We start from the raw sequence: 55,573 nt of genomic DNA, 5'->3' as shown, positions 1-55,573 counted from the left end.
TCAGCTGCGCGTAGGCGGTGAAGCCCATCTGCAGGCAGAAGAGCGCGGTGATGGCCCAATACGCGAGGGTCTTGGCCTTGGATGAGGTCCCGGCGGCGACGAGCGCCGGCTTCTGTAGGGTCGATTCCATGAGGTCTTCCTTCAACGCTTCGGGGGGTTCGGCCAGGAGGGCGCCTCAACGCCGAACTGCTTCGCGTACTCCGCGTTCAACCGCTGCCAGTCTCCGAACTTCATGGCATCGGCGCCGACGAGGCGTCCCAGGGGCTGCTCGGCGAGGAGGGCATCCAGTACATCGATGCAGATGTGCCAGCCCGCGGCGCCCATCGAGATGAACTTGCGGTTGATGTTGTGCCAGAGCGTGAGGCGAGTGCCTTCACCTTGCGGCTCCAGCTCCCAGCGGATGTCCTGATCTCCCCAGCTGAACTCGAGCAGCCTGGGCTCCTCGGCCCGCTTCACCTGGGTCTCGGCGACGTGCGGCGTCGGCGCGCCCACCGTCGAGAACTTCGCGGTACCCACGGTGCCCAGGTTCCGGTCGGAATCGAAGGGAGCCCATTCGCGGAGCTGCTCGGGCTCCGTGAGCGCCTTCCAGACCTTGACCGGAGGATGGCGGAGGTCCCGGACGAGCACGAGCGTCCACCGCTCCCCTTCCTTTTGGACCTCCGCGCCAAAGGCGGCGCCCGGCGCGTATTTCTCACGACCGCTCATGTCACTTCTTTCCTTTCACAGATGAGGCCTTCTCCATCCGATCCAAGTGCTGCTCCAGGGCATCGACGTGCATGGACCAGAAGCGCCGGAACGGAACCAACCACTCGTCCACTTCTTGGAGCGGCTTGGGATTGAGGCGGTAGACCCGCCGCTGGGCTTCCACGCGCGACTCGACGAAGCCCCCCTCCCGCAACACCTTGAGGTGCTTGGAGACCGACGGCTGCGGCAAGCGCAGGTGGTGCATCAGCTCGCCCACCGAGCACTCGGAAGTGGACAGCATGCTCAGGATGGCACGGCGGTTCGGTTCGGCAATGACTGCGAACGCGGATTCCATGGGCCATATATTCCTCACGGGCCATATACCCGTCAAGGGATATGATGGCCTCGAGGCGTGCGACCACCGCCGGTGCGTCCTCTCGACCCCGTGCCTCCTCTCGCAGTCGCTGTCGCCTCATCCACCCGGGCCAGCGCGGGGTCTTGAACATCCCGCGAATTGTTCGCACTCTTCGGCGTCTCCAAGAGCCGCCGACACGCGCCATGAACCACGTGCTCCATCGCCCCAAGGCGCCCCTCGACGAGTTCGTGGAGTTCTTCTGGGTGTCAAGCAGCTATGTCGGGCAGGCGCCGCGAGAGCGCGTGCTTCCGACGGGCGCGCAGGCCCTCGTCGTCCATCTCGGAGAGACCCCGTTGCGTGTCTACTCCGGCGAGGACACGACCGAGGCCGCCGAAGCCCTGGGGGCCATCTTGTGCGGCGCCCGAAGCAGCCCGCTGATCATCGGCACCACCTTCGGTCCGACCGTCGGCGTCCACTTCAAGCCCGGTGGCGCGCGCCCCTTCTTCGACGCGGCCGCCGATGCGCTCGCGGAGCAGACCGTGGCGCTGGATGCGCTCTGGGGCACGTCGGCCCGCTCGCTGCGCGAACGGTTGATGGAGGCGTCCTCGCCACTCGAGCAAGTGCGGCTGCTGGAAGAGCACCTCCTGCACCGGCTGCGCCGCTCGTTCGAGCTGGCTCCCGCGCTTCGTGCGTCCCTGGACGCGTTCGAGAGGCCCGACCTCACCTCGGTCGCCGAGGTCAATCGCCGAACGGGGCTCTCGCCGAAGCGCCTCCTGGCGCTGTTTCGCGAGGAGGTCGGCTTGAGTCCGAAGACCTTCTGGCGTGTCCGACGATTTCGGGCGGCCCTGCGCGACCTCGACCAGGGCGCCTTGCGTGGCGCCGCGTTGGCCGCCGAGCACGGGTACTTCGACCAAGCCCACTTCCTTCGCGAGTTCCGGTCGCTCGCCGGCTCGAACCCGCGCGAATACCTCGCGGCGCGCGTCGCAGGCACCGACCACGTCTCGGTCCACGGGTAAAAAGATCCAATCCCTGGAGCCTGTCCTCGCGTTTCCTCGGCGGCATGGAACCGAGTGAACGCTCCCCGCGACGCGCGTCGGCAGGCCCGGCCTTGGAGGCAAGGGCGAGCCACGGCCGAATCATGCAAGTGGCTCGCCCCCCCCAGCGTGGGGGGTGGGCATGAGCGCCGACATCCCCGCCGCGCGGGTCGAGGAGCGCTCGCTCAAGGGCCTCGGGGCACTCCTCTGGTTACAAGGGTCGCTCGTCGCTGGAGCCGCGCTCTCGTCGACGTTGGCCGCCGCCCTCGCGCTGGTGCCGTTCTTTGTCGTCGCGCGCATGGCCACCGCCATCTACGCGACGCCACCGGACCTCGACTCCGTCCGGTCGCTCGCCCTCGTCGCCGCGGGGGCGCTCGCGTTGCGCTACGTCCTCGTCGCCGCCGCGAACATGCTGGCGCACGTCGCCGCGTTCCGCATCCTTCATGAGCTGCGCCTGCGGCTCGCGAAGAAGCTGGGCGCCGTTCCGCTCTCGTTCTTCAGCCGTCGTGGCGCCGGGGAGTTGAAGAAGACGCTGATGGACGACGTGAACCAGATCGAAGCGTTCGTCGCGCATCACTTCCCGGATGTGGTCGCCGCGATCATCGTCCCGCTCGCGACGGCCGTCGCCCTCCTGTCGGTCGACTGGCGCATGGCCCTCGCCAGCCTCGTGATGGCACCGCTCGCGGTCGTGGCGATGGCCGTCGCCATGCGCGACGTCGGCAAGGCGCATCAGCAGTGGAATGAGATCCAGAGCCGGATGAGCAGCGCGCTGCTCGAGTACCTGCGAGGCATTCACGTCATCAAGACCTTCGGCCTGTCCGCGCAGCGCTTCGGCGACCTCTCACGGTCCATCGAAGAGGGGCTCGCCTGGATGGAGGGGTTCATGCGCACCAACGGCCGTGGCTACGGCGCGTTCGGCGCGCTCATCGGCTCCAGCCTCGTCGTCCTCGTGCCCCTGGGCGGCTGGCTCTATACGCGCGGCACGCTCTCGCTCGAGTCGCTGGTGCTCTTCCTCGTGCTCGGGCCCCAGCTCCTCATGTCGATGATGCGACTGCTGTTCGCTTGGGGCAACGTCGACCGCATCCAGGCGGGCAACGCTCGCATTCAGGCCATCCTCACCGCGCCGGACCTGGAGACTCCCGCGAGCGTCGAGCGCCCCGCGCACCACGGCATCGCGTTCCGTGGCGTCGGTTTCCGGTACGACGACGGGGGACCGGAGGTGCTCCACGACGTCACCTTCGAAGCGCCCGCGGGCAAGGTCACGGCGCTGGTCGGCCCCTCCGGCGCGGGCAAGACAACGCTCGTGCGGCTCGTGCCCCGGTTGTGGGAGACGACGAACGGCGCGGTCGAGCTCGGCGGCGTCGACGTGCGGACGCTGCCGCTCGACGGACTGCTCTCGCACATCGCGATGGTGTTCCAGGAGGTGTTCCTCTTTCACGGCACCGTTCGCGACAACCTTCGCCTGGCTCGGCCGGACGCCACCGATGCGCAAATCGATGCCGCGTGTCGCGCCGCGAGGGCGTACGACTTCATCCAGGCGCTCCCCAAGAAGTACGACACGCTGCTCGGTGAGCGCGGCGCGCGCCTCTCCGGGGGCGAGAAGCAGCGCCTGTCGATCGCGCGAGCGCTCCTCAAGGACGCGCCGGTCCTGCTGCTCGACGAGGCGACGGCGTTCGCCGATCCCGAGAACGAAGCGCGCATCCAGGAAGCACTCTCCGTTCTGTGCGCGGGGAGGACAGTGCTGGTCGTCGCGCACCGGCTGTCGACCATCGCCACGGCCGACCACATCGTCGTCCTCGAGGGCGGTCGCGTGAACGCACAGGGCGCCCACGACGAACTGCTTGCGCGCTGCGCGTTGTACCAACGCCTCTGGCGCAGCCACACCGAATCGCTCGACTGGTCGCTGGGCGAGCCAGGCACAGCTGCTTTCGCGAAGGAGGTGGTGTGATGCTGGGGGAAGTCTTCATGCTCGGTGAGCGGCTCGCCGGCCGCAAGGACGCACGTCTCCGGCGTGGCCTGCTCTTCGCCTTCGCCGAAGCGCTCACGATCGCCGCGCCCTACGCCCTGGTCCTCTTCTTCATTCGCCAAGCGCTCGAGCACCGGCTGTCGATGCGCCTGACGTGGTGGATCACCTGTGGCATCGCGCTCTCGGTCCTGCTGCGCCTCGCGTTCTCGGGCGGGGCGATGTCCAACATCTTCATCGCCGCGCACGCGCTGATGGGGCAGGCACGCATCCGCGCAGCCGATCACCTGCGACGCTTGCCCATGGGGTTCTTCACGCACCGAAGGAGCGGTGAACTGGCAGGCGTGCTCACCACCGACGTCGCGCTTGTCGAGGACGTGTGGTCGCACACCCTCGGCATCTTCGCGTCAAGCTTCGCGCTGCCGATGCTGGTCGGCCTCGGCCTCTGCTTTCTCGATTGGCGGCTGGGGCTCATCGTCCTCGCGGCGCTCCCGATGGCGCTCCTCGTGCTGGCCGCGACCACGCCCGTCTTCGTGCGCGAGTTCGAGGCCGTGCTCGAGGCCACGGCGGACGTGAGCGCTCGGGTCGTCGAGTACGTGCAGGGCATCGCCGTGCTTCGCGCGTTCGGCCGGCACGGCGAGGTCTACCAGCGCTTCGTGAGCGCCATGGAGCGCCTGCGGGACGCCCTCATCCGCGCCGACGTCCTGCCCTCTCCGCTGCTCGCGGTGTTCGGCTTCGTCGTCGAGGTGAGCTTCGTCGCGGTGGCATACACCGGAAGCGCGCTGGCGCTGCGCGGTTCGATCCAGCCTGGGGTGCTGCTCGTCTTCCTCGTCGTGACGGTGGGCGTCGTGCGCCAGGTCGCGGACCTCGGGGTGGCGCTGCTCATGCTTCGCGCGTCCCAGCGCGCGCTCGGCCATGTCGACCGGCTGCTCGCGGAGAAGCCGCTCGCGGAGTCGTCCGCGAGAGCGGCGTCGCTCCGGACGTTCGACGTGGAAGTCGACTCCGTGTCGTTCGCCTATGAAGACACGGCCGTGCTCGACGGAGTCTCCGTGTCCTTCCCCGAGCGCTCGCTCACCGCGCTCGTCGGTGCCTCGGGCTCCGGCAAGTCGACGCTGGTCCACCTCGTGGCGCGCCTGTGGGACATCCCGAGCCAGGGTGCCATCCGGATCGGTGGCGTCGACATCCGCGACATCCCGTTCGAGGAGCTGCACCAGCACATCGCGATGGTGTTCCAGGACGTCGTCCTCTTCTCCGGGAGCATCCTCCAGAACCTGCTCGTCGGGCGGTCCGACGCCTCGCGCGAGGAGGTGGAACGCGCGGCGAGGGCCGCGCGCGCCCACGACTTCATCACCGCCTTGCCGAACGGCTATGACACCCTCCTCGGAGAAGGAGGAGGGACCCTCTCAGGCGGCGAGCGCCAGCGGCTCTCCATCGCGCGCGCCATCCTCAAGGACGCGCCCATCGTGCTCCTCGATGAGGCGACCGCCTCGGTCGATGCGTCGGCGGAGGCTGAAATCCAGCGCGCGATCGACGAGCTGGTCAAGAAGAAGACTGTCGTCGTGATCGCGCATCGCCTGCGAACCGTGCGGCGGGCGCACCGCATCGTCGTGCTCGACAAGGGGCGCGTCGCGGAGTCAGGCACCCACGAAGAGCTGCTCGCGAAGCGCGGCGTCTACGCAGCGCTCTGGCAGGAGCAGGAGCGCGCGAAGGGATGGCGGCTCGCGGCGAGCGCGACGCCGCACGCAGACAAGGGGTGAGCGTGAAGACGCAGCGCCTCCGCGCACCGCCCGTGCCGTGGGGCGCTCGCCGCACGTGGAATAGGTGCACGGCTGGCAGGTGACCATGCGGGGGCTTGACGGCGACGTTAGGCTCCAGGAGGCAAAGCGGCCCGTCTTCCTCGGTGGGGAGCCGACACCCGGCCTCGTCTCGTGCCTGGCGAATGCCACGGGCAGGGAGGCCGTGGGTGCCGTAGAAGAAGAGGCGAAGCCTCGCGCCGGCTGGCTGGCGCGGCCATCCGTCGTGAGGAAGTGGAGAAACGTGATTCATGACGACAAGACATTCAGAGGTTTCCGCGAAGGAGCGCCCGATTGCTTTCGATTGGACGGCCGAGCGGGGCGCCAAGTGGCAAGCCCAACTCGACGGAATGGAGGCGATGCTCGCGCCCGTCGACGAGCCGCTGATTCAGGCGCTGCGTCTCGACGCGCCGCGAAGGATCGCCGACGTCGGATGCGGTGGCGGCAGAACGACGCTGGAGCTCCTGCGCCGGGCTCCAGCCGGGAGTGTCGTCCACGGCTTCGACATCTCGCAGCCTTTGATTGAGACGGCTCGCGCCCGCGCCCAGCGCGAAGAGCTTCCCGCCCACTTCACGCGGGCGGACGTGGCGACGACGCCCCTGTCTGGCGCGGCGTATGAGCGGTTGACGTCACGCTTCGGTGTCATGTTCTTCGACGACCCGCCTGCCGCATTCCACAATCTCGCCAGTTGGCTCGCACCGGGCGGGCGCTTCGCGTTCGCTGTCTGGGGGCGACCGGCCGACAACCCATGGGTGACGACCGTGCGCGAGGCGGTCGCCGAAGTCGTTGAACTCCCGGCGCCCGACCCCGACGCTCCAGGCCCGTTTCGGTACGGCCAGGCCGACAAGCTGCGGCTGTTGCTCGGTCGGGCGGGCTTCGACGAGGTGGAGGTGAGCGAATGGCGCGGAGGGCTGGCCATCGGGGGTGGTCTCGCCGCGGCTGAGGCGGCGGCCTTCGCGCTCGCGGCCTTCTCCGTCGCGGAGCGGCTCTCCGAAACGGATGAGGCAGGCCGAGGGGCAGCAATGCGGTCCCTGACCACTCGCTTCGCTCGCCACGAGAATCAGGGCGTCGTGCGGCTGGATGCCTGTGTTCACATCGTCACGGGGACGCGCCCTGGGTGACGGCTGTCTGACGACACTCTCAAAGGGAACCTTGAGTGGGAAACCGAGGCGCGGCCGCGACACAAGGCCGCGCTCCGGAACGGGTCCTATTTCAGACGGTCGCGTTCGTGCTGCAACGCCTTGCGCGGACGGCCTTGTCATCAAACTGCCTCATAGGGTCTCCAGTGTCGGTGAAGGGCCCCGTATCAATCCGTCGATACCAGCATGCCCTGAGATCTGTTAGGAGATCACCCCACCCTCCTCGCGCCCGCGAAGGTCCGCCATGAGAGTCCTGATTGCCGACGACCACCCGCTGTTCCGCGCCGCCGTGGGACAGGCGCTGAAAGAGCTGCTTGGCGACGACCGTCCCCTGGAAGCCTCGAGCTTTCGCACGCTCGAGGACACGCTCATGCAGAACGTGGACGTCGAGCTGGTCTTGCTGGACCTGCACATGCCGGGCGCGCGCGGATTCTCATCGCTGGTTTCACTGCGTGGCGAGTGGTCCGACATCCCCGTCATCATCATCTCCTCGAACGATCATCCGCGGACGATCCGCCGGGCTCAGCAGTTCGGAGCCTCGGGCTTCATTCCCAAGGCAGCTCCGGTGCAGCACATGATGGACGCCATCCGGGCGGTGATGGCGGGAGGCACCTGGTTCCCGCCCCTGACCGCCGACAAGAGCGCGGACGATGCGCGCCTGGCCACCCGGCTCGCCCAGCTCACACCGCAGCAGGTCCGCGTGCTGATGTGTCTCGCGGATGGACTGCTCAACAAGCAGATCGCAGCCGAGCTGGGGCTCGCCGAGAACACCGTCAAGGTGCATGTGACCGCGATCCTCCGCAAGCTCGAGTGCGACAGCCGCACCCAGGCGGCCCTCATCGTCAAGTCCCTGCAACCCGACGCTCCGGTGGAGCCAGAGGGGATGGGGGACCTTCCCGAGTGATGAGCTGCGTGACGAGGGCGCGCAGGGCCGCTGGACGGATGGGCTTCGTCAGGAAGCCCCAGCCCGACGCACGGATGCGCTCGCGCAGCGCCGGGTCGCGTTCCGCCGACACGACGATGACCGGCACCGGACGGCCCCAGCGCTCGAACAGCGCCGGCAGGCACTCCGGACCGGTGCGCTCGCCGAGTTGGTAGTCGAGCAACAGCAGCCCTGGCACGTCGCTGGCGCTCGCGAGTTGGACGGCCTCGTCCTCGCTGGCGACCACGACGGCCCTGCACTCCCACGAGCCCAGCAGCGTTCGTGTGGCGTCGCGAACCCGGGGGTCGTCATCCAGGCACCAGATGTGGCAGCCCTGGAGCAGGGAGCCATGTCCTTCATCGTCCGGCGCCTCGGGGGCCATGACGCGCGAAGGGTCTCCTCGCGGCACCGTGACAGAGAAGACGCTGCCCCGCCCAAGCTGGGAACGGAGGCCCAGCCGGTGTCCCAACAGCCGGGAGATCCGTTCGACGATCGCGAGGCCGAGCCCCGTCCCCCGCTCCTGGAATGCATCCGCCACGTCGAGCCGCCGGAACTCCTCGAAGATGACCTCGTGAAGCGCTTCGGGGATGCCGGGGCCGTGGTCCCTCACTTCGATGCGGACGTCGGCGCCCTCGCGACGGCAGCACAGGAGGATGCGTCCGCGCGGCGTGTAGCGGATCGCATTCGACAGGAAGTTCCGCACGATGCGCCGGAGCAGGTTCTCGTCCGTGTGCACGACCACGTGGGACGGGACGGTCACCAGCTCCAGCCCGCGCGCCTGCGCGAGAACGCCCAGCTCCCGCGCGAGCGCCTCGAGCAGCGGCCCGAGCGCGACGTCGCGCCGCTTCACCTCGAACGTGCCGGACTCGAGATGCGAGATGTCCAACAGCCCGTTGAGGATCGCATCCTGGGCCAACAGCGCCTCTTCGATGTTGTCGAGCAAGGCGAGCTCGCTGCGCCGCCCCTCCTCTGGCGTCGGAGGGCGCCGGAGCGCTTCCCGCTGCGCCGATGCGAACATCCGTGCGGCATTGAGGGGCTGGAGCAGGTCGTGCACCGCCGCCGCGACGAACCGGCTTCGGGAGCGGTTGGCGCGCTGCGCCTCGGCGGTCGCCGCGTGCAGGTCCCGCGTCCGTTGCTCCACCCGCCGCTCGAGCGCACCCGCGAGGGTCCGCAGCTCCCGCGCCGCCTTCTGGTAGCTCGTGATGTCCGCGTAGCTGGTGACGAAGCCCCCATTCGGAAGGGGATTCCCTCGTATCTCCAGCACCATTCCATCCGGACCTTCGCGCTCGTGCATGTGCGAGGTCCCCATGCGGAGGTGGTCCAGCCGGCGCTGGATTGCCTCGTCGACGTCGCCCGGTCCCAGCCACCCACGTCGGGCGTTGTAGCGGAACATGTCCGCGATGGGTCGCCCGACCCGCATCAGCTCCTGGGGAAACTGGAACAGCTCCACGTAGCGGCGGTTCCACGCCACCAGCCGAAGGTCCGCGTCGACGACGCTCACGCCTTGGGGGAGATGCTCAAGGCTGTCATTGCGCCCCGCGGCGATGTCCAGCGCGAGCTGCACACGCCCGTCCTGCGTCGTTCGCAGGGCCAGCGCGTGTTGCTCCACGAACTGCTCGAACTCGCGGCGACTGCGCTCTCGCAGCCGCGCGAGCCGCCTCCGCCCTCGTATGAACAGGGCAAGAAAGACGGCCGCCAGCCACGCGCCGCCCGCCGCCACCCCGGCGAGGACCGTGGCGACCGGGTCCGGCTCTCCATCGCGAAGCAGGTGCAGCGTCCATGCGTCGCGCTCCAATGGCATCGACTGCCACAGGAACGTCCTCTCGCGGTCGGAGGCAGCGGGGCGCACGGAGGCGAGAAGGCCGTCCGGCCCCAACCCCTCCGTCTCGTGCCACGGGAGGGGGGTCAGCTCGAGCCCTTCGTAGGTGCGGTTGTCCCGCAGCGCGGCGCGGGCCTCGGCGGACATGGGCGACAAGGCCCGGTAGCGCCACTGCGGTCGGTTCGCCAGGAACACGATGCCATCGCGGTCGGAGACCAGGACGATGTCGCGGCTGCGCGACCACTCGCCCTCCAGGGGGCTCAGGTTCACCTTGATGACCACCACGCCCAGCAACGCCCCTGCGTCATCGCGAACGACCTGGGAGAGGTAGTAGCCGGGCTCGGTCGTCGTGACTCCGACGCCATAGAACCGCCCCCTGCCGGTCTCCACGGCCTGGCGGTAGTACGGCCGGAACGCGTAGTCGCGCCCGAGGTTGCTGCCCGCGGTGCGCCAGTTGCTCGCGGCGACGGCGACGCCCTGTCGGTCCAGGAGCGTGAGCGTGGAGGAATGGGTCGCCCCGTTCACTTCCTCCAGCTTCCGGTTGAGCAGGGCCTGCCGGCGCGCGTCCAGCGGCCCCGACAGCGCTTCGCGAAGCTCGGAGTCCAGCGCGAGCACGGAGGGCAGCATCCGGTAGCGGTCGATGACGCCCTGCAGCGCATCCGCGCAGAGCACCAATTGCTCATGGGCCTGCTGCGCATCCAGGCGAAGCCCACGCCGGGCGCTGAAGTGGACCGCCGAAGCCGACGCCGCCGCCAGCCCTCCGAGCGCGACGAGGAGGACCCCGAGCCGCCCTGCGCTCATCTTGAAGCCGGACATGGCCTTGCATCGTCGCACCATGTCGCCTACCAGTTCATCTGGAAGCGGAAGGTCGCGGCGCTCGGTCGGTCGAGTGCCCCGTCCAGGCGCCGCGTCCTGGCGAAGATGCAGTTGGCCATCATCCGCACGTTCGGCGTGAAGTAGTAGTTGGCGCCGACGGTATGGGCGAGCACGGTCTCCACGGAGGTCGGCGTGAGCGGATCGAAGTTCTGAGCGAACTCGTGGCGGAAGGTCAGCTCCAGGGCGCCAAACGCATTTCGAGGCGTGATGTTCTTGAAGGACGCGCGCCTCGAATCATACGGCTTGGACTCACCGAAGACGTTCCAGCTCAGCGTCGCGTGGTGCAGCCAGGTGGAGGTGCGGTCCACGGACTGCCCGGACTGCCCGAATGAGGCGAGCACGCCCTCGCTCTGGAGATAGAACGCCCCCCACGTCCCCGCGAGCTCCGCCGCGGCATAGCGTGCGGAGTGGCCCCCCGTGGTGCTGCCCATGGCCGCCTGGGGCCCGCGGATCCCGACATAGGACAGGGAGGCCCCCACGTTGCCTGTCGGGCCCGGGCCATCCGGGTTCTCCGCGCTGACCGACGTGCCGAGGTGCAGGATGCGCCGCTCGGCGTAGATGGGCCGCCAGGTGGCTCGCAACGCACCGCCAAAGCCCTCGTTGGCGAGCGAGTCATCCCTGCGCAGCCCGAAGAGGGCGACGCCAAGCATCGTGTTGGGCGTCGGGTTCGTCTGGTAGCCCACCCCCATCACGAAGAGACGCAGCACGCCCGCGCGGTACACCCCGAGCGCGCTCGTGAACGCACGCTCCATCATCGTGAGCTCGTTGGAGCTTGTGTTGTCTTCAATGGAGCGAAAAGGCGTGAACTGCCCGATATAGAGCCGGCCGCCCAGCAGGGGCTTCGCGATATAGAGCTCCTGGAAGACGACGCCCGGCGTGGGGATCGTGCACGGCGTCTCCGTGCAGGTCTGGAGGCGCAGGTTTCCAGAGAACGACTGGGCGAAGTCCGGGACGAACATGTATTCCCATCCGAACGCCTTGCCGGAGAAGGTGATCCGGGCGCGTCGGAACAACGGGGAGCTGTTCTTCGGAGTGAGCCCGGAGCCAAACGAGGCCCCCTTGTCGTCGCGCACGAGATCCAGATCGAAGTGGATGCGCCCCCCCACCTTGAACTCGAAGAGCCCGTCATCGGAGCGGACCGTCAGGCCGCCCTCCGTCGAGACCTCGGCGGCTCCCGCGACACACCCAAGCAAGCAGAGCTGAAGGGCGAGACACCAAACCCATCCGCTGGAGACCGAAGCACGTGACATCCTGTCACCATATTGAGCATCGGCCTTCAGCAAGAATAGCTAGAAGGTATTAGGGGGGAGCGGCACGTCGTGGGCCGCGTCTAGTGCGAAGGTGTTATGGCCAGGACCGGGAATGCCTGAGAGCCTGTCTCAAAGGAGCAAAGCTCTCATGTCCCTCTCCGAACACGCGGCGCAACCGAAGGTCTCCCGTCTCTACCTCTGGGTCCTGACCGCGATCGTCGCGGGAGGGCTGCTGGGCCACTTCTCACCGGGGATCGCGGTGAGCCTCAAGCCCCTGGGTGATGCCTTCATCGCCCTGGTGAAGATGTTGATCGCGCCGGTCATCTTCCTCACGGTGGTGCTCGGCGTCGCCAACGTCTCGGACATCAAGAAGGTGGGGCGGGTCGGCGGCAAGGCGCTGCTGTACTTCGAGCTCATCTCCACGCTCGCGCTGATGATCGGGCTCATCGTCGTCAAGGCGATCCGCCCCGGCTCGGGCTTCCACGTCGACCCTGGGACGCTCGACGCCAGTAGCGTGGCGCGTTACACGCAGCAGGCGCACGAGACCTCCGCCGTCGCGTTCGCCTTGCACATCGTGCCGAAGACCTTCGTGGATGCCTTCACCGGGAATGGAGACCTGCTCCAGGTGCTATTGCTGGCATTGCTGTTCGGCTTCTCGCTCTCGAAGCTGGGGGACACCGCCAAGCCGGTCATCGCGCTGTGCGACACGCTGTCCAAGGTGTTCTTCACCATGATTGGCGCGGTGATGAAGCTCGCCCCCGTGGGCGCGGGCGCCTCCATGGCCTTCACCATCGGCGCCTACGGCGTGAGCAGCCTGGGCCCCCTGCTGAAGCTCATGGGCAGCTTCTATCTGGCGTGCGGGTTGTTCGTGCTGCTGGTCCTGGGGCTCGTCGCCCGGGTGACGGGCTTCTCCATCCTGCGCTTCCTGCGCTACATCCGCGCCGAGCTGTTCCTTGTGCTGGGCACCTCCTCGTCGGAGTCCGCCCTGGTCCCGCTGATGCAGAAGCTCGAGACGCTCGGCTGCTCAAAGTCTGTCGTGGGGCTGGTCGTCCCCAGCGGCTACTCGTTCAATCTGGATGGCACCAACATCTACCTGACGATGGCGGCCCTCTTCGTGGCCCAGGCGCTCGACGTCGAGCTCACGACCACCCAGGAGCTCTCGCTGCTGGCGGTCGCCATGTTGACCTCGAAGGGAGCCTCCGGCGTGACGGGGGCGGGCTTCATCACCCTGGCCGCCACGCTCGCTGTCGTTCCCTCGGTCCCCGTGGCCGGCCTGGCGCTGATCCTGGGAATCGACCGGTTCATGAGCGAGGCGCGGGCCATCACCAACGTCATCGGCAATGGCGTCGCCAGCATCGTCATCGCGCGGTGGGAGAATGAGCTGGATCACGACAAGCTCCACGCGGAGCTGAACGGCGCACCGCGGCGCCCCGCGGAGGGCGCGGGCATCATCACGGACACGGGCCACGCCGGCTGAGGCCCGGCACTCCAGGGTCGTAGCAATGACTTCCAATCGCTCGCTACCATCTCCGACCTCACCCGAGGAGGAATTGGCATGCGCACAAGGCATTGGTTTGTCCTGCTGAGCCTGGGGATGTTCGAGTGCGGGGCAACGCCAGTCGAAAAGGGGCGCTCCGAGGTCCCTGCGCAGTCCTCCCTCGCGGGCGTGGCTTCGCGCGTGAAGATTGTCATCCCCCCAGGCTCCGGCGCCTCCAGCAACGGCCCCTATCCCGAGTTTCTTGTCGGCGCGGAAGGGTTCCTCTACTTCGCGACCAACTTCTTTGACGGCAAGGCGGTCCTCTGGCGCAGTGATGGCACGGAGCCAGGGACCGTCCCGGTGAAGTCGTTTCCAGAAGTCTTCGCGGCCATCCCCCGGCTGACGGACCTGATGCCCTTCGGGGACAAGGTCTTCTTCATGCTCGACGACCCGGGGACCACGGGCCGGGAGCTGTGGTTCAGTGACGGGACCGACAGCGGGACGCACCTGGTGAAGGACCTGACCCCGGGTCCCGGTGACACCTGGTTCAACCTCGTGACGAGGCAGGGCGGCCAGTTGACGCTCTTCCGCGAGTGGTCGCCCACCCCTGACGGTTCGCAAGTCGAGCTGTGGCGCACGGATGGAACCTCCTTGGGGACCGTCCGCTTCAGGAACTTCGGTCCGCCCGTGACGCTCGTGCCCAGCTCGTTCGAGATGGGTGGGGTCGTGAACTTCTTCCTGTCCAGGCCAGGGCAAGGCACGGAGCTGTGGCGCACCGACGGCACCGCGAATGGCACGGTGCTCCTCAAGCAGCTGGGTGCCTCCGGGACGCTCGGAGGCCCGTCGCTCCAGACGGAAGGCCTCTTCTACTTCGTCCTGACCTCGCCCGGCCATGGGGACACGCTGTGGCGCACGGATGGCACCGCGAATGGCACCCATGCCCTCAAGTCCCTCGGCACCACCGAGGCATTCCGTCAGACACTCTTGCAGGTGGGCGGCCTCGTCCTCTTCGTCGTGACCTCGCCGGCGCAGGGAACAGCGCTGTGGCGCACGGACGGCACCACGGCCGGCACGTCACTCGCCAAGAAGCTGGACGCGCAGGTCGTCACGTTCACCCACTGGACCCGTGAAGGCAATCAGGCCCTGTTCCTGTTCGAGGATGGAGCGAACACCGAGGTCTGGAAGTCGGATGGCAGCCCGGCGGGCACGGTGCGGCTGGACGCGTTCGGCCATCACGTCTATCTGCTCGGCGTGGCGGGCTCGAAGGTGCTGGTGTATTCACCGGACTACACGACGCAGAGGCTGCGCATCCAAAGCCTTTCGCTCAGTGGAGGCGGCAAGAGTTCGGTCAAGACCCTGCCCAATCCCTATGCGAATGAACCGAGTGCGTATCCCTTCCTGGCCTGGTCCACACGCATCAACGGCAGGCTCTATTTCGCCGCGGGCATTGGCGGCACCGGCCCCGTGGCGCGCGAAGTATCGCTTTGGGTGTCGGATGGGACGGCCACGGGGACCCTCCTCCTCACGAACGGGATAAACCCCGGGGACGAGTACGTCCCCCCCTTCTTCGCCATCAGCGAGGACTCCATCCTCTTCGTCGCGAGCGCGGCCGCCACGGGGCTCGAGCTCTGGTGTACCCGGGGGACCCTGGCGACGACCGGCCTGCTCCAGGATCTCAACCCAGGCCCCAGTGGCTCGATCCCCCAAGCCTTTAGCTACTTCGGGGACCGGCTCTACTTCCGCGCCTTCGATGAGACCCGCTCCTTCCAGTTGTGGTCCATGCCCGCGCACCTGACCTGCCCTACCCCCCTCGCGCCATCTCCATGACAAATGGCCTTTCGCTGTCTTGATTTGAGTAACACCCAACCCCGCGCTCCGACGATGCGTTGGCAACCACACAGTCAATCAGACCAGAGAACCGCGCTTAACATTCAAACAATGCACAATCGGATTGACCTGGATTTAATTGCCATGCATAAGCCCAACGACATCGATGCCCATCCCCAGCGGAGCCGCCTTGAGTCCTCAATTCGGCAATCCTCTCGAACTCGACGCACGCGCAGTCCGTCCGACTCGATTGCTCCTGACTGGGGGGACCGGGTTTCTTGGGAGCCATTTCCTCCTCTGGCGTCTGAGGGCGGGAGGGCAAGTCTTTGTCCTGGTTCGTGGCAAGTCCGTGGCGGAGGCGCGCGCGAGGCTGTTGGAGTCGCTCGCACAAAGCGCGGCCTCCTATGACGTGCCGGTCCCAATCGAAGCCTTCGAACAGAACGTCCACTGCCTGGTGGGAGACATCACCCTGCCGCGCTGCGGACTCTCACCGGAGGACCAGGCGAAGCTGACGGAGGCGAAGCTGGATGAGGTGTGGCACTCCGCGGCGAGCCTCGCGTATGAGAATCGCCACCGGACCAAGATTCACGCGCACAACTGCGTCGGGACTCGGAATGTCCTGGACGTCGCGCTGCGGTCCGGCGTTGGCCGGTTCATCTATGTCTCGACCGCGTACACGGCGGGAACGCGGCGCGGATTGATCGCGGAGGAGCTGCATCCGGTTCCCCCGGACGGCGCCGCCGCTTTCAACAACTACTACGAGGAGAGCAAGGCGGAGGCGGAGCGTGACGTCTCACGCACCTGCACGGAGGCGGGGCTGGCCTACAGCATCGTCCGCCCATCGGTGATCGTCGGCCCCAGCGGCAGCCGGCGGAGCGGTGGGACGCGCTTCGGGCTCTACGGCTTCGTCCACGAACTGCACCGGCTGCGTGAAGGCCTGGCGCAGGTCACCGACCCGCTGCGAGTCCTGGGTGACAAGGGCGCGGTCATCAACCTGGTCCCGGTGGACCACGTGGTGTTGGACATGCTCCGCCTGAGCGCCACGGGCTTCGAGGGCGGCCCGGTCCATCACCTGGTCGGTCCGGAGGAGGTCGCGGCCGAGGGGATGATCGACCGGGTCTCCCGCGCCCTCCAGCTCTCCATCCTCAGCTTCACCACCCGCCGGGAGACGGAGGCGTCTCCCATCGAGCAGCTCTTCGATCTCCGGGGGGCCTTCTACGCCAGCTACGGAAAGAACCCGAAGCGCTTCGCCCGGGCCCTGCCACCGCACCCGCCGCTCACCCTGGCGGACCTGGAGGTCTACCTCTCGAGCTTCCTCGCGGAGCTGGCGCGGGAGAGCACCGGAGATGTGTTCACCCCGGTCCAGGTCCGGGCCCGCGACGGGGTGGAGGTGTGCGCCTTCACCCGTGGCGACCCGTCGCGGCCGGTGCTGGTCCTCTGCAACGCGTACGCGATGCCCGAGGAGTTCCTGGCGCCCCTCGCGCAGCGGCTGTCCCAACGCTGGCGGGTCATCACCTGGAACACCCGCTGGCTGCCCACTCCGACGCCGGACTTCAATCCCGACCGCTGCGACTCCAGCGTCCACGTGGAGGATCTGACCGCCATCCTCGACCGGCTGGAGATCCCCCGGGTGGAGGCGGTGGTGGGCTGGAGCAGCGGCGCGCAGGTGGCCCTCCGCGCGCTGGCCGAGCACCCGGCGCGCTTCGCCAGGGGCGTCCTCCTCAACGGGACGGTCTCCCTCCCGGCGGACGCGGGCCCGCCGATGACCTCGTTCGAGAAGAACCTCCGCCGACTCTTCCCGCAGATCGCCGCGAACCCCAGCGTCGCGGAGCGCTATTGCAAGCTGATCTTCGGCAACGCCTCCGCCGGCGGAGCGCCCCAGAGCGAGGACCGCAAGATCGTGGCGAGCGTCCTCACCTCCACCGATCCGCACCTGCTCTACATGACCAGCGTTCCGTTCCGGACGCCGGCCAGCCTCTTCCGTTACGCGCACATGGTCTCCGCGCTCTTCCGCGAACGTGAGGATGCGTGGACCACGTCCGTGAAGCAGCCCGTGCTCGTCTATGGCGGTGGCGCGGATCTCATCTCGCATCCGGACCAGGTGGCGGCGCTCGCCTCCCGTCTCGTCGACGCGCGGACGGTGCTCAACCCGACCGCCGACCACTTCTCCCACTTCTACGATGAAGGGATCGCCACCATGATTGAGGACTTCGCCCAGAACGCGCCTCCGCTGGCCGCCCCCCCGGAGCCGGCCACCGAGGGCTTCGCGCGCACCCTCGAACGGCTGATTCATCTCTCCAACGCCGACCCGAGCAATCCCTTCCGGGATCTCGTCTGGGAGAAGTCGCTCCCCCAGGACCAGTACTGGATGAGCCCGGAGCTGCTCTCCGTCCATGGCACGCCTTGGGAGAAGAAGCTGACGCCGGAGCAACTCCTCCTGCTCAGCAAGTGGGAGTGCATCAACTTCTTCAGCCTCAACGTGACGGGGATCCGGGAGCTGCTCACCGAGATGATCAGCCGGATCCACACCCCGGGCCATGAGGTGTCGTCGGAGTACCTCCACCACCTGGTGCTCGAGGAGAATGAGCACATGTGGTACTTCTCGCGGTTCTGCCTCACCTACGGCGGAAAGATCTACAAGGACCGCCGGATCCGCTACGACAACTTCCCTGAGTCAGACATCAAGGAGTTCCTGGCGTTCGCCACGGTGCTGGTGTTCGAGGAGATTGTCGACATCTACAACAGCCAGATGGCGAAGGACGCGGGCCTGCCGCCCTTCGTGCGTGAGATCAACCGGCTGCATCATTCCGATGAGACACGTCACATCAGCTACGGGCGCCTGAACATCGAGCGGCTCCACCAGGACCTGCGGACCCGGTACGGCGTGGAGCGGCTGCGGGAGGTGGAGCGCGCGCTCAAGCGCTTCATGCTGATGTCGATGCAGAAGCTCTACAACCCGGAGATCTACAAGGACGCCGGGCTGCCGGAGCCCCTCAAGCTCCGCAACGAACTGCTCGCCCATCCGGAGCGGATCGCCTTCAACGAGCGCATCCTCTCCAAGACGGTGAGGTTCCTGGTGAAGAAGGAAATCTTCAGCGACGACCGGCTGTCCTGACTCCTCGGGAGCGACGCCCATGTTCACCAGACACCTCAGCGGCCTGCTGGATGAGGCCGAACGCCTTCACGGCGACCGCCCGTTCCTGAGCGACGACCACACCTTCACCTATGCCCAGCTCGCCACCGCCACCCGGCAGCTGGGGGGCTGGCTCGCGCGCCGCGGGGTCCAGCGCGGAGACCGGGCGATCATCCTCACCCGCAACCGCGCGGAGCAGGCATTGGCCGCGTTCGCGACCGCGCGGGTCGGCGGCATCTTCGCGGTCCTCCACGGGGCGATCCGCGAAGCCAGTCTGCGGAGGATCCTGGGCCAGGTGACGCCCGCCGTCGCCTTCCTGGATGAGACGACCGCGCACCTGGCCCCCGCTTTCGGAGACGTGCCCATCGTCTGGGTTGGAGGGGGCGCGCTGCCCTCCAACGGAGCGCGCCTGGAGCAGCTCCTGGCCAGGGAGCCCGCGGAGTGCCCACCCTTCCCCGGAGTGGACGTCGATCCGGTCTGCCTCATCTACACCTCCGGCTCCACCGGCGCGCCGCGCGGGGTGACGCTCAGCCACGACAACATCCTCTTCGTGGTGGCCGCGATCCAGGAGCGCCTCCAGTACGTGCCGGAGGACGTGGTGGGGGTCTTCCTCCCCCTCTCCTTCGACTACGGCCTCTATCAGGTGTTCCTCGCCGCGCAGGTGGGCGCCTCCGTGTTCATCGGCGGGGCGGAGCTGGCCGGGGCCGCGCTGCTCGCCACCCTGGAGCGCCAGCGGATCACCGTCCTCCCCGGAGTGCCCACGCTCTTCGCCGCGCTGCTCAAGCTCCTCGCGCGCGGAGGGACGCGCACGCTCCGGCTGCGCGCGCTCACCAACACCGGCGCGCACCTCCCGCTCAGTCACGTGGAGCAGCTGCGGCAGCATCTGCCGGGCGTCTCCGTGTTCCTGATGTATGGGCTGACCGAATGCAAGCGCGTCTCCATCCTCCTGCCCGAGGAGCTGGAGGCGCACCCGGGCTCGGTGGGGCGCGCGCTGCCGGGCACCGAGGCGATGGTCGTCGACGAGGAGGGCCGCGTGCTCCCTCCGGGGTCGGTGGGGGAGCTCGTCCTCCAGGGCCGCCACGTCGCGCTCGGCTACTGGCAGGCCCCTGAAGAGACCGCGCTGCGCTACCGGACCCATCCGCGCGGGCTGGGCCGCGTCCTGTACTCAGGCGACCTGTTCCGGATGGATGCGGAAGGCTTCCTCCAGTTCGTCGGTCGGCGTGACTTCCTCCTCAAGTGCCGTGGCTTCCGGATCCATCCGCTGGAGATCGAAGAGGTGGCGTGCGGGCTGCGCGGCGTCGCCGAGGCGGGCGTGGTCCAGGAGCCGCATGTCGACCGGCTGCACCTCTTCGTCACCGCCAGCGCCAGCGAGGACGCGGCCCCGCTGCGGGAGACCGGGCTGCTCGACGCCCTCGCCAGCCGGCTGGAGTCCTACAAGATGCCGGACAAGGTCCACTGGGTCCCAGAGCTGCCCAAGACCCCCAACGGGAAGCTCGACCGGGCCGCGCTCGCGGGCCTGCTGGGAACGGGAGGGCGACCATGAGCGCGCCCGTGTCCCTCCCCGAGCTGGAGCGGGCCGCGACCTGGCTGGAGGTCTACGGCTCGCCCCTCTACATCTACGACCTGGGGGAGGTGGAGCGCCGCGCGCGAGCGCTCACCGCGCTGCTTCCCGAGGGCAGCCGGCTGCTCTTCTCGCTCAAGGCCAATCCACTGCCCGCGATCGCCGAGCACCTCTGCCGGCTCGGCTGCGACGCGGAGGTGTCCTCCACGGGAGAGCTGGCGGTGGCGCTGTCCGCGGGCTTCCCTCCGGAGCGGGTGCTGTACACCGGCCCAGGCAAGAGCGCGGAGGAGGTGCGGACGGCGCTGGCCGCCGGAGTGACTGGCTTCTCCGCCGAGTCCTGGTCGGACCTGGAGCGGCTTGACCGGGCCGCGCGGTCCGCACGGCTCCGCGCGCGGGTCCTGCTCCGGGTCAACCCGAGCGCGCCCCCCGTGGCCCGGCTGGCGATGAGCGGGGTGAGCAGCCAGTTCGGCTTCGACGAGGCGGAGCTGCTCGAAGGCCGCGCGCGATTGGAGGCGCTGGAGGGCATCGAGCTGAAGGGGCTCCACATCTACCAGGGCACGCAGCTCGCGGACGTACCGGCGCTGCTCTCGGCGATGCAGGTCGCGCTTCAGGTGGGTGAGCGCCTCTCCGACGCGCTCGGGGTGGCCTTCCAGGTGATGGACCTGGGCGGCGGCTTCCCCTGGCCCTTCGCCACGCCGGGCGTCGGGCCCGACCTGAGCCCCCTGCGCGAGGCGCTGGCCCAGCTGGCCGCCGGTCGTGAGCGGACCGCCGCCGCCACGCTCTGGTTCGAGTCAGGCCGCTGGCTCTGCGGCGCCGCGGGCACCCTCTGGGCGACGGTCATGGACGTGAAGCGCTCCAAGGGGAAGCAGTACGTCATCCTCGACACCGGCATCCACCACCTGGGCGGGATGTCCGGCCTCGGGCGGGTGCCGCTGATGGGGATTGGCGTCGCGCGGGGGGGCGCGGAGGTGCCGTCCGGCGCGCTCGAGGAGGTCAACGTGGTGGGGCCGCTCTGCACCCCGTTGGACTGCTTCGCGCGCAACCTCAGGCTTCCGCCGCTCCGGGCAGGGGACCGGGTCTTCGTGCCCAACGTCGGCGCCTACGGGCTGACCGCCAGCCTCACGGGGTTCCTCAGCCGGCCGCCGCCCCTGGAGCTGGCGCACCGGAACGGAGAGCTGACGTCGGTGCACCGGCTGCGCTGGGGCCATGAAGCGCACGCGCGGCCCGCCGCCGCGAGGTCGATTCTGTCGGAGGAGGCACCATGAACGCAGAAGAGGTGAGGACCAAGCTGGTCGACGTGCTGCGCGAGTTCCTGCCCCGGGTGGCTCCCGGCGAGCCCGTGGAGATGGCGCGTCCGCTCAACGAGCTGGGGCTGGACTCGATGAGCGCCATCAACCTGATGCTCGCGCTCGAGGGCGCCTTCGAGATCTCCGTCCCGGACGCACTCCTCACCGCGGAGACGTTCCACTCCGCGGCGACGCTCGAGTCCACCGTCCGGCACCTGCGCGGCGACGCGAAGTGAGCCCGCTGGCCGCCGCCCAGAAGACGGAGGAGGAGGAGGAGGCGCCCCCCACCGCGGCGGCGTTGCCGGCGGAGCAGCGCGGCCAGCGGATCCAGGCCGCGGTCCAGCGCTGGCGGCGGCGCGAGGGTAAGGGCGCGCGAATCGAGGCGGCGAAGGCGTTGGGGCAGGTGCTCCGCGCGCGGGCCTGGGACACGCCTCCGTCCCCGCACCACCGGGAGGCGGAGCAATACCACGCCAGCATCGGCCGGGCGCTCCTGCAGCTCGGGGTCTGGCTCTTCGGCGCGCTGTGGCTGTTGGCGCGGATCGCGGCGGACGTGCTCCGGCGGCGCGACTCGCTCCAGCGGCGGGCGCAGCACCTGCGGCGTCTGATTGAGCAGGCGGGCGGGACGTGGATCAAGCTGGGACAACAGCTGGCGATCCGCGTGGACCTCCTCCCCTACCCGGTGGCCCAGGAGCTGGAGAAGATGCTCGACGCCGCTCCGCCCATCCCCTCCTCGCAGGTGCGGGGAATCATGGAGCGGGCGTTCCAGCGGCCCATCTCCGAGGTGTTCTCCGAGCTGAGCGCCGCGCCGGTGGGCTCCGGCTCGGTCGCGTGCGTCTACCGGGCGGTGCTCCACAGCGGCGAGGTGGTGGCGGTGAAGGTCCGCCGGCCCGGCGTGGGCGCGCTCTTCGCCGCGGACATGCGCGCGCTGGGGTGGATCCTCTGGCTGGCGGAGGTGTGGTTCGTGCCTCCCGGCTACTCGCGCCAGCTCCTCTATGAGCTCAGCTCCATGCTCTACGAGGAGCTCGATTTCGTCCGCGAGGCCCGCTACACGGAGCTCTTCCAGGACCGGCTGGACCGGCTGGGTCAGCAGTTCGCGCGTTCGCCGCGCGTCCACGGCGACCTCTCCAACCACGAGGTGCTGGTCACGGAGTTCGTCTCCGGCATCTGGCTCAAGGACCTCGTCTCCGCGGCCGAGCGCCAGGACCAGGAGGGGCTCCGCGCGCTCGCCGAGCTGGGGATCGTCCCCCGCAAGGTGGCCCGCAGACTGCTCAAGATCGCACGCCTCTGTGCCCAGGAGGGCCTGTTCTTCCACGCGGACCTCCACCCGGCGAACGTGGTGGTGCAGCCGGACAGCAAGCTCGTGCTGATCGACTTCGGCTCCTGCGGCGCGTTCACCGCGCGGGAGCGCCGGGTGTGGCGGGAGATCGCGGACGCCCAGGCGAACGAGGACGTGGGCCGGATGGTGTCCGCGGTGCTCGCGCTGCTCGAGCCGCTGCCCGCGGTGGACGTGGAGGAGTTCTCCCGAAAACTGGAGGGGGTCTTCTGGCAGGACCTCTACGCGAACAAGAGCCGCACCTCGCGCTGGTGGGAGCGGACGTCCGCCAACCTTTGGATTGGCTTCTTCAAGCTCGCCCAGGAGTACCGGGTGCCCATGAACCTCAACACCCTGCGGATGATTCGCTCCACCATGCTCTCGGACAGCCTGGCCGCCCGGCTGGATCCCCGCATCGACCACTACCGGGAGTACCGCCGGTACGAAGTGCAGCTGGGACGCCGGATGCGGCGGCGGTTCGAGAAGAAACTGGACAGTCTGGCCGAGGACCGCTCGTTCATTCGCTATGACCAGATCTACGAGGCGGCGATGGCGGGCTTCTACCGGCTCCAGCGCTTCCTCGACTCCTCCACCTATCGCTTCGCCGTGACCGAGCGGACGCTCTCCTTCGCGATTGCCCAGTCGCTCCGCGCCGGAGCCACGCTGCTGCTGGGGGGGCTGGCGATCCGCGTTGGCGCGGCCTTCACCCGGATGGTCCAACAGGGACAGGGCGCGGAAGAGGCGTTCTCCACGGAGGTGCTGTCAGGCCGTGCGTGGGGGGCGATGTTCGTCAGCCCTCTGTTCGTCGGCGCCGCGCTGCTCGCGCTGGCGGTGACGCTCCGGGGGATCAGCTTTCGTCTATCCGACAAGAACAGGGAGGCGGGCTCTCGAAGCGCGCTCTGACCGTACCGCCTCACGGGGCGGATGGGCTTGCACACCTTGCAAGGAGAACATCGAATGGCGATTGATCCTCAGCGACTCACCGGTCCCCTCCCTATCGTGATCGATATGGGCAAGCAGCGGCGAAAGAAGCTCAAGGACCTCAAGCGTGGCGAGGGCACGCTGATGCTCGAAGTGAACGAGGTCCTGGACGAGGTCCGGAATCGGCTGGGTGAGGAGAGCACCGGCAAGCAGCTCGTGCCGGTGGTGCTGCTCTACCGGAAGCAGCCCAAGAAGAAGCGGCGTGGGGGCCTGCCGCTGCCCTTCGTGCCTCCCTTCATGCCGTGAACCCCGTGGAGCAGAAACAAGGAGCGGAAGACAATGAGCATTCCAGGCAAGGAAGTGTCCGCCGACATGACCGTGAAGACGGATGGCCATAACGGCAGCGGGACCGGGACGATGACGGCGGACGTGATGGTGGAGAGCACGGTCCCGCCAAAGAAGAAGCGCAAGACAAGCAAGGGGCTGAAGAACCTGGACAAGGCCCACCGCAATGTCAGCCGCGCGATGGACCACATGGCCGCCGCCGTCTCCGACGGGATGAAGACCTACCGGAAGAATGAGAAGAAGTCGGCGGAGAAGAAGAAGGATGGCGCGCTCCGCGACATGGTGAAGAACACCGGCAAGGCGGTGAGCGACACCATGAAGACGATGAGCAAGGTGCCGCGCGACCTGACCCGCACGATTGACAGCAAGCGGAATCGGAAACAGGTCCGGTCGGTCGCGCGGTTCCTCTCAGGCCCCGTGGGCCGGTAGCGGCTAATGCATGTGGAGGAAGTCCTGGACCGCGGCCACGGTCGCGGCGGGGTCCTCCTCCATCGGCACGTGGCCCAGTCCGTCGAACATCACCAACCGCGACTGGGGGATCTTCGAGTGGAACGTCTCCGCGTACTTGGGGAGGATCCACTCGTCGCGGCCCCCCCAGAGGATCAACGTGGGGACCTTGATCTCCGACAGGCGCTCCTCGAGCGTGTCCTCATCCTCGAGCGCGAACCTCCTGCGGGTGGCATCGCGGTTGCCCTCCCGCAGGAGCATGTCCTCGTAGAGGTCCACGGTCTCATCGGTGACGTGCCTTGGATCGCCATAGGTCGCGGCGACGGCGCTCTTCACCATGAAGCGAGGCGTCACCCAGCGGACCACATGGCTCAGCACCGGCTGCTCATAGAGCTGGAAGACGAAGGGCAGCTTCTCGTCGCGCCGCAGGCCGTAGGCGTCCACCAGGATCAGCCGGTCCACCTTGTCCGGGTGGAGCACGGCGTAACGCCAGGCGATGCCCCCGCCCATCGAGTTGCCGCCCAGGGTGAACCGGTCCAGCCCCAGCTTCTTGACGAAGGCGTCCACCCAGGCGACCTCCTCCGTGTCGGAGTAACGGTGCTGGGGGTCGGGCCCGGTGAGGCCCTGGCCGGGGAGGTCCATTGTCACGACCCGGTGTTCGGACGCGAGCGTGTCCATCCAGCCTTCCCAGGCGAAGAGCGACGCGTTGGAGCCGTGGAGCAGCACGATGGGCGAGCCCTTGCCGCGATCCCGGTAGTGGGCTCGCACGCCATCGACGGTGATGAACTTCGACGGGGGGCGAGCGCGTCGCTCTTCAATCTCCTTGGCGGACCGGTCGCGGCGGATGCCCAGGGAGAGGACGACGGCGCCTGCCAGGATGATTCCAATCATCCACCTACGCGGGTGACTCATAAGACCTCCGTGTTCGTCGGGTTCTCATCACCTCCTAGGTGTGCTTGCTGAGGCGCAGGAGCACGTCGGCTGCCTGACTGTCCATCCGCGCCAGGATCTCCGCGGCGGTGGGAATGTCGCGGATCAACCCTGCCGCCTGGCCGACGGGGGAGTGACCGATGCTGTAGTCGGCCGCCGCCATCGCCGCCCGGTAGATCGCGCGCTCCTGTTCGGCGACGAGCAACAGCTCGTCCTCACGTCCGGACCAGCGCTCGGTCATCGTGTTCTTGAGCGCGCGGAAGGTGTAGCCCTCCGGCCAGTCCTTCTCACGCAGGATGTCGAAGACGGTGGAGCGGTCGGTGTCCTCCCCGGTCAATCGGACCGCCATCGCCTTGGAGGCTTCGTGCGCCAATGACTCGCGACTGGCCCACAGGCGCGAGCCCACCAGCGCCCCATCCGCGCCCAGCGCCAGGACCGCCGCCAGCCCACGCCCGTCGGCCACGCCTCCCGCCGCGAGCAGGAGCGTGTTCGGAGCGCGCTTCGCGAGGATGTCGGCGACCTCCGGGACCAGGGTGGTGGTCGCGCGGTCGTGCATCCCGTGCCCCCCGGCCTCGCTGCTCTGCGCCACGATGACGTCGGCACCTGCCTCGAGCGCCTGATCAAGCTGGGCGAGGCGCTGAATCTGGCAGATCAAGGCCGCGCCCGAGGCCTTGATCTTCGCGGCGTAGGGACGCGGGTCTCCAAAGGACAACATGAAGGCATGCGGTCGGTGCGACAGCGCCGCGTCGAGGATGGGCGGATTGTGCTCGATCGTCCAGGTGATGAGTCCCCCCCCCACGGTCGCGCCAGCGGCGAGCGCGTGCTCCTTGGCGATCCAATCCGCGTCGCCATATCCCCCGCCAATCAATCCCATCGCGCCGGCACGGCTGACCGCACCCGCCAGGATGCCACCCGCGATGTACGCCATGGGTGCGCAGACAATGGGGTACTTCAGCTTGAAGCGTTCGGTGAAGCGCGTTCGCATGGGTCGCTCCTGTGAAAGGAAGGATTGCCATGCAGCAAGGCTGAACCGGACGTGAAAGACAAAGCCCCGCGGGACCATCTGTTTGGCATCGGGCCGCGCCCTGCCTCCAGGTGTCGGACGGCCTACGGCCGCGTCGGGTCGCGGCCTCAGCACGCTTCGACTGCCAGCGCCCCGGTGCCACGACGCGGAGTGCACACCCGAGAACGGATGGGCATCCCCCTTCATTCTCCAAGAAGTTGCCCCAACCCGTGTAAGGTCCGCCCCTGCTCACCGATTAACGACATCGCGCCAAGGAGTGGTAGTCGTCCACTATCGCGCCGGGTCCCGAGGCGCTCCCCACCCGTCAGCAGCACGAGCAGAGCAAAACATCACATGCGAAGAATTCAGCGTCCTCGTGTTTCACGACCCTCTCCTCCATCGAAGCTCGACCGTCCCCACCCGGTCCCCGTGACGTCGATGGGGCCTGTCGAGAGCGCCTTCCGGGCCGCCATTCGGGGCGAGGCAACGGGCCCTGTCGCATCGCTCGTGGCCGCGCTGGGCCGGCTGGCGAGCCGGCTGTCCGGGGAGCCCCAGCCCGTCCGGGCCGAGCGTCAGGGGAGCGCCACGAGGCCGACGAAGGCCGCCGCGGAGCCCATCCGTGAGACGCCTGCTCCGGCCGCCGCACCCGCGGTCAGGGCCTGCGCCGTCATTGGTTGCAGGCAGCCCCACCGCAGCCAGGGCTACTGCGCCGCTCACTACCAGAAGCGGCGCCTCATGGTGGCCACGGGCCGCCTGCACGCGGCGTGGGTGGAGGGGGCTGCCCCCCACAGCATTCCCGACGTCATTCTTCCGCGCGGGCGGAGGCCCAAGGCCGAGGTCGCGACGCCATCACCCAAGCAGCCGGCCAGCGCCACGCCACGCATGTGGGTGCGGAAGAAGGGAGAGCTGCCTCTCGGCGCGGAGGTGGCCGGAGCGCTGGCTCCAGCCCCAGGGGCGCCGCCACCTCCCGCGAAGGCAGAGGCGAGCAGCCTCTCCTCGGAGACCGAGCGCGCCACGGCCGCCGCCCAGCGTTGGGCCCGCGAGTTCCGGGAGCAGAAGCGCAGCCCCTGAGGTACCGCCGCCCAGCGCGCGCCGCCTCGGGAGGCCCCCTCCCCCAGGCCACGACCGCACCAGGGGGGCCCTGGCCTGCTCCAGCGGCGTGAGGCGCCCTGTCCAGGGTGGCGCGGGGTCGTGCGAGGCCTTCAGGCTTGGAGAGACGGGTCGCCGCGGTCGCGGGAGGTGGGGCTCCCGCGTCGCGAAGAGACGGCCTGTCCTCCCGAGGAGCAAGGCCCATTGGTAACCAGGGCTTAAGAGCCTGTCTTGTGATGGGCCTCTAGTTCCTCGCCGCGACCGAGAACATGTTCCGTCCACGCGATCCGGCGGCATCGTTGCCCGATGTCCCAAGGGGTCGCTCGCTCGGGAGGGCACCCCATCCCTTGGGTCTCCGCGGCGCCTGGTTGTCACGGAAGCGGCGACGCATGTTCCCAGCGTGGGCCCTTCCTGGCGGCGGCGTAGCGGGAGCGCCTGGAACGGAATGAACACGAGGTTGGACACATGGACATCAAGAGAAACGGCACGCAACCCTCTCAGAAGGCCCCCGCCGAGCACTTCACCGGCACCGTGCGCATCGACCCGCTGTTCTCCGCCAACGCGCCAGCACGTGCTGGCGGCGCCTACGTCACGTTTGAACCTTGCGCGCGAAGCGACTGGCACACCCACCCGCTGGGCCAGACGTTGATTGTCACTTCGGGACGCGGCCTTCATCAGCGCTGGGGTGGACCCATCGAGCAGATCCGGCCGGGCGACGTCGTCACCGTGGGGCCGGAGGAGAAACATTGGCATGGCGCTTCGCCGACCACGGCGATGACGCACATCGCGATTCAAGAGTCGCTCGACGGCAGGAACGTCACGTGGCTGGAGAAGGTCTCCAACGAGCAATACAGCGCGTGGGCGCCCACGCAGGAGCAGTGACCGATGCAAGTCGCTGTCCTCCATCGTCACGGTTGCATCATTCGGGCGTAGGCCCCTCCAGGAGAAGATGACATGAGCACCCAGAAGCCTCCCAGCGCGCTCCGGAAGTCACTCGGTGACTTCGCGCCGAAGCTCGTCGACATCACCGACGACGTTCTCTTTGGAGATGTGTGGGAGCGAAAGCAGCTCGGCAAACGCGACCGGAGCCTCATCACGTGCGCCGCGCTCATCGCGATGGGCAAGACCGAGCAGATGGACTTCCACTTCCCACGGGCGCTCGAGAATGGCGTCACGCAGGAAGAGCTGGTCGAGATGATCACGCACCTTGCGTTCTATGCCGGCTGGCCGAACGCGATGTCGGCGGTGACGCGCGCCAGGGACCTGCTCGCCAAGAAGCCCGGCCACGACCCGCGGGGATGAGACGCGCGAGGAAGCGGCACAGCCCCCTCGCCCCGGCCCTCCTCCTCTACCCCGCCACGCTCCGGCGGATGGTGCGGCTCAAGCGGCCTCCGAGTTGGAGCGGTGCGCCCGCATGTACTGGTGTCGCCCCAGGTAACGCTGGAAGGCTTGCAGGAGCGCGTCCGGATCCCGCAACCTGCTCAGGCAGATGGAGCGGCGGCGCTTGGAGCCTTCTCCCGTGACCTGCAGGTCCAGGTACTTCTTGAACATGCGCTCGGCGGTGGCGGCGGAGGCGACCTCGTCGAATGGGACGGGCTGCTCCCACTCCGCGCAGCTCACCTCCGCGTAGTTCATCCGCACCTCGAAGCGGGCCTCCTTGCCCTCGAAGACGAGCGGCGGGAAGTGCTTCTCCACATGCCGCCGCTCCTCCTCCGTGGACGGTTCGTAGCGGCAGGCGAGCGCGAGGTCATGGGCCTGCGCGAAGCGCGCCTCGTAGACGCCCCACAGCCGCGCCTCGATGGCCTCCGCGTCCAGGAGGGTGTCTACCCAGGAGGACGTCACCGGCTCCAGGAGCACCTGCGCCATGTCCGCGGGCTTGAGCTGGACGCCCACGTTCTCCATGCGCGCGGCCAGCGGCGGGTGGGAGTCGAACGGGTGGGGCGTCACGGCCCCCTGCAAGTCGTCGTGCACCGCCTCGGACTGGGCGTACTCGGAGAAGCCGTGCGCGACCCGCTGCGCGATGGCCACCGACGCCTGCTGCTCGTCCTGAGCGAAGAGCTTCGCCTCCACGCGCGCGCGGAAGCTGGCGTACGCGCCCACCTTCACCAGCGAGCGCGCGATGTCCTGCCCCGACGTGGCCCCCGCCGCGAGCCGGTCCGCCGCGAGCTCGCTGGCGCGCCGGCTGCGGCCCAGCGACAGCTCGAACAGCCCCCGGTAGGCCGCCATGAAATAGAAGATGGGGCGCGTCATGCCGCCCTCGTAGAGCGCCTGCAGGTAGTCGCCGAAGTGCGAGAGCATGGGCGCCAGCCGCTTGCTGTGCCCCGTGTCACCGCCCAGCAGGTGGCCCATCTCGTGCGCCAGCACCGCTTCCGCCTCGGAGCGCTCCAGCAGGCGCAGCAGGGACACGCTCACGAAGAGCGTGCGCCCGGAGAGCGTACGCCCGCCCACGCGGACCTCATGCTCGGTGACGAAGAAGTTGGTGTCGATGCCCGCGAGGATGTGGTCGGGCGGCGACGTCTGGAGCCGCTTGCACAGCCGGCGCACGCAGGCCCACAGCTCCTGGGCGCGCTCCTCGAGGATCTCCTCCGCCTCCACCTCGAAGTCCATGGAGGGGCGGCGGAAGATGGCCACGACCACCATGAACACGGCGAGGCCGGCCACGACGGCCATGAGGATGATGAGCTTCGGGGAGTAGCGCTGGAACCACAGCGCGGGCCCCCAGTAGGAGAGCCACACGACCAGTGCGCCCTGGCCCAGCACCTGGAGCGCGCTGGTCACCCGGAGCACGTGCCAGCCCACCACGAAGCTGCCGTATTGAAAGGGGCGTGAGATGAACGCGGCCAGACCGCACAGGAGCGCGAGCACCGTGGACGCAAGCCCCAGCGCGAGCAGGACCCAGGAGGCAAGGTGCGCCCACCCGAACTGCCTCAGGTCCGAGCACGCGCCGCCAAGGCTGTTGCGGTAGTTCGTCAACTCCGCCCTGTCGTCCGCGCAGGCCGCCGATGCGGGGACCGCGCGGTAGAAGGCGAGCGCCTCCTGACGGTCCGCTTCGCTCAACGCGGTGTCCTGTGCGATCTGCTTCTCGACGACGTCCAGCACCCGGGCATCCAGGCGGTCGGACGCATGGCCGGAGAACCAGAACCCGAAGAGCGGCACGGCGAAGAGCAGGAGGGCCGGCAGCACGTAGCCGCGGACAAGACCGGGAGATTTTCGAGAAGAGGCCATAGGAATGAGGGCGCCAGCATAGCGCACCCCGCATCACGCCCCAGTCTCCGAGAAGCAGGGGCATGCGTCGCCATGCGGTCGGCAGGGCACACACCCCTGCCGACCCTCCCCCGCACGACGGGGAAGCCAGACCTCAGCGCATGCAGACCGCTTCGACGTTGTTGCCGTCCGGGTCGAGCAGGAACGCGGCGTAGTACGTGGGGCTGTAGTCGGCACGCAGCCCAGGCCCCCCGTGGTCGCGTCCGCCCGCCCCCAGCCCCTCCGCGTGGAAGCGGTCGACCGCGGCTCGCTCGGAGGCCTTCAGCGCCACGTGCACGCCGGGGCCCGCGCCATCCTTGGAGTCATAGAGCCACAGGCACGGCTCGCCCGGTGGGCCAAAGCCCGCGCTCGACGCGTCCTGGGTGCACAGCACATGTCCCAGCGAAGCCAGTGCCTTCTCGTAGAAGCGCACGCTCCTGGCCAGGTCCTTCACCTTCAATCCAATATGGTCGTACACGATGTTCTCCTGGGTGATGACCGTCATCCTAGGAAGGGCACCGTGCGCGCGACTTGGTGGAACTTGCGCTCCTTCCGCGCGGCCTGACGGAAGCCTCCGGGAGAGACGCCCGCGGCGCGGTGGAAGGTGCGCACGAAGTTGGAGAGGTCACCAAAGCCGACGTCGAACGCGATGTCGGTGATGGAGCGAGCGTCGTCGGCCAGCAGGCGGGCCGCGTGGCGCAGCCGGGAGCGGATCAAATACTGGTGCGGAGAGACGCCCAGGACCTTCGAGAAGAGCCGGAGGAAGTGGAATGGACTGAGCCCGACCTCCCGGGCCACCCGTTCGAGCACGACCGGCTCGTGCGAGTGCGCGTCCAACCACAGCGCCGCCTCCACCGCGCGGCGGCGCTGCTGCGGCCGGGCGTCCACCGGCCTGCGCTTCCTTCCAGAGGTGACATCCACGAAGCGTGCAGCGAACAGGACTCCCAGCTCATCGAGCCCCAGGTCGCGCCTGCCCTCCACCGTCGCCTGCGCGAGTTCGGCGAACACCATCAACTCCGGCAGCGGAGGGATGGAGCCGGTCCGCCAGACCTCCTGCCGACCGCCGAGGGCATCCACCAGCGTCTCCGAGAGCCGGAACGACAGACACTCATCCCCCACCACGTGCTCGTGCGTGCACTGGTATTCGTCACCGGGGTGGCCAATCAGCAGCGAGCCCGCCACCAGCTCGAACGTGTTCCCCCGCGTGTGGTAGCTGAAGCTCCCCTTCCTGACATAGGCAATGGAGAAGCCCGTGTGCTGCTCCGTGAACGGCGTGTCCCAGGGACCCGCGTGGCACCGGTAGTCGAACACCGAGAGCGAGTCACACCTCATGACCGTCGTCGCCGCCATCGTTCTCCCCGTCCGCCAGCCGCCGCATCCAGGAGGGCGGCCCCGGGCGCTGTCATGACGCGGCGCGACCCTAGTCACGCCCCGCGCACCGCGCTTGGAGAATCTTGCGCGGTGGCGAACCTCCCCTGGCGGCCAGGACGCCCCCGAGCATGGAATTGCCAGTCTTCATGGTAAAAGCAAAACTCCAATTGAAGTGGGGGATTCTCCAATGAAAAGCCGATTGAGGAGTCTTTGCGCCGTCTGGGCTGGCCTCTCGCTTTGCGGATGCAGCATGGCCGGCGGGGAAGCCCCCGCGGCTCCGGTGGAGCAAGAGGACAGCGACATCCGGGCCGCGCTGAGCAACCTGCACGAGGCCCGGAGCGAGGGAGCGGAGGGAGGGATTCCCTACTTCATCCGTGGCGAGCTGGGACGAATCGACACGGGGGCGGATGCGCGGCTGCTCCCAGGAGGACCGCGGACGCAGGAGTCGCTGCGAGGCATCGCGCCCGCGTTCCGCCTGCGTGGCGAAGACCTGGTGCTGTCACGGGTGACGGTGGACGACCGGGGCCACGGCCACCTGCGCTTCCAGCAGTTCAAGAACGGGCTGAAGGTGGTGGGCGGCGAGCTGATTCTCCACGCGGACACCGCGGGCCTCGTCTACGCGGCCAACGGTTCAGCGCGTGACGGGGCGAAGGCGGCGGTGTCACCGGCGCTGTCAGAGGCCCTGGCGGCGAGCGCGGCGGTCCGCGACCTGGGGGTCAGCGGCGCGGTGGCGGAGCGTCCCGCGCGGCTGGTGTATCTGCTGGGCGAAGGCGCGCGTCCGACGACGCTGGCCTACGAGGTGCACGTCACAGGCGACCGCGGCGACCTGCCAGCGGACGAGCAGGTGTACGTGGACGCGCAGACGGGAGCGCGGCTGGCGGTTCATTCGCGCATCCAGACGGCGCTGAACCGCCAGGTGTACTCGGCCAACAACGGCACCACGCTCCCCGGCACCCTCAGACGCTCCGAGGGAAGCGCGGCCACGGGCGACTCACATGTGGACGAGAACTTCGGCCACCTGAGCACCGTCTACCAGTGCTACCTCCAGAACTTCGGCCGCGACTCCTTCGACAACGCGGGCGCACCGCTCAGGAGCACGGTGCACTACAGCACCAACTACGTGAACGCCTACTGGAATGGCGTGCAGTTGGTGTACGGCGATGGGGACGGCGTGAATTCCATCGCGCTGGGCAAGTCGCGGGACGTGACCGCGCACGAGCTGACGCATGCGGTGACGGAGCGCGAGTCGAACCTTGTCTACGCCAACGAGTCCGGGGCGCTCAGCGAGTCCCTGAGCGACATCTTCTCCGCCTACTGCGAAGCGTGGGCGAAAGGGTGGAGCATCGACAGCGGCGTCTACAGGATTGGCGACGACGTCTGGACTCCGAGCATCCCGAACGACGCGCTCCGCTACATGAACGACCCCGTGCTGGACGGGGCGTCGGTGGACTACTACCCGAACTACTCCTCCGGCACGGATGTGCACTACGGCTCCGGCATTCCCAACCTGGCCTTCTATCTGCTCGCCCAAGGTGGCACCCACCCACGCGGCAAGACGACCACGGTCGTGTCGGGCATTGGCATCCAGAAGGCAGGGCGCATCTTCTATTGGGCGAACACGAACTACTTCACCTCCACCACCACCCTCCGGCAGGCAAGGCTGTACACGGTGCAGGCGGCCCAGGCACTCGGCTACGACGCGGCCACGACCCGGTCGGTCGAGGACGCATGGACCGCCGTGGGGGTGTCCTCGCTCGCGACGCCACAGCTCATCAACGGCGTGCCGCTCCCAGGTCTGGGAGGCGCCCCGGACAGCACGCAATACGCCTACTTCGAGGTGCCGAGTCAACCGGGCGGCGGAAACTGCCTCCCGCTCGCACAGGGTGGGAACGGCACGTTCAACACGCTGGCCACCCCGAGCAAGCTCACCATCAGCAGCAGCGGCGGCACGGGGAACGCGGACCTGTACGTGAAGTTCGACGCGCAGCCGACACTCACCAACTTCGACTGCCGGTCGATGCTTCCCGGAAATGAAGAGACCTGCACGTTCCCCAGCCCGTCCCCTGGCAAGTGGTACGTCATGTTGCATGGCAAGAGCGCCTTCGCCGGCGTCTCGCTGACGGCCACCTATACCCCTGGCACCTACGACACGCCGACGGTGAACATGAAGGGGAGCCTCAGCCTTGGTGATCAGCACCCCATGGGCCCCTTCTGCGTCATTCCAGGCAGCAAGCTCACCGCGGTGATGACGGGAACGGGGGACCCAGACCTGTACGTCCGCTGGAACCAGCCCCCCACCCTCACGGATTACGACTGCCGCCCCTACCTCTCCGGTGCCGCCGAGTCGTGCCTGATGACGGTTCCGGCCGGCGTGCAACGCGTCTACCTCATGGTGCGGGGCTACACCGCGAGCACCTACGACCTGACCTTGACGTACAACATTCCGTAGGGCCGGAGGACCGCGGGTCTTCCACGGAGGGAGGCGCACTCCTGCGCCTCCCTCCAACCCGGCTCGACCTCCCGAAACAAGCACCAGGCTCAGCGCAACACGTAGCCGCCATCGGCGAAGAGTGTCGAACCGGTCATGGCGCTGTTGGTGAGCAAGAACAGGGCCGCATCCGCGACATCGTCGACACGCCCGACTTCACCGAGCAGCGTGGCGGCGCGATAGCCGCTGAAGGCGGCATCGCGGAGCTCGGCGGGGCGCCGACGCCACAGGTCGCTGTCGACGGTGCCCGGCGCGATGACATTGACCCGACGTGGCGCGAGCTCCGTGGCCAGCCCCCGCGCGAGCCCTTCGACCGCGGCGTTGCAGGCGGCGTAGGCCGCGCCCCCCTTGACGGGCCGGGCGCCGGCCGCGCCCGACATCAGCACCACCGAGGCACGTTCCGTCAACTTCGGCAGTGCGGCATGCACGGCCCAATATTGTCCCCAGAACTTGTGCGTGAACGGGCTCTCCGCGACCTCTGGCGGACTGTCGGCGAAACTCCCGACGCGGTAGCTCGCCCCTGGCGTGAAGAGCATGTCGATGCTGTCGATGTGGCCGAAGAACGCCGCCAGCGACTCGCGCGACGCCGAATCGACGGTGTAGCCGCGCGCGCCGCCGCCCAACCGGGCCAGTGCGCCGTCGAGCCGGTCTTGAGAACGGCCCCCGATGACCACGTGGATCCCGCACTCGGCCGCCAGCTCCGCGGTCCGCAGGCCGATGCCGGAGCTGCCGCCAATCACCACCAACGTCTTGTCGCGTGACATCCTGTCTCCTCGATGACGGATTGAGCTGCGTCAAACCTTCAATCTACCGAGCAGGTGGCGTGCGGTGAGGTCGCCTCCAACGTGACAAAGTGTCACCAGTCCGTCGTTCGACGGCGAACCCAAAGGGGACCGGATGCTGACGGAGAACGCACTGGCTGGAATCCGCGCCTTTGTCGCCTTGGGCGACACGGGCAGCTTCACCGACGCGGCGCAACGCATCGACGTGTCGCGTACGGCCGTGAGCAAGGCGGTCTCGCGGCTTGAAGCGCGCCTGGGCGTCCGCCTGGTGGAGCGCTCCACCCGCCGGCTGGCGTTGACGCCGGAGGGGCGTGAATTCCACGAGCGTTGTCGGCAGGTGATGGAGGCCTTGGCCTCGGCGGAGGCGTCCGTCAGCACCCGGCGGACACAGCCGGCGGGCGACGTGCGCCTGGACGTGCCCCTGCTGTTCGGCCGTCGCTGGGTCATGCCGGTCGTGGGTGAGCTGGCCGCGCGGCATCCGCGTTTGCGCTTCGATGTGACGTTCTCCAACCGCGTGAGCGAACTGGTGGCCGACGGAGTGGACCTGGCCGTGCGCATCGGCAAGCTGGCGGACCGCGCGGAGCTGATGGCGCGTCCCTTGGGTGTACAGCGGACGATCCTCTGCGCCTCACCGACGTATCTGGCGCGCGGCGGCGTGCCTCAGACCCTCGCCGACCTCGCCGGGCACCGTTGCCTGCTATCGGATCGCCGGACGGGCTGGCGGTTGACGGAGCTTGTGGACGCAACGCGACCGGAGGCGGGAATGGCCTCGAGCGAGGTTCCCGTGGATGGCGCGCTCTGCCTGCGTGACACCGGCGCATTGCTGGATGCGGCGCTGGCGGGCATGGGCGTGGCGCAACTGCCCTCGTGGCTGGCCGCTGAACACTTGCAGGCGGGCGCCTTGCGCCGTGTGCTGCCGATGCTCCGGGGGGCCTCGCTCCCCATCCACGCCGTCTGGCCGAGGGGGAGGCACATGCCTCCGCGGATTCGACTGGTGATTGACGCGCTGGTCGCGCAAATGGCCACCCAGCCGCAGTTCGCCGCGTAGTTCGCGCGCCCGGGCGTGCACCGCTACAGCAAGAGCGCCCCCCGATTGAAGCCCGCCCGTGAGCCGACGCCTCTCGCCCCGTCAGCCAGCGGCGACGAGCCCCGAGAGGTCGCCAACGATGCGACCCTCCACGATGGGCACACAGTCCGGCGGGCACTCCGTCGTGAAGCGCACGCCCAGCGCCTTCGCCCGGACGAGGAACCCGTCCAATCCCTCCAGACAGGCGTCCGGGATGTCATGCAAGACCATCAGCGTGTGAGGGCGCATCGCGCAATCCTGGAGCGCCTTCTCGGGCCATCCCACGGGGTCGAGCCAGTCGCCGGGAACGCTGTTCCAGAGCACACACGAGTATTGGTGGGTGCACAGGTGGTCGACGGCGCGCGGACTCAGCAGGTGTGGGCCCAGCCTCCCTCCGCCTCCGAAGGGACGGAACCACTTCGGCGCGGAGAGCAGCGGGGAGAGGAGCTCCTCCGTCGCGGCGATCTCCTCCTCCACCGCGTCCGGGCGCGCATCTTCCCCAAGCGGAATGGCGTGCGTGAAGGAGTGATTCCCGATGACGTGCCCCGCATCGCGCGCACGCGCGACGAGCCGCCTCCCCTCGTCCGAGACGAGGTTCTTCCCCAGCACGAAGAACCAGGCGGGGATGGCGTGCGACGCCAGGATGTCGAGCACCCGCGGTGTCACGCGGGGATCGGGCCCGTTGTCGAACGAGAGCGTGAGCAGGCTCACCGGAACACGTTGTTGGAGGTGCGGTCCCCCGCGAGCCAACGCGCCAGCTCCTGGCGGGCCTTGGCGCGGCGGACCTCCACGAGCGCGGGCTTCACGGCCTCCGGGCTGTCATGCGTGAACTCGACGATCATCCCGTTCGGGTCCTTCACGTAGAGCGAGCGGCAGTAGCCGTGCTCGAGCACGTACAGCTCGGGCTCCTTGTAGCCAGCAGCCCGCAGACGCTGCTCGATTCCGTGCTGGGCCTCCTGGTCCACGTTCAGCGCGATGTGGTGGAACGGAGAGGCGGGCATCTCCGGCCCGAAGAGCTGCTGGTCCTCCGGCTTCTCGAACTGGAAGAACGCGAGCGCGCTCCCATCCGCGAGTTCGAAGAACGTGTGGCAGTAGGTGCGGACGGCACCGAACAGCTCGTCCGACTCGCACCAGGTCGCCACGAGCGGCAGGCCAATCAGCTCCTCGTAGAACCTCCGTGTCGCCTCGAGATCCCGGGTCACGTAGGCCGTGTGATGCAGCCTGCTGGGCAGTTTCGCTTGCGTGGACATTCGTCCTCCCGTGGGTGCTTCCTCAACGATTCCAGCTCACTTCGCCGCCGGTGCGGCTGGCTGCTCGTGCGTGCGCGGCGCCCCGGCGCGCGCGGAGACAGCGTCGGCGACGGGGTTGGTCAAGGCGCCGATCCGCTCGATGGAGACCTCACACACGTCACCGGCGCGGAGGTACCGCGGCGGCGTTCGCGCGGCGCCCACGCCGCTCGGAGTCCCCATCGCGATGACATCACCCGGCTGGAGCGTCATGGCCTCGGAGAGGTCCGCGATGACGGTGGCGACGTCGAAGATCATGTCCGACGTGTTCGCGTCCTGGAGGAGCTCGCCCCCGACACGCATCTGGATGCGCAACCCGCGGGCTCCCTCGGGCAGCTCATCAGGGGTCACGAGCTCGGGGCCCAGGGGCCCTGTCCCATCGAAGTTCTTCCCCACCGTCCACTGGGGAGTGCGCTTCTGGTAGTCCCGAATCGAGCCGTCGTTGAAGAGCGTGTACCCGGCGACCCATTCCAGCGCCCGCTCCCGTGGGATGTTCCGCCCCGGGCGCCCCACCACCACGGCGAGCTCGGCCTCGTAGTCGAGCTGATTCGAGCAGGTGGGGACCACCAGCGGCTCACCGTGCGCGAGGAGGCTCGACGGTACACGCGTGAAGACCACGGGGTGGCGCGGCGTTTCGTAGGTCGCCTCCGACGCGTGCGCGACGTAGTTCAACCCGAGGCAGAGGAACTTGCTCGGCTCCGGCACGAGCGGCCGGAAGCGGAACTCCGAGGGCGAAAGCACGTACGACTCGGCCGCCTCCGCCGCACGCGCGGCGAGCGTCGCCAACACACCAGGGCCCCGTTCGAGCAGGGCCCGCAGCGAGCTCCCGACCGACGGATCGAGAGCCGTCATGTTGACCATCCCTCTGGGGGTGCGCACGCCCAGGGCGGGCACATCCTTCACGAGAATCGATGCCATCCGCATGTCGCTGGTCTCCTGTGCCGCCCGCCCAGGTTAGCGAGGGAGTCGAGGCACTTCAATTGAATGTCGACAAAATGCACTTTGCACCCAATTCGACGCCTTGTGTCAATTTCGCCCCCTGGCGTATAGGTCCTGTCGTTCCCATGAGGAGGTCGATGGCTGCTCCATCCCGCATCCGTGGCCCGGTGTCCGAACCCACGCTCGCGTCAGCGGTCGTGGACCGGCTGCGCGGGGACATCCTTCATGGGGTGCTACCCCCGGGTGAGAAGCTGCGGCTCGAACACCTGGCGCCACGCTACGGCGTCGGGCGGACGCCGCTGCGGGAGGCCTGCTGCCGACTGGCGTCCGAGGGGCTCGTCACCATCGAGGACCAGCGTGGCTTCCGGGTGGCGCCCATCTCTCGCGCCGACATCCTGGACCTGACGCGGACGCGCCAGCAGATCGAGACGCTCGCGCTGCGCGCGGCCATCATCCATGGCGACATCACCTGGGAGGGCGAGGTGACCGCGGCCCTGCACCGCCTCCTCCGGAGCGTCCAGACCTCGGAGCGCGGGACGCTCGACGAGGCCTGGGAGCTCGAGCACGCGCGCTTCCACGCGGCCCTGCTCAGCGCGTGCGGCTCGCCCTGGCTCTTGAAGTTCCATGCGACGTTGTTCGACCAGACCGAGCGCTACCGGCGCCTCGCCCAGGCGCACGGCAAGGCCGGGAGGGACGTGGAGGGAGAGCACACCGCGCTCGTGCGAGCCACCCTGGACCGCGACGCGGAGCGTGCCTGCGCGCTCCTGACCGAACACCTGGCGAGGACCACCGAGCTGGTCCTCCAGGTCCACCCGGGGCTGCGCGCGAGCGCTCCATCCCCTCAAAAGAATTTGCCGACAAAAAGCCGTTCCCTTCCCGCAAAGGATTGACGGCCCGTCCACGGGCGCGTACTGGCGGCGGACGACATGCTGCGCACTTGCTTCGTTGAAGGTTCCGGTGGCGTCCGGCTCGCGGTGAGCGACACGGGCCCGTCGTCGGGTGTTCCCTCCGTGCTCTTCGTGCATGGCCTCGCCCAGAGCCGCCATGCGTGGGACACGGTCCTCCAGGGCGGCCTGGCTCGAAGCCACCGGCTCGTCGCGGTCGACCTCCGCGGTCACGGCGACTCGGACAAGCCTGAAGGGGACGAGCCGTATGTGAATGGCGTCCACTTCGCCGGAGACCTGGAGGCGGTCATCCAGCGGCTCGGCCTGGAGCGGCCGGTCGTGGTCTCCTGGTCATACGGTGGCGTCGTCGTCGGGGACTACCTCCGGCACCGGGGAGATGCCGCGTTGGGCGGCCTCTTCTTCGTGGCGGCGTCGCTCAAGACAGGCAAGCCCGCGCGCGCCCTGTTCGGGCCGGGGATGATGTCGAACGCGCGGGGCCTGCTGTCCGAGGACACGGAAACCTACGAGGCCGCCGCTCGCGCCTTCATCGGCGCATGCTCCGCGCGACGGGTCGACCCGTCGCTGGCCGAGGAGAGCGTCCGCGCCATGCTCCGCGTGCCCCCGAACGTCCGGCGCGCGCTCCTCTCCCGCGCGGAGGACTACTCGGTGGAGTTGGAGCGTTGCGGCCGCCCCGTGGCGACGCTCCACGGTGAGCTCGACCTGGTGGTCCTTCCGGCCATGAGTTCGGAGGGGGTGCTGCGGTGCGCCCGCGCGGCGCGGGGCACGTGGCTCCCCGGCGTGGGGCACCTGCCCTTCATCGAGGCGACTGCGGACTTCGAGGCCGCGCTCGCGCGCTTCGTGGAGGCCGCGAAGTCGGCGGAGTGACGTCCGGTGCGCCTCCACCCACGGCAGGGAGGCGCGGCGGTCTTCAGAGCGTCACGTTCGACGTGGCCCGTCGCGCCAGCACGGCCCCGTGCCGGAGCAGGACCCGCCACAGCTCCGTGAGCAGGCTGCGCGGCGGGCGCGCGAGGCACGTGTCCGGAGTGACGCCCGCGACTCGAGACGGGCCGCCGCGACACAGGACGCCCCGCCTGGAACCCGGAGCACCCTCTTCCACGGCCAGGGCAGGCTACGCCTTGCGCACCTCGCGGATGATGCCCTCGGCTTCGGGCTCGCCCAGCGCGACGAGCTGTTCGAGGTCGCCACGGATCAGGAACTCCGCCTCGGCGCGGAAGAAGGGCGTCTCGGCGACGGTCTCCGCGCTCCGGTGGATGCCCGACAGGCTCATCACGGGCCGCAGCAGCCGGAGGCGAACACCGGAGTCCGCCGGGCTCGCGTACGAGTCGTCCAGGTTGCCCAGGTCCGCGGAGGCCACCAGCGCCGCGGCGAGCGCGGCCGAGAGCAGCGGATCCGCCGCGCCCGACTGCCGTGCCCACGCCCGGATGACGAGGGAGAGCTCGCAGCGCCGCCGCTCCAGGAAGCCCGCGGACCGCGCTCCCCGGAGGAAGACGACCACGGCCACGTCGGCGAGCGCGGGCGGTTGATAGAAGCGCACCGTGCGCCCGTCGACGACGTAGTCGTCTCCCCGACGCAGCGGCCGGCCTGGGGGCGACTCCACCTCCGCCACCTGTCCCAGGGCCTTCGCTGGCAATTCGAAGTCCACCTTCTTCCCGTCCGAGGCCCACCGGTGGACCTGCGCGAAGTAGGCCGCTTCGCGCTGCGCGGCGAGGTCGAGCCCCGGCAGAGGCTCCAGCTTCAACTGGGAGACGCAGACCTCCACGAGGGACTCCGCCTCCGCGACAGGCCCCAGTGACGGCCCCGTCGAGATCTCCACCGCGTCGGGGACGGCGGGGCGCAGCGCATCGTGGAAGTAGGACTCGAGGGCAACGAGCATGACGGCGGGCCTCACTTCCGCGGGAAGAGCGCGTAGGTTTCGCTGCGCGGGCTCGTCACGCGAAGCCCGGAGAGGGTGACGACTCCGGCCACGCGCGAGCGGACGAGCACCTCCAACGGAGGCGCGCTCCCCGTGCCTCCCGGCGGTGTCAGCGCGGCCAGGGCCTTGGCATCCAACGCCACGCTCCCGTCCTCGCTGGGGCTCACGTCCAACACGCGCGTCCCCCAGCGCAGCTGTACCCCGGGCGCGGGGGGCGGCGCGGAGGCGGTGGCGTGCAGCCGAGGCCGCGCACAGGCCCAGGACGTTCCGGGGGCCTGCCCCGCGGTCAGGGACGTGTCCCTGGGGAGCCAGGGCCCCGCGGCGTCGGTGCGGTAGAGCGCGAGGCCAGGGACCAGGGACCGGGCCGCGGCCGAGCCCGTCAGCGGCGGCGACAGGCTCCAGAGCAGGTCCCCCTCCGTCACCGTGAGCACGGCCCACCAAGTCTCGGACGTCAGCGCCACGGGCTTCAGGGGCTCGAAGGAGACCCAGCGCGCCTTCCAGGGCGGAGGCCCCTTCTCCTCGAGCACCAGCTCCACGGGAGCGGCCATCAGGGGCACGTCCCCGGGCCTGTCGTGGGCATCGGCGTAGAGAGACAGCAGGGCCTTCACGGAGCGCGTGAGAGGCCGGACGTGGAGGTCCAGCCCCACCAGCGCCTCCGCGGGCCCGGGCGTGGAGAAGGCCTGCGCGGCGGAGTAGCCGGAGCCGCAGCGATGGGACAGGGGAGGTGTCTCCGGCGGTTGGGGCGCGAGCGGCAGCCGCTCGTCCTTCGGCTGATACCGCACGGCGAAGCGGACCTCCGACAGGGCGCGGTCGGGCGGCACGGCCACCAGCCCCGCCGCCTGGCCGTCGGTCGCCACCGGCAGCGACACCGCCGCCTCTCCACCGCTCCACGTCTGGGCGACGGCGAGCGTGTCCAGGGTGAGCTGCACGCGCTCCAGCATCCCCAGCCCCGAGGAGCGGAGCGTGACGTTGAGCGCGCCCCCCTTCAGCTCCGGAGGCCAGGCGCGCTGCAACGCGCTGCTCAGGGCATCCCCCAGCACCAACTCCTGCCGGGGCAACAAGGGCATCGCCTGATGGAAGAAGAGAGCGCCCGCGCCCAGCATCGCCGACAGGTCCGGAGGACGGGCGGCGGCGCGCACCACGACGCTGGTGAGCGGGGTGTCCACGAGCGTCTTCGGTGTCCCAACAGGCGTGGCGCTGGCCGCGTCCACGAACTCCACCAGGAGCCGGCTCGCGAAGAGGCCCGGCAGGGGCACCACGCTCCCGATGGGCACGGTGTCCGAGGGCGTGGGTGGATACCAGGGCCCTCCCTCGGCGACGCTGAGGCGCCCCTTCTGGGTCGTGCTCTTGGGCTGGAGCTCCAGGGACATGAGCGGCCGGCGCGCGTTCCAGTCCAGGCTGAGCCACTGGACCTTGTCAGTGCCGAGCGTGCTCTTCCCCAGGTTCGTGGTCAGCGCCGCGACCGGCGTGAGGTCCACCGTCAGGTCGTCGCCGGGAGCCTGCACGGTCAGCGCCGCGCGAGACAATGCCACCCCCGCCGGCACGTCCAGCGCGAGGACGAGGCCGGCGGAGTCCACGGGAACCACCGCGGTGGTGGGGGGCTTCGCCGTCCCCGCATAGGTCAACGTGGCGCCGACGCGTGAATCACTCATGGAGATGTCCCGACGTGGCGCTGGGGCTCAGCGAGCGGCGTCCTTGATGTCCGTGACCGTGGCCGACGCGCCCTCTTCCGGCGGCAGCATCTCCCGGAGCACCTGCATGGCGCCCTCGATGCGGAGCATGGTCTGCACGAGCTGCATCCGCTTCGCGTCGAGGTCCGCGAGCATCTTCTGACCTTCTTCATGCTCGGCGCGGAGGCCCGCGAGGCGCTTTTCAATCTGGTCCTTCATCGGTTCGACTCCTGGCGCTGGAGCTGTCGCTCCAGGGCTTCAATGCGTGCGTCGTAGTGCTGCTTGAGTTCCTTGATGGCCGCGACCGCCAGCACGCCCAACGCTTCATAGGCGAGTCCCTTGAGCGGCCTGCCATCCTCTCCGCGCTTCCCGCTCTCGCTGACGATGTCCGGGAAGAGGGGCTCCACTTCTTGCGCCACGAGGCCCAGGGTGGGCAGACCGTCGACCTTCCAGTCGAAGGTCACCGGGCGGAGCGCGACGAAGCGCTCCAGCACCCCCTGCATCTCCACGATGTTCTCCTTCAGCGAGACATCCGAGTTCCGGTTCCACAGCCCGTCTTCCTTCATGTACTGGCCGGAGCCGTTCTGATGGTACAGGCAGATGACCCCCGGGTTGTCGTAGTGGATGCCGAAGTACCTCCCGCCGCCGGTGTAGTCCTGGATGCGGATGCCTTGCGACCAGGCCCGCTGGTTGATGTGCAGCGCCGTCAGCGGGTTCATGACGCCGATCCCGACGTTGCCGTTCATCACCGTCATCCGCTCCCCGCCGGTCTGCCAGAACCCGAGGCTGTCGTCACCGTCGTTGTCGATGCCGATGAGCAGCTTGCACGCCTCTCCGCCCACGACGTAGTAGCGGATGAAGGCCGCGTCACCGCTCCCGCCACCCGGGTCGGTCGGGAACATGATGCCGGCGGAGGGCGAGTTGCCCACGGACGGGGTGATCGCCCCGCCGTTGACGCGCAGGCCGCCGCCCTGGACGTCCAACCGGACGGCAGGCGCCGTCGTGCCGATGCCGATGTTGCCCTCTTGCGTCAGCCAGAGCGCGTGGTTGCCGCCGTTGAGCGCCAGGGAGAAGGCGTTGTTCGGACGTGTGCCGACGTCCCAGAAGGCCCCAGCCTGGACTCCCCCGCTGCGGCCATAGCGGATGGCGGCGCTCTGGGCCCCCTTGTGCCAGACGACATGGGGGTTGCTCATCATGATGCCGGACGCGCCCCCCGCGCCAATGGTCACATACTGGAGCGTGCCGTCGCCCCAATCCGCCGTGGTGGTGACCGTGAGCCGGTCCCAGCCGTTGGCGCCCGGGACCCGGACGTCCAGCATGCCCTGGGGATCCGTGGTGCCGATGCCCACGGCGCCGCCGGACTTGATGTGCAGACGTGGCGTGCCGGCTCCGCTGCCGTACTCGACATCGCCGCCGTCCTCGGTGATCTGGAAGCCCGTCGCCGCGGCGCCCGTCTCGCCTCGGACCTGCCAGCTCTTGCTCCGGCTGCGCAACAGCATGGACGCGCCATCCACGCCCGCCACCGTGCGCAAGACCAGGTTCACGCCCCAGGAGTGGTCTCCGTTGCCCCGGACCTCCAACCCCGCGTTGTTGTCAGGAGTCCCCGGCTGGACGACGAGCAGCCGCTTCGTACCAGGGGCGGAGGCGCCGACGGCGACGCTCGAGTTCACGGAGAGCGCGCCCGTCATGGCGCCTCCCGTGAGCGACAGCTTCTGGGCGCCCAGCTCGGTCAGCCGCGTGAGGACGTCGATGCTCTTCACCGTCAGGGCGACGGAGGCGTCCACCCGGTTCACCTTCAACGAGGCGGTGGGGACGATGCTGTCCCCATCGAGCTGCTTCCCATCATCCGCGCCCCGGTGCGTGTGCGAGCGGATCTCGTCGCGCACCTTGATCTGCATGTTGTTCCAGGTGTCGGCCAGGATGGGGTCGCCAGACTTCGCCGGGTAGAAAGGGTCACTCATGGTTGGAACCTCGAGGAGTCAAAGCGGGTCGCATCGAAGATGCCGGACCAGGACAGCTTCTCCTGGGGCTCCGGCACCTGCTCGTGCAGTTCGATGGTGTAGCCAAAGGAGGTGAGCGAATCCTTCGTCTCCAGGGCGTCGGTGAACGACGTGGAGACCTCCTGCCGGAGCGGGCCCTCGTCGATGGAGAGGACTTCGGCGGGCATGGGCAGGGTCAGCTCGACGCGCGTGCGCACGCCCGCCGCGCGGCCATAGTTGAGCGCCGCCGTCAGCTCGCGCACCAGCCCCGGCAGGCCGGGGACCTCCCCCTCCTGGTCCGGGACCTGGAGGTGCGGGGGGATGTGGTCCGCGGGGATGCGGAGCACGCAGGTGGCGGGGGTGATCTCCGTCCAGTCGAAGCGCAGCTCCGCGAGCGGCGTGTCGCGCTTCACGAGGGCCCTCTCCTCCGCTTCCTTCTGGCGCGTTTCCGTCCAGCCCAGGAGGTAGGAGCGGACATCCTTACGCTCCAGCGTGTCGTAGCTCCAATGGCTCTCACCGGGCACGAGCTCGGGGATGCGGCGGTCCTCTCCGAACACGGAGAAGCGCGACTCCGGCGCATTGAAGCGGGCCATCACGCCACCATCGTCCAGACTCGAGAAGCGCGTCGGGTGGGCCAGGATGATGGACTCGGTGACGGGGCGCCCGTCGATCAACGGCGCGCGCAGGTTGCGCAGCGTGAGGGTGCCACCCTTGGGCACACGGCCCAGGAAGATGAGGTCGAGCCCTGACTCGTGGTGGCGGAGGATGGGGACGGCGATCTCCTTCGCGGTGGCCTTCAACGAGATTTCAGGGATGGCCGTCTCCAGCCCGCCATTGACGGTGAGCAGCCGCTGGCTCGCGCCGACGCCGCTGAAGCGCGCCATGGCCGGAGTCGCCGGACTGTCCACCAGCTCGATGCGCAGCGGCCGGAAGGTGCCATCCGCGCGCGGCACGCTGAAGAGCCCGACGGCGGTGTCGCCCTCCCAGAAGAGCTCCGGAGGCTGACGCGCCATGTAGACCAGGGAGACCAGCCGGAGCAGCGCGGTCGCCGAGCCCAGCCCCGTGCGGTGGAGTTCAACGAGCGCCGCGAGGTGCTGGCGGAGGTAGTCCGCCGCCTCTCCCCTGCGCGGATGCAGGTCATACAGCGCGGCCAGCATCCCCAGCTCGGAGGCCGCCTTGTCCGCCAGGGAGTCCTCATCCGCGAAGCCCTTCGCCAGCGTGTACCAGCGCGAGCGCATCAGCTGCGTGAGACCCTCCTCCATCTTCCCCAGCTCCATCGCGAGCGAGGAGAAGAAGAGCTTGAGCTTCGCGCCGGTCTGGAGGACCGGCGGGAGGTAGCCCACCATGCGGCGCGCACGTTGCTCCGGCGTCATCCGACCCCCACCAGCTCGGCGCCGCCGAGCACCATGCGGACATCGGACCGCAGGACGACGAAGGTGACCTGATCCCGCAGCCCGGTCGCGGGAGGAGCCGCGACGAGGGAGACAGCGAGCCCCGTCTCCAGGGTGACGTTGCAGGCCAGCAGGGAGTCGATCCGCGCCTGGGTCTTCAGCGTCTGCTGGAGGTCGTCCAGGCTGACGCGCGCTTCACGGCCCATCTGGACATCCTCGCCGAGCCGGGCGGCGTAGACCTCCACCGCGCCGCGCAGCGACTCGCGAACCTGCTCCGGCGTGCGGGGTTCGCTTCCTGGCAGCGCCACGACCAGATCCAGGCGCCAGACGGGAGGACGCAGCCGGGTGATGCGCGGCGGCTTCAGGTCCAGGTCGATCCGCGCCGCCTCCAACGGATCCATCTTCCAGTCGCGGTTGGCCCCGTAGACGCGGCTCTTGCTCTCGCGAACGAGCTGCTTCTGGAGGGGGTTCTGGGGGCTCGAGCCCCAGACGAAGGTCTCCACCGCCAGGTCGCTGATGCGGCGGATGGCGGCGTTGCCGAAGAGGAGGGCCTCCAGCTTGCGGCGGTTCACGCTCTCCCCCACCGGCAGCTCCAGCGTGTAGCGCATCAGCGCCTGCTGGAGCTCCCGGCGGAGCCGGTCGAAGGTCCCCTCGTCCATCTCCGGGTCGACGGGCTCCACCTGGAAGTCCACCTGGAAGTAGACGGTGCGCGCGTAGCGCAGCCGCACGCGGATGCCGGCGGCCTTCGACTCGCGGATGGCGGCCTCCACGCGCGCCACCCCCGCGGTGTTCAGCTCGAAGTCGGCATCGCCGACGAGCACGTCGATGACGCCCGGGGGCGCATCCTCCGGCTCGCGCACGGTGACCTGCTGCACGCCTTGCTGGCGCACGGCCGCGGCGATGGCCTCCACTGTGCCCTTCTCGCCATCGCGCAGGGCGGTGCGCGCGCGGGCGCGGAGGCTCGCGTCCGACTCGTCCTCGCTGCCCCGGTGCAGCGGCGCGCGGTTGGTGACGGCTTCGATGCCCAGGATGGGCCGGGGCATCATCGTCAGCCGGAGGGGGTTGATGACGGGCGGGGCCTGCTTGGACGCATCCGAGTCGTCGCGGATCTCCTGCACGCGGATGGTGACGCGCGTCTCTCCGCGGCGCAGCGTGGCCTCTTCCATCGTCTCGAAGAGGGGCAGCGGCTTGGAGTCCGCGGTCACGCCCGTCACCTGACGGCCCGCGGGAATGCCGATGTCATCCGGGGCGGGCGCGGCGCGGCTGAGCTCCACTTCGCCGGTCAGGCGTCCGGCGCGAGCGCGCTCCAGGCCCAGCACGGCCACCACGTTGTCCAGGGCGGCGCCCTCGGCGGTGTCCAGGTACCCGGAGCGGTGGGCCAGATCCATCATGGCGTAGAAGGTCGCCATCTCCCGGGCATAGGCCTCCGCCAGGGTGCGCGCCATGCTGCCAGCGTTCGTGTCGCTCCCCGGCCCCAGGTTCGACAGCAGCCGGTCGACGATGGCGCTGAACGAGGTCTCTTCGGGCGGGAGGAGGCTCAAAAGGAGATCTCCCACGTCATCTTCATGACCATGTTGGGACCGCGGTTGACCTCCTCGAAGCGGACGCGGTTGAACAACACCGGGGTCGCGCCGCCCAGGGTGATCTGGATGCCGGCCTCGGTGAGGGGCTGCACGCCGGGCTGGGTGAGCGCGGGCAGGATGGCCGTCACCGTGGCGCGCACCTGGCTGGTGCCATCCCCCCGGCTGACGACCTCCACCTTCGGCGTCGTGTCGGTCGCCTCGTCCACCTTGGTGCCCAGCGCCGTGTCCAGGCTCTGCGGCTGCGTGGTGCCCGTGCCCACCGCGATGGCCCAGCGGGTGGGCAGCGCATCCGCCTTGCCCATGAGGAGGTTGGCGAGCAGCTGCTTTCCCGCGGTGGTGATGAGGTTGGGCACGTGGCGCCGCTCCATCAGCGCGCCACCGGTGTCCAGCAGCTCGATTGTCAGCACCCCCGCCAGGCCCTGCTTCTCCCTGAGTTCCATCGCGTCCTCCCGAAGTCGTGTCCTTGCCGCGTCCCGCTCAACCCAGGTCGAGCGCCAGCCCCAGCTCCACCGCGTCTCCCGTGACGGCCCGGATGCTGGCCCTCACGTCCACCGCGCCCGGCAGGTCGGCCCGGGCGGTGACGCTCAACGCCGTCACCTCGTCCACGCGCGGGTCCTCCTTGAGCGCCTGACGCACATAGCGCCGCAGCAGGTCCAGGTTGGCCCGGTCCAACGGTTCTCCAATGAGGTCCGCGACGCGGCTGCCGTAGCGGGTGTGGCCCAGCTGCTCCAGGTGTCCCCGGTAGACGATGAGGCGCAGCGTCAGCGCCTGGATGAGGTTGTCCTTGCCGCTGACCGTCGTGGCGCCGGTGTCGGTGGACCAGTCCAGGTCCACCTCGCCGGACTCCTTGAACGCGAGGCGCAGGTCGGTCCGAAGCTCGTCCGCCATTACATCAACCTCCCGGGGCCGGCCGTCGCGCCAGGAGAGCACGGGATGCCCGGGGTCACCTTGAGGCGCGACATCATCTGGGTCATCGCGTTGGACAGCGTCTCCGCGATGGCGCCCGCCAGGTCCGGCGCGTTCTCGCCTTGGATGCCGCCCGCCTGGAGGAAGCCCATCGCGAGGGGCTGAAGGAGGGCCTTGGCTGGCGCCGCGCCCATCAGGGTGCCCGGCGAGGAGGTGGTGAAGCCCGCGATGGCCATGCCCGGCGCCACCATCACCATGGAGGTGAAGAGCGTGAGGGCCTGCTCCACGGACTGGGCGATGGCCTTCGCCAGCGCGCCCTGCTTCTCACCGTTGATCTTGTTGGAGGCCAGCAGCCCCTGGACGATGGGCTCTATCTGCGAGGCGCCCGGTCCTCCCGCGGGTGGAGGCAGCATCATCCCCGGCCCCACCGTGCTGCCCGAGCCCGCGGGCGGAGGCGCCGCCGCGGGGATGCCGGGCGACACCATGGCCATGCCGACGAAGAGGGTGAAGGCCTGTCCGCAGGCGTCGCCCAGCGCGGTGGCCAGGTCCGGCGCGTTCTCGCCCCGGAGGCTCGCGGACTGCATGGCGCCCTTGGCGAGGCTGCCTATCTCGGAGCCGGTGGGTGCGGGCATGGTCACTTGGCCTTCACGTCCTGGGAGCCCTTGAGCGGGGCGCCGGTGAAGTAGCACTTGTGGCTCTGCTCGGTGATGACGCCGCTGCCGCCCTTGCCCAGGTCGATCTTCCCGGACGCGTCGAGGGTGCAGTCCGCGCACTTGAGCTGGACGTTGCCCTCGACCTCCAGCTTGAGGTCCGTCTTGCCCTTGATGGTGATGACGTCGTCCTGCTTCACCGTCACCACCGTCTCGCCCGCGGTGAGGATGATGGACTGCTCCTGGTCGATGGCGATGGACGTCTTGCCGCCCGGAGGCGCCACGACGCGCCACTCATCCGCCTCGTGGAGGGGCGGGTTGATGGAGTCGGAGTAGAGCCGGCCGGTGATGATGGGGCGGTTCGGATCCCCACCGATATAGGTGATGACGACCACCTCGCCCGTGTGCGGCGCGCTCACCATGCCGATGTGCGGCGTGGCGATGGGCACCTTGCGCAGCTCCAACCCGCTCTCGCGCAGCTTCACGTTGCACTCGTGGTTGTGCGCATCCCCGTCCGCGTGGGGAAAGGCGCTCGTCACCACGCCCAGGTCGCCCAGGCGCAGGGAGGCGACCTCATCCCGGACGATGGCGCGGATGATGGTGACCAGGTCGCTCATGTCGTGCCTCCCGCCAGCTGGAGCTTCGCCTTGGCCGGAGGCGCGACGACGACGGCGGTCTCAAGCTCCTCGAGCGTGGCCGCGACCGACTCCACCGACTCGCGCAACGCCTTCAGGGACTCCGCGGGCAGGTAGCCTTGAATGACGGTGGCGACACCGGCGCGGACCTTCTCGAGCACCAGCAACGCGGAGTGGGCCGCGCCCGCCAGCGGGGCCAGGGCATCCATGCCCATCTCCCGCATCTCCTCGCCGGAGGTTTCGCCAATGGCCCGCAGCCCGTCGAAGGCGGGCTCCAGCTTCTCCAGGAGGAGCGGGATGGCCGCCACCTGCTCCAGCCGGGAGAGCCATCCGGTGATCAGGTCCAGCACCTTGCCAATCGCCTGGAGCCCCGTCTTCACGTAGCCACCGATGCCGAGCGAGCGCACCAGGTCGGTGAGCGCCTTCACGGTGTCCGTCTGGAGCAGCGCGTCCACCGCGCTGACGAGGCGGGTGATTCCGTCGACGATGTCGGCGGTGTTGCTCATGGTTTCGACTCCAGGTCCTTGAAGGGCCCGAGCGGATCGAACTCACCCAGGGTGGTGCCCAGCGCGGACGCCTCTTCCGCGACGCGCTTGAGCTTGGCGAGGAAGTCGCCGGCGCCAGCGATGCCTTTGATGACGTCGAGGGCCGCGCCGAAGTCGATGCCCTTCACCATCTCCAGGAGGCTGACACCCTCGGTGGCGAGCTTCTGGATGAACTCCCCGATGCTCCCGGACTCCTTCAGCGAGTCGATGAAGCCCCCCACGGCGGCGGGGTTCACCTTGCCGAGCGAGCCCAGCAGGCTGCCGAAGTTCTCTCCCGTGAGCGAGTCCTTGGTGCCGTTGACGACGGAGCCCAGCTCATCCGGCGTGAGGTGGCCCAGCAGCTCCGGGTTTCCATCCACCGCCGCCATGAGCGAGCTGGGGTCCTGCAGCACGCCAGCGGCATCCACGGAGCCCTTGGCCCAGGCCCCGGCGTCCGCGGCCACGGCCTTGTTCACCGCCGCGACGCCCGCGTCCGCGGCGACGGGGGGCTCCACGTACTCCTTCACGCGGAGGAAGAAGCTGAAGCGGCTCTGGTGGCCCGCGAGCTGCTTGACCTGGAAGTCCGCGATGAGGACGTCGGTGAGGTCGGCTCCGGCGATGGCGTCCGAGGCGAACGACATCGGCGTGGCCTTCATCTGCGCCTGGCGCAACTCCTCCAGCTCCGCCTGGGTGTCATTGCCCAGGAAGATGCCCTCCATGACGATGGTGACGGGCTCGCGGCCCAGGTCCTGGAAGACGCTGCCGGACTGACCGGGCACGCGCTGCTGCACGAGGTTGCGCGCATCCTCGGTGTAGATGTTGGTGAGCCCGACGAGTTCGATCTTTCCAATCCGGACCGCCATGTCAGAACTCCATCCGGGTGGTGAAGCCCGCGCGGGCATTCAGGGTGTGGCGGACCGCGCGGACGCGGAGCTGCTTGCCGGAGACGAGCGCCTTCACCGGCTGCCCCTCGGGAATGTCTTCGAGCTGCACGAGGTCCCCCGGGTTCACGGCCGGAGCCCCCAGGACCTCGATGAAGCCCCGGAGCGGGCGCGACGCCAGCGCCGTCATCCGCGCCTGGGCCTGGGTGGCCGCGTCGTCACCGGTGCGCAGCGCGCCGTCTCGCAGCTCGCGCGGCAGGGAGCCCTCGCTCCCGGCCCGCACGCTCCCATCCTTCGCGAGCGAGGCCTTGCCGCGAATGGACGCGAGGTCGGCCACGAGCCAGTGGGCCTTCTCCGAACCCTGGGTGCTGCTGGCGCCCTCGCCCCAGACGACGACGCCGTCATAGGCGGCGGGCGACTGGCGCAGCTCGGTGCGCAGCACCTGCTCCCGGTAGACGAACGTGTGGTCCGGGCCGCCCGTCCTCGGCGCCGCGAAGTGAACCTGTCCCTCGCCGTCCGTGTAGACGTCGCAGCCGCACTGCTCGGCCAGGCGCTGGATGTGGCGGAGCGCGCGGGGCCCCGGGTGCAGCACGTAGGCGGGAAACGTGGGGCCATCCTCGATGGTGCCCGCGGTGGCTCCGGCCTGCTTCACGAGCCCGCTGACGATGGAGCCGGCGGTGGTCTGCGCGTAGGAGCCGGAGACATCCAGGCGGGCGAGGTCCGCCAGCGCATCCGTGCCGACGACGATGACGGACTCCGGCGTCGCGCGCGTCTCCAGCACCACGCCCGTGAAGACCGTGACCCCGCCATCGCCCGCGTCGAGGGAGAGGGTCGTCGCGTCGCCAGGAGCGGGCAGCGCGTCCGAGGTCACCAGTTCCAGGGTGCAGCGGCCGCCGGCCCCGTCCATGGTCAGCTCGCTGCGGATGGAGCGCACGAAGCCATTGCCCCGGCCCGCCTTGCTGGAGGCCTGGAAGGCTCCAATCGTCACGCTGTAGGCAATGCCCGCCATCGGCTCAGACCTCCAGCCCGTGACGGCGCGCCGTCTCGCGGAGGATGTCCACCAGGGCGTCCTCGAGTGAGCGTCGGTCCATGCCCGCCGGAGCCTCCGAGGCGTCCAGGTGGATGTTGACATTGAACGTGTTGCGCACGGCGGCGCCCTGCGCCGAGGAGGTGGTGACTCGCTCCACCGGGAGCGCGGCGTGGGTGGCCCCCTGGGCCTGCTCCCAGACCGGGGTCAGGCCGGCGGAGACCTTCTCGGTGAAGTGACCCAGCGGGGCCTGCGGACGCGGCGTCGCGCGTTCAACCCCGGGGGCGATTTCGCTGGGCGCGGACGCCCGAGGCTCCGGCCGCGAGACGTCGAGCGAGGGAGTGTCCGAGGAGCCCGGCGCGAACGCGGGCGCGCCGGTCCGCGGCTCCAGGTGCGCGCGTTCGACGGTGGGAGCGGAGGACTCCCGTCGCGGAAGGTCGAACGACGGAGGGGTCGCATGAGAGGGCGGAGGAACGCTCCTGGCCGAAGCGGCGGTCACAGGAGTCGAGGCGCGGAGCGCGGGTTGCGTGAGGCCAACCGAAGGTGTGCCCTCCGCCGTGGAGGCGCCCACGGCCGGTGCTGCCCGGCCCGGTGAAGCCGTGACCTCCAGAGGCGCCCCCAGGCCGGTCGTCGCCTGAGGCGGCGAGCCCGGACCCGGAGCCGCATCCGTCGTCGAGCCGCCCTCGGGCGAGAAGGTGAGCCGGCGCCTTGGCACGGCCACCGCGGGAGTGCCGGAGTGCGCATCCGTCCGAGGAGGGACGGCTGACGTCGCGTCTCGAGTGGCCTCCGGGTGCTCGGGCATGGAGGGGGGCGAGGCGGGCTTCGACGGGAGCAGTCGGATGACACGCCGGTCGGAGGTCGGGCTGCTCGCGGCTGCCCCCGCGTCGCGTGCCGGCGCGGAGGCGGAACCCTCCGACGGGAGAGCCGTGGACACGGCCGCGAGCGGCGCGGCGGGCGGCAGCGGATTCGCATCGCCACCGGGCGATGCGGGGCGGATCACCCGCACCGTGCGAGGGCCCGAGGCTCCGGGGCTCGCGGGCATCGAGGCTGTCCTCGGGGCGCGAGGGCCCTCCGAGGTCGGAGCGTTCTCGCCGTCCGGTGACGCCGAGGGCGACCCGGGTGCGCGCGCCTGGACCAGCGAGGCCCCGGGCGTCTCGACGAAGGGGGTGCGGGCTTCTGCCCCCGGAGCCGGCGTGGACGCCATGACGGGCCGGGCCTCCGCGCGAGCGACCTCCGGTGCCCCCTGGGTCCGCCCGTCGATGCCGCGCGGGGCCCCAGCGGGTGATGCATTCGCGGCCCCCTCGACAGCCACGGACGGCTCGGAGCGCTCCTCACGCCGTGCCTCGGGCTCCGGGGGCAGCTTGACGCCGAGCTGCCGCGCGACGCCCTCCAGCGCGAGGATCGCGGGACGCGACAGGAAGGCCGTGAGCTGAGCGGTGGTGAAGGTCTTCCGCATCACCGGTCCTCTACCTGGATGACCACCGCGTCGGGGAAGTCAGACAGGCGCGGCCTCCGGGAGACAGGCGCGGGTGCGGGTGCGGGTGTGGGCGGCTCCGTGAGCTGAAGCAGCGCGAGCAGCCGATCCACCTCGGCGGCGGGCGTCGCCCAGACCTGGGAAGGCGTCCAGCCCAGGGCCTTGCACAGCCGCAAGGTGATCTGCGCCAGGGCCCGGGCCTCGCGGCCCGCAGACTTCACGGTCTGGTCCTCGACACGCTCACCGCCCTGGTTGAGCGCGACCACCTCTTCGAGCAGCGCCGCCGTGCTGGGGCCATCCAGCGCCGACAGGGTCGCGCCCGGTGCCTCCAGCGTCACCACGGAGGCCTGCAGCATGGCCCGCAGATAGCGGTCCAGGCTGAGCTCCCGCGTGCCGTCGGGTCGCGAGACAACGCTCTCCTCCAGCGCCCTCGAGCGCTCGGAGTACGTCCACGGGCGGAGGCGCGCCGGCACCGGGCCGGAGCGCGCGCCCCCCGAGGCCCACCAGAGCGCCAGCGGCGCCAGTTCATCGAACTTCGACTCCGGCACACCCGAGTCCCGCAGCACGTCGCGGGCGAAGCCTTCCGAATCGAAGGTCCGCCCGGCTGCGTCCACCCGGGTGTGTTGATCCAGGGCGCGCAGGTGCGCGTCGAAACCCCAGGGACGCAGCCGGAAATGCTCTCCGGCGGTCGTCTCCAGCTCCAGCGGGCCCGTGGGGCCCCCCAGGTGGACGCGGAAGCACAGCCCGTCGATCTCGATTTCGGTCGAGAAGGAGGGGGCCTCCGTGTCTGGGATTTCGGACGCCTCCCGCACGGACTACTCCTCCCGGATCCGCGTGGCCGTGAAGGCGTACGTCGTGGCCGCGCTTCCGTGCGCGTCCATCTGGAACGACTTGCCCTCCACGAAGCAGTCATCGAACGAGAGCGTGCGCGTCTCGTCCGTCCCCTCCGTGCGGTTGAGGTTCGCCACGAGCTGGAACTTCCCGCGAGCCTCCAGGAGCTCATCCAGCTTCACCGCCGCGGAGCGGATGACCATCTCGCCCAGCACGGTGCGCAGCCCGAAGATGACGTCGACGCGCTCGTTGGAGCCAATGGCTCGGATGTCCTCGCGCTCGGTGACGACGCGGAAGGCGAGCGACTGCAGCCCTTCCACGGCCTCGCCGTCGACCAGGATGCTGCTACGGTTGGCAGAGAATACCGTTGGCATCAGTGCTCCTCCTCATCAGACCTGGACCGTGATGGTCGCGTAGATGTAGTCGATGGCTCGCACAGGCCGGACGGCCATGTTGACCCGGACGATTCCGAGCGCGAAGTCCTGCTGCGACGAATAGACCTCCACCTTGAAGGCAGGGTCCTTGCCCTCCGTGGAGGGAACGATGGCGCCGTCCTTCTGCATCTGCACCAGCGCCTCCACGAGCTTCTGCTTCAGAGCGCTGCGGCCGTCCGCGTTGTTGAGCAGACCGATGAACAGGTCGCCCACCATCTTCAGCGTGCGCACGGCGCGGTCCGCCACGCGACGGACGTTGATCTGATCTCCGTCCGTGGTGAGGCCGCGCACGACGATGGTGCCCCGGCCACGCTCCACGACGACCGGCACCACGTTGCCGCGCAGCAGTTCCTTCTGATCCGCCACCGTCAGCGTGGGCTCTCCGACGCCGGAGACCCGCTTGAAGGTGGGGGACTGGTGCGAAGCCAGG

Annotated in this window: 52 protein-coding genes (2 of these 52 running past the window's edge); 21 read left to right on the top strand and 31 right to left on the bottom strand. The window is 69.2% G+C overall.

Features of this window, described 5'->3' with window-relative positions; translation table 11 throughout:
- The 3 genes in view from GTY96_RS05030 to GTY96_RS05020 are tightly spaced (at most 11 nt apart) and all read right to left on the bottom strand, a layout consistent with a single transcriptional unit that may run on beyond the window.
- Positions 1-130 carry the 5' end (the start) of a DoxX family protein gene (locus GTY96_RS05030; protein ID WP_161664000.1) on the bottom strand. The gene continues 293 nt to the left of window position 1, outside the view, so only the first 130 of its 423 coding nucleotides appear in the window; its start codon is at positions 128-130; its stop codon lies beyond the left edge, outside the window.
- Positions 131-141: 11 nt separating this feature from the next.
- A complete protein-coding gene (locus tag GTY96_RS05025) occupies positions 142-705 on the bottom strand; it encodes an SRPBCC family protein (RefSeq protein ID WP_143898857.1) in 564 nt (187 codons plus the stop codon).
- Position 706: 1 nt separating this feature from the next.
- Positions 707-1,039, bottom strand: a complete 333-nt coding sequence (locus tag GTY96_RS05020; RefSeq protein WP_143898856.1) for an ArsR/SmtB family transcription factor — start codon at positions 1,037-1,039, stop codon at positions 707-709.
- A gap of 203 nt (positions 1,040-1,242) precedes the next feature.
- Here GTY96_RS05020 and GTY96_RS05015 point away from each other — a divergent pair, with 203 nt between their 5' ends.
- The 5 genes from GTY96_RS05015 (at position 1,243) to GTY96_RS04995 (ending at position 7,872) form a co-directional block, all read left to right on the top strand.
- Complete coding sequence (locus tag GTY96_RS05015) at positions 1,243-2,055, top strand: helix-turn-helix domain-containing protein (RefSeq protein ID WP_143898855.1); 813 nt, start codon at positions 1,243-1,245, stop codon at positions 2,053-2,055.
- A 160-nt stretch (positions 2,056-2,215) separates the two neighbouring features.
- Positions 2,216-4,021 (top strand): ABC transporter ATP-binding protein, encoded by a 1,806-nt coding sequence (locus tag GTY96_RS05010; protein WP_161663999.1) that lies wholly within the window; start codon positions 2,216-2,218, stop codon positions 4,019-4,021.
- A gap of 17 nt (positions 4,022-4,038) precedes the next feature.
- Complete coding sequence (locus tag GTY96_RS05005) at positions 4,039-5,793, top strand: ABC transporter ATP-binding protein (protein ID WP_235685333.1); 1,755 nt, start codon at positions 4,039-4,041, stop codon at positions 5,791-5,793.
- Between the two features lie 287 nt (positions 5,794-6,080).
- Positions 6,081-6,950: a class I SAM-dependent methyltransferase gene (locus tag GTY96_RS05000; protein WP_143898852.1), complete on the top strand. Its 870-nt coding sequence runs from the start codon at positions 6,081-6,083 to the stop codon at positions 6,948-6,950.
- A 262-nt stretch (positions 6,951-7,212) separates the two neighbouring features.
- The gene (locus tag GTY96_RS04995; protein ID WP_143898851.1) at positions 7,213-7,872 is read left to right on the top strand and encodes a LuxR C-terminal-related transcriptional regulator; all 660 of its coding nucleotides are present in this window, start codon (positions 7,213-7,215) and stop codon (positions 7,870-7,872) included.
- Here GTY96_RS04995 and GTY96_RS04990 read toward each other — a convergent pair.
- The gene (locus GTY96_RS04990; protein WP_201755781.1) at positions 7,811-10,525 is read right to left on the bottom strand and encodes a hybrid sensor histidine kinase/response regulator; all 2,715 of its coding nucleotides are present in this window, start codon (positions 10,523-10,525) and stop codon (positions 7,811-7,813) included. The two genes, GTY96_RS04995 and GTY96_RS04990, sit on opposite strands and share 62 nt — an antisense overlap.
- Before the next feature lie 26 nt (positions 10,526-10,551).
- Positions 10,552-11,778, bottom strand: coding sequence for an OprO/OprP family phosphate-selective porin (locus GTY96_RS04985; RefSeq protein ID WP_161663998.1), 1,227 nt, complete (start codon positions 11,776-11,778; stop codon positions 10,552-10,554).
- A 205-nt stretch (positions 11,779-11,983) separates the two neighbouring features.
- On the opposite strand from GTY96_RS04985, the gene dctA reads away from it, so the two are divergent.
- The 9 genes from dctA (at position 11,984) to GTY96_RS04940 (ending at position 24,126) form a co-directional block, all read left to right on the top strand.
- Positions 11,984-13,312 carry a C4-dicarboxylate transporter DctA gene (dctA, locus tag GTY96_RS04980; protein WP_143898849.1) on the top strand — a complete coding sequence of 443 codons (1,329 nt, stop codon included), beginning with the start codon at positions 11,984-11,986 and terminating at the stop codon, positions 13,310-13,312.
- Positions 13,313-13,513: 201 nt separating this feature from the next.
- Positions 13,514-15,139, top strand: a complete 1,626-nt coding sequence (locus GTY96_RS04975; protein ID WP_161663997.1) for a hypothetical protein — start codon at positions 13,514-13,516, stop codon at positions 15,137-15,139.
- Between the two features lie 166 nt (positions 15,140-15,305).
- On the top strand, positions 15,306-18,254 hold the full coding sequence (locus tag GTY96_RS04970; RefSeq protein ID WP_143898847.1) for an alpha/beta fold hydrolase: 2,949 nt from the start codon (positions 15,306-15,308) through the stop codon (positions 18,252-18,254).
- 19 nt (positions 18,255-18,273) lie between these two features.
- Entirely contained in the window at positions 18,274-19,815 is a 1,542-nt protein-coding gene (locus GTY96_RS04965; RefSeq protein ID WP_161663995.1) for a class I adenylate-forming enzyme family protein, read from the top strand.
- Complete coding sequence (locus tag GTY96_RS04960; RefSeq protein WP_161663994.1) at positions 19,812-21,098, top strand: type III PLP-dependent enzyme domain-containing protein; 1,287 nt, start codon at positions 19,812-19,814, stop codon at positions 21,096-21,098. The genes GTY96_RS04965 and GTY96_RS04960 overlap by 4 nt, the downstream gene beginning before the upstream one ends.
- On the top strand, positions 21,095-21,355 hold the full coding sequence (locus GTY96_RS04955) for a phosphopantetheine-binding protein (RefSeq protein ID WP_143898844.1): 261 nt from the start codon (positions 21,095-21,097) through the stop codon (positions 21,353-21,355). Before GTY96_RS04960 ends, GTY96_RS04955 begins: the two co-directional genes overlap by 4 nt.
- The gene (locus GTY96_RS04950; RefSeq protein WP_161663993.1) at positions 21,352-23,334 is read left to right on the top strand and encodes an ABC1 kinase family protein; all 1,983 of its coding nucleotides are present in this window, start codon (positions 21,352-21,354) and stop codon (positions 23,332-23,334) included. Before GTY96_RS04955 ends, GTY96_RS04950 begins: the two co-directional genes overlap by 4 nt.
- A gap of 54 nt (positions 23,335-23,388) precedes the next feature.
- Positions 23,389-23,658, top strand: a complete 270-nt coding sequence (locus GTY96_RS04945) for a DUF6200 domain-containing protein (RefSeq protein ID WP_143898842.1) — start codon at positions 23,389-23,391, stop codon at positions 23,656-23,658.
- 33 nt (positions 23,659-23,691) lie between these two features.
- On the top strand, positions 23,692-24,126 hold the full coding sequence (locus GTY96_RS04940) for a DUF6312 domain-containing protein (protein ID WP_143898841.1): 435 nt from the start codon (positions 23,692-23,694) through the stop codon (positions 24,124-24,126).
- Positions 24,127-24,129: 3 nt separating this feature from the next.
- Here the strand turns inward: GTY96_RS04940 and GTY96_RS04935 are convergent, their stop codons facing one another.
- Together GTY96_RS04935 and GTY96_RS04930 are read right to left on the bottom strand one after the other, a co-directional pair.
- Positions 24,130-25,035, bottom strand: coding sequence for an alpha/beta fold hydrolase (locus tag GTY96_RS04935; RefSeq protein ID WP_161663992.1), 906 nt, complete (start codon positions 25,033-25,035; stop codon positions 24,130-24,132).
- 55 nt (positions 25,036-25,090) lie between these two features.
- The gene (locus GTY96_RS04930; RefSeq protein WP_143899112.1) at positions 25,091-26,137 is read right to left on the bottom strand and encodes an NAD(P)H-dependent flavin oxidoreductase; all 1,047 of its coding nucleotides are present in this window, start codon (positions 26,135-26,137) and stop codon (positions 25,091-25,093) included.
- A 378-nt stretch (positions 26,138-26,515) separates the two neighbouring features.
- On the opposite strand from GTY96_RS04930, the gene GTY96_RS37130 reads away from it, so the two are divergent.
- From GTY96_RS37130 to GTY96_RS04915, 3 genes are all read left to right on the top strand, one after another.
- Entirely contained in the window at positions 26,516-27,148 is a 633-nt protein-coding gene (locus tag GTY96_RS37130) for a cell wall protein (protein ID WP_235685332.1), read from the top strand.
- A gap of 483 nt (positions 27,149-27,631) precedes the next feature.
- On the top strand, positions 27,632-28,048 hold the full coding sequence (locus GTY96_RS04920; protein ID WP_143898839.1) for a (R)-mandelonitrile lyase: 417 nt from the start codon (positions 27,632-27,634) through the stop codon (positions 28,046-28,048).
- A 72-nt stretch (positions 28,049-28,120) separates the two neighbouring features.
- Positions 28,121-28,468, top strand: a complete 348-nt coding sequence (locus GTY96_RS04915) for a carboxymuconolactone decarboxylase family protein (protein ID WP_143898838.1) — start codon at positions 28,121-28,123, stop codon at positions 28,466-28,468.
- Between the two features lie 78 nt (positions 28,469-28,546).
- Here the strand turns inward: GTY96_RS04915 and GTY96_RS04910 are convergent, their stop codons facing one another.
- The 3 genes from GTY96_RS04910 to GTY96_RS04900 all read right to left on the bottom strand — a co-directional run bounded on the left by GTY96_RS04910 (position 28,547) and on the right by GTY96_RS04900 (position 31,741).
- A complete protein-coding gene (locus tag GTY96_RS04910) occupies positions 28,547-30,391 on the bottom strand; it encodes a M48 family metallopeptidase (RefSeq protein WP_161663991.1) in 1,845 nt (614 codons plus the stop codon).
- Positions 30,392-30,524: 133 nt separating this feature from the next.
- Positions 30,525-30,914, bottom strand: coding sequence for a VOC family protein (locus GTY96_RS04905; protein WP_201755778.1), 390 nt, complete (start codon positions 30,912-30,914; stop codon positions 30,525-30,527).
- Positions 30,911-31,741 carry an AraC family transcriptional regulator gene (locus tag GTY96_RS04900; RefSeq protein WP_235685331.1) on the bottom strand — a complete coding sequence of 277 codons (831 nt, stop codon included), beginning with the start codon at positions 31,739-31,741 and terminating at the stop codon, positions 30,911-30,913. The genes GTY96_RS04905 and GTY96_RS04900 overlap by 4 nt, the downstream gene beginning before the upstream one ends.
- Before the next feature lie 289 nt (positions 31,742-32,030).
- On the opposite strand from GTY96_RS04900, the gene GTY96_RS04895 reads away from it, so the two are divergent.
- Entirely contained in the window at positions 32,031-34,229 is a 2,199-nt protein-coding gene (locus GTY96_RS04895) for a M4 family metallopeptidase (RefSeq protein ID WP_235685330.1), read from the top strand.
- An 89-nt stretch (positions 34,230-34,318) separates the two neighbouring features.
- On the opposite strand, the gene GTY96_RS04890 is transcribed toward GTY96_RS04895, so the two are convergent.
- The gene (locus GTY96_RS04890; RefSeq protein ID WP_143898834.1) at positions 34,319-35,032 is read right to left on the bottom strand and encodes an SDR family oxidoreductase; all 714 of its coding nucleotides are present in this window, start codon (positions 35,030-35,032) and stop codon (positions 34,319-34,321) included.
- 133 nt (positions 35,033-35,165) lie between these two features.
- Between GTY96_RS04890 and GTY96_RS04885 the strand changes: the two genes are divergently transcribed.
- Complete coding sequence (locus GTY96_RS04885) at positions 35,166-36,098, top strand: LysR family transcriptional regulator (protein WP_143898833.1); 933 nt, start codon at positions 35,166-35,168, stop codon at positions 36,096-36,098.
- 81 nt (positions 36,099-36,179) lie between these two features.
- On the opposite strand, the gene GTY96_RS04880 is transcribed toward GTY96_RS04885, so the two are convergent.
- The 3 genes from GTY96_RS04880 to GTY96_RS04870 are packed head-to-tail and all read right to left on the bottom strand — an operon-like array spanning position 36,180 to position 38,320.
- Positions 36,180-36,827 carry a polysaccharide deacetylase family protein gene (locus tag GTY96_RS04880; RefSeq protein ID WP_161663988.1) on the bottom strand — a complete coding sequence of 216 codons (648 nt, stop codon included), beginning with the start codon at positions 36,825-36,827 and terminating at the stop codon, positions 36,180-36,182.
- The gene (locus GTY96_RS04875) at positions 36,824-37,366 is read right to left on the bottom strand and encodes a VOC family protein (RefSeq protein WP_143898831.1); all 543 of its coding nucleotides are present in this window, start codon (positions 37,364-37,366) and stop codon (positions 36,824-36,826) included. The genes GTY96_RS04880 and GTY96_RS04875 overlap by 4 nt, the downstream gene beginning before the upstream one ends.
- 36 nt (positions 37,367-37,402) lie before the next feature.
- Positions 37,403-38,320, bottom strand: coding sequence for a fumarylacetoacetate hydrolase family protein (locus tag GTY96_RS04870; RefSeq protein ID WP_235685329.1), 918 nt, complete (start codon positions 38,318-38,320; stop codon positions 37,403-37,405).
- 158 nt (positions 38,321-38,478) lie between these two features.
- Between GTY96_RS04870 and GTY96_RS04865 the strand changes: the two genes are divergently transcribed.
- Positions 38,479-39,231 carry a GntR family transcriptional regulator gene (locus tag GTY96_RS04865; protein ID WP_161663987.1) on the top strand — a complete coding sequence of 251 codons (753 nt, stop codon included), beginning with the start codon at positions 38,479-38,481 and terminating at the stop codon, positions 39,229-39,231.
- Positions 39,232-39,267: 36 nt separating this feature from the next.
- Complete coding sequence (locus tag GTY96_RS04860) at positions 39,268-40,110, top strand: alpha/beta fold hydrolase (protein WP_161663986.1); 843 nt, start codon at positions 39,268-39,270, stop codon at positions 40,108-40,110.
- Positions 40,111-40,354: 244 nt separating this feature from the next.
- On the opposite strand, the gene GTY96_RS04855 is transcribed toward GTY96_RS04860, so the two are convergent.
- The 17 genes in view from GTY96_RS04855 to GTY96_RS04775 are tightly spaced (at most 37 nt apart) and all read right to left on the bottom strand, a layout consistent with a single transcriptional unit that may run on beyond the window.
- Positions 40,355-41,119, bottom strand: coding sequence for a hypothetical protein (locus tag GTY96_RS04855; RefSeq protein WP_161663985.1), 765 nt, complete (start codon positions 41,117-41,119; stop codon positions 40,355-40,357).
- An 11-nt stretch (positions 41,120-41,130) separates the two neighbouring features.
- Positions 41,131-42,810: a hypothetical protein gene (locus tag GTY96_RS04850; protein WP_161663984.1), complete on the bottom strand. Its 1,680-nt coding sequence runs from the start codon at positions 42,808-42,810 to the stop codon at positions 41,131-41,133.
- 27 nt (positions 42,811-42,837) lie between these two features.
- Positions 42,838-43,047, bottom strand: a complete 210-nt coding sequence (locus GTY96_RS04845; protein ID WP_143898825.1) for a hypothetical protein — start codon at positions 43,045-43,047, stop codon at positions 42,838-42,840.
- The gene (locus tag GTY96_RS04840; RefSeq protein WP_161663983.1) at positions 43,044-44,789 is read right to left on the bottom strand and encodes a tail fiber domain-containing protein; all 1,746 of its coding nucleotides are present in this window, start codon (positions 44,787-44,789) and stop codon (positions 43,044-43,046) included. Before GTY96_RS04840 ends, GTY96_RS04845 begins: the two co-directional genes overlap by 4 nt.
- Positions 44,786-46,180, bottom strand: a complete 1,395-nt coding sequence (locus GTY96_RS04835; protein WP_143898823.1) for a hypothetical protein — start codon at positions 46,178-46,180, stop codon at positions 44,786-44,788. The genes GTY96_RS04840 and GTY96_RS04835 overlap by 4 nt, the downstream gene beginning before the upstream one ends.
- Positions 46,177-47,739, bottom strand: a complete 1,563-nt coding sequence (locus GTY96_RS04830; RefSeq protein ID WP_161663982.1) for a baseplate J/gp47 family protein — start codon at positions 47,737-47,739, stop codon at positions 46,177-46,179. The genes GTY96_RS04835 and GTY96_RS04830 overlap by 4 nt, the downstream gene beginning before the upstream one ends.
- Positions 47,736-48,221 (bottom strand): hypothetical protein, encoded by a 486-nt coding sequence (locus GTY96_RS04825; protein WP_161663981.1) that lies wholly within the window; start codon positions 48,219-48,221, stop codon positions 47,736-47,738. The genes GTY96_RS04830 and GTY96_RS04825 overlap by 4 nt, the downstream gene beginning before the upstream one ends.
- A 37-nt stretch (positions 48,222-48,258) precedes the next feature.
- Positions 48,259-48,669: a GPW/gp25 family protein gene (locus tag GTY96_RS04820; RefSeq protein WP_143898820.1), complete on the bottom strand. Its 411-nt coding sequence runs from the start codon at positions 48,667-48,669 to the stop codon at positions 48,259-48,261.
- Positions 48,669-49,319 carry a hypothetical protein gene (locus GTY96_RS04815; RefSeq protein ID WP_161663980.1) on the bottom strand — a complete coding sequence of 217 codons (651 nt, stop codon included), beginning with the start codon at positions 49,317-49,319 and terminating at the stop codon, positions 48,669-48,671. The genes GTY96_RS04820 and GTY96_RS04815 overlap by 1 nt, the downstream gene beginning before the upstream one ends.
- 2 nt (positions 49,320-49,321) lie before the next feature.
- Positions 49,322-49,954 carry a phage baseplate assembly protein V gene (locus GTY96_RS04810; protein ID WP_161663979.1) on the bottom strand — a complete coding sequence of 211 codons (633 nt, stop codon included), beginning with the start codon at positions 49,952-49,954 and terminating at the stop codon, positions 49,322-49,324.
- Positions 49,951-50,478, bottom strand: coding sequence for a hypothetical protein (locus GTY96_RS04805; protein WP_161663978.1), 528 nt, complete (start codon positions 50,476-50,478; stop codon positions 49,951-49,953). Before GTY96_RS04805 ends, GTY96_RS04810 begins: the two co-directional genes overlap by 4 nt.
- The gene (locus tag GTY96_RS04800; protein WP_143898816.1) at positions 50,475-51,359 is read right to left on the bottom strand and encodes a DNA circularization N-terminal domain-containing protein; all 885 of its coding nucleotides are present in this window, start codon (positions 51,357-51,359) and stop codon (positions 50,475-50,477) included. The genes GTY96_RS04805 and GTY96_RS04800 overlap by 4 nt, the downstream gene beginning before the upstream one ends.
- A gap of 1 nt (position 51,360) precedes the next feature.
- Positions 51,361-52,386 (bottom strand): hypothetical protein, encoded by a 1,026-nt coding sequence (locus tag GTY96_RS04795; RefSeq protein WP_143898815.1) that lies wholly within the window; start codon positions 52,384-52,386, stop codon positions 51,361-51,363.
- Between the two features lie 4 nt (positions 52,387-52,390).
- Positions 52,391-53,860, bottom strand: a complete 1,470-nt coding sequence (locus GTY96_RS04790) for a hypothetical protein (protein ID WP_161663977.1) — start codon at positions 53,858-53,860, stop codon at positions 52,391-52,393.
- On the bottom strand, positions 53,860-54,690 hold the full coding sequence (locus GTY96_RS04785) for a hypothetical protein (protein ID WP_161663976.1): 831 nt from the start codon (positions 54,688-54,690) through the stop codon (positions 53,860-53,862). Before GTY96_RS04785 ends, GTY96_RS04790 begins: the two co-directional genes overlap by 1 nt.
- Positions 54,691-54,693: 3 nt before the next feature.
- Positions 54,694-55,083, bottom strand: coding sequence for a hypothetical protein (locus GTY96_RS04780; protein WP_143898812.1), 390 nt, complete (start codon positions 55,081-55,083; stop codon positions 54,694-54,696).
- A 15-nt stretch (positions 55,084-55,098) separates the two neighbouring features.
- A protein-coding gene (locus GTY96_RS04775) for a phage tail sheath C-terminal domain-containing protein (protein WP_235685328.1) crosses the window boundary here: on the bottom strand, positions 55,099-55,573 show its 3' portion. The gene runs 842 nt beyond the window's last position; the window shows 475 of its 1,317 coding nt (coding positions 843-1,317); the start codon falls outside the window, past its right edge; its stop codon occupies positions 55,099-55,101.

The sequence above is a fragment of the Corallococcus silvisoli genome (assembly GCF_009909145.1).
In the GTDB taxonomy this organism is placed as follows: domain Bacteria; phylum Myxococcota; class Myxococcia; order Myxococcales; family Myxococcaceae; genus Corallococcus; species Corallococcus silvisoli.
Note: the sequence above shows the minus strand (reverse complement) of the source record. Positions and strands in the feature narration are given on the sequence as shown.

What these genes read in the sequence shown, in the direction of transcription:
- GTY96_RS04875 (WP_143898831.1), bottom strand. Translation starts at nt 37,366, where the DNA reads ATGTCCACGCAAGCGAAACTGCCCAGCAGGCTGCATCACACGGCCTAC.
- GTY96_RS04825 (WP_161663981.1), bottom strand. Translation starts at nt 48,221, where the DNA reads ATGGAACTCAGGGAGAAGCAGGGCCTGGCGGGGGTGCTGACAATCGAG.
- GTY96_RS04955 (WP_143898844.1), top strand. Translation starts at nt 21,095, where the DNA reads ATGAACGCAGAAGAGGTGAGGACCAAGCTGGTCGACGTGCTGCGCGAG.
- GTY96_RS04885 (WP_143898833.1), top strand. Translation starts at nt 35,166, where the DNA reads ATGCTGACGGAGAACGCACTGGCTGGAATCCGCGCCTTTGTCGCCTTG.
- GTY96_RS04895 (WP_235685330.1), top strand. Translation starts at nt 32,031, where the DNA reads ATGGCCGGCGGGGAAGCCCCCGCGGCTCCGGTGGAGCAAGAGGACAGC.
- GTY96_RS05000 (WP_143898852.1), top strand. Translation starts at nt 6,081, where the DNA reads ATGACGACAAGACATTCAGAGGTTTCCGCGAAGGAGCGCCCGATTGCT.
- GTY96_RS05015 (WP_143898855.1), top strand. Translation starts at nt 1,243, where the DNA reads ATGAACCACGTGCTCCATCGCCCCAAGGCGCCCCTCGACGAGTTCGTG.
- GTY96_RS04805 (WP_161663978.1), bottom strand. Translation starts at nt 50,478, where the DNA reads ATGAGCAACACCGCCGACATCGTCGACGGAATCACCCGCCTCGTCAGC.
- GTY96_RS04890 (WP_143898834.1), bottom strand. Translation starts at nt 35,032, where the DNA reads ATGTCACGCGACAAGACGTTGGTGGTGATTGGCGGCAGCTCCGGCATC.
- GTY96_RS04865 (WP_161663987.1), top strand. Translation starts at nt 38,479, where the DNA reads ATGGCTGCTCCATCCCGCATCCGTGGCCCGGTGTCCGAACCCACGCTC.
- dctA (WP_143898849.1), top strand. Translation starts at nt 11,984, where the DNA reads ATGTCCCTCTCCGAACACGCGGCGCAACCGAAGGTCTCCCGTCTCTAC.
- GTY96_RS04850 (WP_161663984.1), bottom strand. Translation starts at nt 42,810, where the DNA reads ATGAGTGATTCACGCGTCGGCGCCACGTTGACCTATGCGGGGACGGCG.
- GTY96_RS04915 (WP_143898838.1), top strand. Translation starts at nt 28,121, where the DNA reads ATGAGCACCCAGAAGCCTCCCAGCGCGCTCCGGAAGTCACTCGGTGAC.
- GTY96_RS04840 (WP_161663983.1), bottom strand. Translation starts at nt 44,789, where the DNA reads ATGAGTGACCCTTTCTACCCGGCGAAGTCTGGCGACCCCATCCTGGCC.
- GTY96_RS04920 (WP_143898839.1), top strand. Translation starts at nt 27,632, where the DNA reads ATGGACATCAAGAGAAACGGCACGCAACCCTCTCAGAAGGCCCCCGCC.
- GTY96_RS04790 (WP_161663977.1), bottom strand. Translation starts at nt 53,860, where the DNA reads ATGCGGAAGACCTTCACCACCGCTCAGCTCACGGCCTTCCTGTCGCGT.
- GTY96_RS04940 (WP_143898841.1), top strand. Translation starts at nt 23,692, where the DNA reads ATGAGCATTCCAGGCAAGGAAGTGTCCGCCGACATGACCGTGAAGACG.
- GTY96_RS04845 (WP_143898825.1), bottom strand. Translation starts at nt 43,047, where the DNA reads ATGAAGGACCAGATTGAAAAGCGCCTCGCGGGCCTCCGCGCCGAGCAT.
- GTY96_RS04945 (WP_143898842.1), top strand. Translation starts at nt 23,389, where the DNA reads ATGGCGATTGATCCTCAGCGACTCACCGGTCCCCTCCCTATCGTGATC.
- GTY96_RS04905 (WP_201755778.1), bottom strand. Translation starts at nt 30,914, where the DNA reads ATGACGGTCATCACCCAGGAGAACATCGTGTACGACCATATTGGATTG.
- GTY96_RS04835 (WP_143898823.1), bottom strand. Translation starts at nt 46,180, where the DNA reads ATGACGCCGGAGCAACGTGCGCGCCGCATGGTGGGCTACCTCCCGCCG.
- GTY96_RS05020 (WP_143898856.1), bottom strand. Translation starts at nt 1,039, where the DNA reads ATGGAATCCGCGTTCGCAGTCATTGCCGAACCGAACCGCCGTGCCATC.
- GTY96_RS04965 (WP_161663995.1), top strand. Translation starts at nt 18,274, where the DNA reads ATGTTCACCAGACACCTCAGCGGCCTGCTGGATGAGGCCGAACGCCTT.
- GTY96_RS04970 (WP_143898847.1), top strand. Translation starts at nt 15,306, where the DNA reads ATGCCCATCCCCAGCGGAGCCGCCTTGAGTCCTCAATTCGGCAATCCT.
- GTY96_RS04990 (WP_201755781.1), bottom strand. Translation starts at nt 10,525, where the DNA reads ATGTCCGGCTTCAAGATGAGCGCAGGGCGGCTCGGGGTCCTCCTCGTC.
- GTY96_RS04960 (WP_161663994.1), top strand. Translation starts at nt 19,812, where the DNA reads ATGAGCGCGCCCGTGTCCCTCCCCGAGCTGGAGCGGGCCGCGACCTGG.
- GTY96_RS37130 (WP_235685332.1), top strand. Translation starts at nt 26,516, where the DNA reads ATGGGGCCTGTCGAGAGCGCCTTCCGGGCCGCCATTCGGGGCGAGGCA.
- GTY96_RS04780 (WP_143898812.1), bottom strand. Translation starts at nt 55,083, where the DNA reads ATGCCAACGGTATTCTCTGCCAACCGTAGCAGCATCCTGGTCGACGGC.
- GTY96_RS05010 (WP_161663999.1), top strand. Translation starts at nt 2,216, where the DNA reads ATGAGCGCCGACATCCCCGCCGCGCGGGTCGAGGAGCGCTCGCTCAAG.
- GTY96_RS04815 (WP_161663980.1), bottom strand. Translation starts at nt 49,319, where the DNA reads ATGCCCGCACCCACCGGCTCCGAGATAGGCAGCCTCGCCAAGGGCGCC.
- GTY96_RS05025 (WP_143898857.1), bottom strand. Translation starts at nt 705, where the DNA reads ATGAGCGGTCGTGAGAAATACGCGCCGGGCGCCGCCTTTGGCGCGGAG.
- GTY96_RS04930 (WP_143899112.1), bottom strand. Translation starts at nt 26,137, where the DNA reads ATGGTCCCGCGGGGCTTTGTCTTTCACGTCCGGTTCAGCCTTGCTGCA.
- GTY96_RS04800 (WP_143898816.1), bottom strand. Translation starts at nt 51,359, where the DNA reads ATGGCGGTCCGGATTGGAAAGATCGAACTCGTCGGGCTCACCAACATC.
- GTY96_RS04795 (WP_143898815.1), bottom strand. Translation starts at nt 52,386, where the DNA reads ATGGCGGGCATTGCCTACAGCGTGACGATTGGAGCCTTCCAGGCCTCC.
- GTY96_RS04870 (WP_235685329.1), bottom strand. Translation starts at nt 38,320, where the DNA reads ATGGCATCGATTCTCGTGAAGGATGTGCCCGCCCTGGGCGTGCGCACC.
- GTY96_RS04810 (WP_161663979.1), bottom strand. Translation starts at nt 49,954, where the DNA reads ATGAGCGACCTGGTCACCATCATCCGCGCCATCGTCCGGGATGAGGTC.
- GTY96_RS04855 (WP_161663985.1), bottom strand. Translation starts at nt 41,119, where the DNA reads ATGCTCGTTGCCCTCGAGTCCTACTTCCACGATGCGCTGCGCCCCGCC.
- GTY96_RS04820 (WP_143898820.1), bottom strand. Translation starts at nt 48,669, where the DNA reads ATGGCGGACGAGCTTCGGACCGACCTGCGCCTCGCGTTCAAGGAGTCC.
- GTY96_RS04860 (WP_161663986.1), top strand. Translation starts at nt 39,268, where the DNA reads ATGCTGCGCACTTGCTTCGTTGAAGGTTCCGGTGGCGTCCGGCTCGCG.
- GTY96_RS04995 (WP_143898851.1), top strand. Translation starts at nt 7,213, where the DNA reads ATGAGAGTCCTGATTGCCGACGACCACCCGCTGTTCCGCGCCGCCGTG.
- GTY96_RS05005 (WP_235685333.1), top strand. Translation starts at nt 4,039, where the DNA reads ATGCTCGGTGAGCGGCTCGCCGGCCGCAAGGACGCACGTCTCCGGCGT.
- GTY96_RS04910 (WP_161663991.1), bottom strand. Translation starts at nt 30,391, where the DNA reads ATGGCCTCTTCTCGAAAATCTCCCGGTCTTGTCCGCGGCTACGTGCTG.
- GTY96_RS04900 (WP_235685331.1), bottom strand. Translation starts at nt 31,741, where the DNA reads ATGAGGTGTGACTCGCTCTCGGTGTTCGACTACCGGTGCCACGCGGGT.
- GTY96_RS04935 (WP_161663992.1), bottom strand. Translation starts at nt 25,035, where the DNA reads ATGATTGGAATCATCCTGGCAGGCGCCGTCGTCCTCTCCCTGGGCATC.